Raw genomic sequence first — 57671 nt, forward strand, 5'->3', positions numbered from 1 at the left:
CAGCCGTTGATCTGGCTCACGCGGATAGTAATGAGCTCGATGAGCTCGTCGCTCAGGCCCGCCGCACGGGCCTCCTCTCAGGCGGCCCGCGTGAAAGCGATGGCGGACGTCCAGGTCTGCGAAGAGGACTTATCGAGGTAGAACGTCACTGGGTTCTGTGACATGTCCGCACATATACTAGCGCCTAGAGAAAGATGCTGTAGCTCTCCGGCTTCGCCCCGGCTGCGGCGGCTTTGTCGACGGCACGCAGGAAGTCCGCGCGGACCTTGCGGTCCTCGAGATTGCGTGCGGAGACCGAAAGGCGGACGGTGTTGCCGCGCTGGGCGGAGCGCTCCGCGGCCCGAATGATGTTGCGACGCCACCATTTCGCAGCGCCGAAGCCCTCGCCGAAGGAGAGATTGCGAGTCTGATGAAGCCTGCCGGAGGGCAGCTCGTGGAGGCCATGGGAGGAGCAAGCGAGCTGGAACTCAAACTCGGGCAGAACCTCGAGCGTGCCCGGCGACATGCGCCAGCGCGGGGCGGCAAAGATGGTGGGCTCAAAACCAATCTTGGACATCTGGCGGGTGGCCCCTTTGAGCCGCAGGCGGGCCTCGTGCGCCTCCAGGTTCGCGAACTCGGCGCGGCGGCCTTGGACGGCCTGGTCGAAGCCGTTGAGGATGAGCGTGCGTCCGGCCTCGGCGTGGTCGCGCAACCAATGCTGCATGCGATGGTCCTTGGCGAGGTGCCAATTGCCATCGATGTGCGGGGCGACGAGGAGAGAGACGGGAATGTCGTCGCGGTCGAGCTCCGCGATGAGATGTTCCGCGTGCTTCCGGGTGTCGTCGAAAATACTAGAAATCGAAACCAGGAGAACGCCGTGCATGCCGCTTATTATCGCACGCACGGCGCCACGCCGCGCGGCGAGCGACTAGGCGGTTAACCCCGTGATCTTGTTGATGGTCCACGCGTACTCGAACGCGGCCTGACGCCACTGGGCGTAGCGGCCGGACACGCCGCCATGGCCGGCGACCATCTCGGTCTTGAGCAGGAACTCGCCGCCAGTGGCCGTGGCGCGCAGCTTGGCAATCCACTTCGCGGGCTCGACATAGAGCACGCGCGTGTCATTGAGCGAGGTGAGCGCCAAAATATCCGGGTAATTCTGCGCCGTGACGTTCTCGTACGGGGCGTAGCTCGCCATGTAGTCATAGACCGCCGGGTCGTGGAACGGGTCGCCCCATTCCTCCCACTCGACGACGGTGAGCGGGAGCTCCGGCATGAGGATGGAGGTGAGCGGATCCACGAAGGGGACGGACGCCTGGATGGCGCGGAAGCGCTCCGGCGCCATGTTGGCGACAGCACCCATGAGCAGACCGCCGGCGGAGCCACCCTCGGCGGCGAGCATTTCCGGGGCCGTCACGCCGCGGGCGATGAGGTCGTCGGCCACCGCAATGAAATCCGTGAACGTGTTCTTCTTGTGCAGCAGCTTGCCCTCGTCGTACCAGGCGCGGCCCATCTCGCCGCCGCCGCGCACGTGGGCCACGGCGAAGATGACGCCGCGATCCATGAGCGAGAGACGGAAGACCGAGAAGTACGGATCCATGGACACCTCGTACGAACCGTAGCCGTAGAGGAGCGTCGGGTTGGGCTTCGACATGTCCAGGTCCGCGCGGCGCACGAGGGACACGGGAATCTGCGCGCCATCCGGGGCCGTGACCCACTCGCGGTGTGCGACGTACTGGCAGGCGTCGTAGCCACCCGGGACTTCTTGTTCTTTGAGCAGCTTGTACTCGCCGCTCGTCACGCGGTAATTAAACAGCTGCGCCGGCTGCGTATACGACGTGTAGCCCACGCGCAGGACGTCCGCCTCCCAATCCGGGGCGCCGCCCACGGAGACCTCATAGAGTTCCTCGTCGAACTCGAGTTCCTTAAACTCGCCCCAGCCCTCGCGCACGTCCATGATGGCGGCACGACCGATGCCGCCGCGGCGGTAGCCCACCACGATCTGGTCGCGGTAGACAGCCGGCCCCTCAATGCGCACGGTCTCCTCGTGCGGCATGATGACGGTGAGCTGGTCGAACTCCGGCAGATCCGTGCCATAGGCCACCGGGCAATAGCCCAGCTCGTAGTTCGCACCCGTCGCATTGTGCGTGACCAGCCAGTAGTCCTTGCCACCCACCACGGCGTGGTCGACGTCGTAGTCAACGTCCTGGCGGCGCTCCCACAGGCGGCGCAGCTCCCCTTCCGGATTGTCGAGGCCCACGACCCACGCCTCCGTGGTGGTCTTGGACTGCACCTGAACGAAGAGGAACTCGCGGGACTTCGTAGTCCCCACGCCCACGCCAAAGCGCGCGTCTTCCTCGTGGAAGACAAGCACGTCCTCGCTTTGCGGGGTGCCCATCTTGTGGCGCCACACCTTATCCGAGCGCCACGCCTCATCCACGGTCGTATAGAAGATGTAATTCGGACCGGCCCATGTGAGGTAGTAGTAGACGCCGTCCAGGCGATCCGCGAGCAACTCGCCCGTCTTCAGATCCTTGAAAGAGACCTCAAAGCGCTCGTCGCCCGCGGTATCCACGCCAAAGGCAAGCACATCCGTCTCCCGGTTGCGCGCCACCGCGCCCACCTGGAAGAACTCGTGCCCCTCGGCCAGGACGTTGGAGTCGAGCAGAACCTCCTCGCCCTCCGGCGCGCCCTCCTCGGGCAGCTCGATGGGGCTCCACGCCTCCGCGCCCTCGGCGGCCTTGAGGCGACACGACAGCCCGTAGCTCTTGCCTTCCTCGGTGCGGCCGTAGTACCAGTAACCATCGCGCAGGACGGGCACGGACATGTCCGTCTCCTTCACGCGCGACTTCACCTCGGCGAAGATGTTCTCGCTCAGCTGTTGAAGGTGCTCCGTGCGCGCCTCGGTGTACGCATTCTCCGCTTCGAGGTACGCAATCGTCTCCGGGGATTCCTTGTCGCGCATCCATTCATAGTCATCGACGAAGTCGCGGCCATGGAAGGAACGAGTCACGGGATGTTGCGCAGCACGGGGCGCTGCAAGGGAGGGGTCTACAGTCATGCCGTGCCATTTTACGCGCCTTCCGGCACACGCAACATGTCACCTCCCACCACGCACTGTCACTATCGCTATCACCTCTCACCTGCCATTTCGACACTTATCGATATAGTTCCTTGCACTAGCGATATATTGCGATATATCGCTATCCTCATCAATAGGGTTGAGCATCGCTCCCCCACCGTCACTCAGCAAGGACGCATCATGCACAATCACTTCCCCTTCCCCGGTTCCGAGGATGACCCCCGGTCTCATTTTCACGGCTTCGCCCGGCGCGGCCCTCACGGCGAGCACGGTCCCGGTCACGGGCATGGTCCCGGCCATCGCCGCGGTCCGGGCCACGGGCCTCGGTCTGGCCCCGACGCCGGCTTCGGCCCGGGCTTTGGCCGCGGCCGCGGATTTGGTCGCGGTGGGCGCGCTGGCCGCGGCGATCTCCGCACCGCCATCCTTTTGCTCCTGGGCGAAGAACCCATGCACGGCTACCAGCTCATGAATGCCATCGGCGAGCGCACGAATGGCAACTGGACGCCGAGTCCCGGCGCAGTCTACCCCACGCTGAGCATGCTTGAGGACGAAGAACTCATCACCATCGCCCAGGAATCCGGCCGCAAGCTCGCCACCATCACGGAGGCCGGCCGCGCGCTGCTGACCGCACACGCCACGGAGTGGGAGGGCTTCTTCGCCGCCTACGCCAAGCCTTCCGATGCCCCCTTCGCCCCTGGCCGTCCCGGCCCCGGCCACCACGGTCCGCGCGGCGGTCGCGGAGCGCGTGGTCTCCTCGGCCCACACGGTGCACCCCAGCAGCGTCGCGAGCTGGGCAACCCGGCCATCATGCAGGCCCTCGGCCAGTTGCGCCAAGCCCTTTTCACCGACGAAGCGCCCTCCCCCGAGCACGAGCACGCCATCCTGGAGATCCTGCAGCGCGCAGCCCGCGAGATCACTGAGCTCGACGAGCTCGACTAACCCCGCACACGACGACAAAGCACCCGCGCCGAGAAATCGGCGCGGGTGCTGAGTTTTGTGTTTTAACGGTTGAGGTTAAGCGAACGGAGGATGGCCGGCGGCAGGCCCATCTGGTTGATGGCGAAGCCGATGGCCGCGAGGATGGCTGCAACGCCGATGAGCGGAATGGTGACATTCACGGCTTCGGTCTCCGCGAACTTCGAAGACCCGAAGATGTCAGCGACAACGACGTCGATCTGCGGGTTGATCTGGATAGCACCCGGTGCAATACCCAGCACGCCACCCTCAAGGGTGCCGGTCACGCCGCCCGGCTCGATGCTCACGCCCTTAAACGCGCCGTCCTGAATGGTGCCGGTGATCGGTACGTTGACGCCGTCCTTTTCGATGACGCCCTTGAAAGCGCCCTCCTGGATGCCGATTATGCCGTTCGGGTCCACGTTGACCTCGGCACCCTTGATGGCACCGTTCTCAATGGTGCCCGTGATCGGAATCTTGACGCCGTCCTTCTCAATAGCACCGGTGAAAGCACCCTCCTGGACACCTACAAGGCCACCAGGCTGAACCTTCACGCCCGTGATGCCGTCCTTCTCAATGGTGCCCGTGATCGGGATGTTGACGCCGTCCTTCTGAATGGCACCCGTGAATGCACCTTAGGCGATGCCTACGACGCCGTTCGGATCGACCTTGAGGCCCGTGATAGCGCCGTTCTCGATCGTGCCGGTGACCGGAATCTTGATGCCGTCCTTTTCAATAGCACCGGTGAAGGCGCCATTCTCAATGCCGGTGCCGTTGACGGAAACGAGGCCAGACGGCAGGGACGGCAGCGAGGACTGGGCCGTGGCAGCCGGAGCGGCGGTAGCGGCGAGGGACACGGACACGGCAGCGGCAACGAGGGCGCGGCGAGCAGAGAACTTCATGTGGTTGTAGAGCTTTCTGTGGGGGGAGAAGATGGGATGGGTGAGACTACTTGTCCGCGAGCCCCAGGGTGCGGCGCAGGTCCTTCGCGTAATCAAGGTAGTACTGCGTGTTATCGACCACGGGGCCTTGCGTCTTGCCGTCTACGATCCAGCTGGAGCCGGAGGAGAACTGCGCGATTCCCGTGCGCTTGGGCTGCGAGGCGAGTGGCTCAATGACCTTGGTCGTAGCCTGCGCGGTATCGATGACCTCGCCTGCGGCGGTATACGCCGTAAAGGTCACCGTGTAGCTGGCGCCGATTTCTTCGGGCAGGAGAATCTTGTCAAAGATTGCGAAGCCCTGAATCACCGACGCGGTGTACGTATCAGCCGCGTCCTCAGGAAGGCCCGAGACCTTGGCAACGACGCGACCGGAATTAAGTTCCACGCGCGTGCCTTGCGGGTTAACAACCATGAGCGAATAACCGGGGTTCTGGCCGGAGTGGATGGTGGCATCCGCATAGGCAACCTTGAGTGACTGCTCCGCCACCGGGACGGAGTCTGCCGGCACGGTGCCTTTAGCCTCGTCCACCGTGATACGCGTGGTGCCCTGGGTCTCCTGCACGCCTGCCGGTACAACGGCGGCGCCCAGCGTCACCGCGAGCGCGCAGCCTACGGCAACGCTCGCGTGAGTGAGGTCGAGATGAGAGTCCTTTCGAGAGCGAGCATTCAATGTGAGCCCCGTCAAGCGCACACACGCTCCTCAATATATCCGAGCTCGCTGCCCATAGCGGGATTTCATGCCTGTCTCACTTTTCAGGCACCCCTGCTCACACACGCGTCCCGCCGAGAAAGCGTTGCTGCTCTATCGACGGGACGCGTATCGAGTGGTTTACGGTTTCTAGCCGATCCACTCGTCGAAGGACTTACCGGACAGGCGCTCATAGGCCTCGATGTAGCGGTCACGAGTAGCCGCGACGACGTCGTCCGGCAGCGCCGGCGGCTCGGTGGCGGCCGCGACGTCCCAACCGGAAGCGTCCGAGGTCAGCCAGTTGCGCACGTACTGCTTATCGAAGGACGGCTGAACCTTGCCTTCCTCGTACGTGTCGGCCGGCCAGTAGCGGGAAGAGTCCGGGGTGAGGACCTCGTCCGCGAGAACCAGCGTGCCGTCCTCGTCGAGCCCGAACTCGAACTTCGTATCCGCGAGGATAATGCCCTTGGCCTCCGCGATGGCGGCGGCCTCAGAGTAGATGCGCAGGGTTGCGGTGCGCAGCTCCTCAGCCCGCTCCTGGCCCAGGTCTGCGACGACGCGGTCGAAGCTCACGTTCTCATCGTGCTCACCGAACTCGGCCTTGGTGGCCGGGGTGAAGATGGGCGCCGGCAAGCGCGAAGCCTCCGTGAGCCCCGAGGGCAGCTCGATACCACACACAGTGCCTTCTGCGATGTACTCCTTGAGGCCGGAACCAGTGAGGTAGCCGCGGGCGACGCACTCGAAAGGCAGCATGTCCAGCTTCTTCACCACGATGGCGCGGCCGAGCACCTCTTCCGGGATGCGCTCGTCATCGACGGGGCCCGCCAGGTGGTTGGGGAAATCGATGGCGTCGAAGAAGAATTGCGAGGTCGCGGTGAGCACGCGGCCCTTATCCGGAATCGCGGGGGTGAGTGCATGGTCGTAGGCCGAGATACGGTCCGAAACAACCATGAGCAGGGTTTTATCATCAACTTCGTAGATGTCGCGAACCTTGCCGGAGGACAGATGCTTGTAATCAGAAAGCTGAGGGCGCATGACAGAAAGCATATCGCAGCCTAGACTCTGTAGCATTGTTCTGACTTCTGTTGTCTCCTCCGTCTCACTTAGGAGTTCCCACCGTGCGTAGCCGCCTTACCGCTGCCCTCGTCTCCGCCACCCTCGCGCTCAGCGCCGTCGCCGTCCCTCAGGCGACCGCCGCCCCTATTGTTGACACCCGAACGTCCCAACATGGGACCCCGTTGTGCACTCTCGAGCACGCCCCAGAGGACACGCAAGCTGCCGATGACGTCATTGAGGCTTATAAGAAGGTCCTCACCGCCGCCTCGGAAGAGGTCCAGGCTCAGTTCCCCGAGGATAAGGACACCTTCGCGGCGTTTACGTCGCGCGACGTCAAGGCCGCAGCAGGTTACCCGGAGCTCCTGAAGAAGTTCCAGGCAAAGGGCTATAACGCGCAGGACGTTCTTGTCATTCTCGTTGCCGCCAATAACGTGGATGCCATTGTCAGCGACGAGGCAGCGGACAAGCTGCTGGGCGATAACTTCCCCGAGGCCTCCATCAACCGCGCCATCGCCATGCGCGACTCCGTGCCCACGGGTGCGCGCGCGAAACTGCTCTCCGCGTCGACGGCCTTCAGCGCGCAGTTCCGCACTATCCTCGCCAAGCACGAATCCGAGGTCGGACTGCAGGCCACCATCGATTCCTTCGAATCCACCGCGGGCAACGACGCCGTCAAGGCCGCATGGGAAAAGTGCATCACGGAGCTCGAAGCGAGGGGCGCGACGCCGGGTTACCAGCCGGTTCCAGAGATCGAGGTGCCCATCACCAACGGCACCGGTAACGACGGCAGCAGCGGCGGCTCCTCGAAGGGCACGGCCATCGGCATCCTCATCGCCATCGCCGTCCTCACCGTCGGCGCAGCCTACGTGGTCAACACCCCCGGCGGCTTCAAGCTGCCGAACTTCAACCTGCCGTTCCCGCTCGGCGCCTAAAGCTCCCCACCACAACGAACCCCGGTTCACACCGCCAACGCGCTGAACCGGGGTTCGTGTATGCAGGGCCTCTGCCTGAGGACTAGTAAATCTCGCCTGGGGTGTAGTTCGCAGCACCCGGGTGCTGGTCCGCGAGCGACTTAATGCGCGTGAGCACCTGGTTGACCTGAGACTCGGCTGCGCCGATGAAGGCGTGCTTGTCCGCGAGGGCGGCCTCGAGATCTGCTGCAGACAGCGGCAGTCGCTCGTCCGCGGCCAGACGCGCGACGAGGTCCTGCTCGGCGCCGTTCTCGCGCATGTTGAGCGCGACGGCGACGGCGTTTTCCTTGATGACCTCGTGCGCGGTCTCGCGGCCCACGCCGGCGCGGACAGCGGCCATGAGGATGCGGGTCGTGGCGAGGAATGGCAGGTAGCGCTCGAGCTCGCGGTTGATCATTGCGGGGAAGGCGCCGAATTCGGAGAGCACGGTAAGGAAGGTCTCGAACTGGCCGTCGATGGCGAAGAAGGCATCCGGCAAAGCCACGCGGCGGATGACGGAGCAGAACACATCGCCCTCGTTCCACTGCTGACCGGAGAGGTCAGCGACCATGGTGAGGTAGCCGCGGAGGATGACCTGGAAACCGCAGACGCGCTCGCAGGAGCGGGCGTTCATCTTGTGCGGCATGGCGGACGAACCGACCTGGCCTTCCTTGAAGCCCTCGGTGACGGTCTCGTTGCCGGCCATGAGGCGAATGGTCGTGGCCAGCGAGGAGGGGCCAGCGCCGAGCTCGACGAGCGCAGAGACCGCGTCAAAGTCGAGGGAGCGCGGGTAAACCTGACCCACGGAGTTGAAGATACGGCTAAAACCGAGGTGGTCGGCAATGAGCGTCTCCAGCGACGCGAGCTTGTCCTCGGAACCGCCCATGAGGTCGAGCATGTCCTGGGAGGTGCCCATCGGGCCCTTGATACCGCGCAACGGGTAGCGGCCCAGCAGGCTTTCCACGCGCTCGATGCCCAGCAGCATCTCGTCCGCAGCAGACGCGAAGCGCTTGCCCAGCGTCGTGGCCTGCGCCGCCACGTTGTGGGACCGGCCTGCCATGACGAGGGTCTGGTACTGTGCGGCGCGCTCGCCAATGCGGGAGACGACGGCGATAGCCTTGTCGCGGATGAGCTCGAGGGAACGCAGGATCTGCAGCTGCTCGACGTTCTCCGTGAGGTCACGGGAGGTCATGCCCTTGTGAATGTGCTCATAGCCAGCCAGGGCGTTGAACTCTTCGATGCGTGCCTTGACGTCGTGGCGCGTGACGCGCTCGCGGTCAGCGATGGACGCAAGGTTGACGTCCTCGATGACGGCCTCGTAGGCCGCGATGGCCTCTGCCGGGATGTCGACGCCGAGGTCCTTCTGGGCCTTCATGACGGCGATCCACAGTTGACGCTCGAGGATGATCTTGTGCTCCGGCGACCAGATCTCGGTCATCTCGGGGGATGCATAGCGTGCGGACAGTACGTTGGAAATGTTCTTTTTCTCAGCCACGCCGTTTATTATCGCACGCCTAGCGTGCCGATGCCCCCGACTCTCGCGCTAGGCCGCGCCACGGCGTCTGGGCCCAGCGCTCGGACACAGTCTCCGCCTCAGTGACCGGGCTGGTGCCCGGTCACGCTCATACCCCCTTAGATGCGAATGCGCTCCTGCGCTGCGGGCAGACCGATGTCGTAACGGTAGAAGCCGCCGTCCATCGCGACCTCATCGAGGACGACGTAGGCGTTGCCACGGGCCTCGTGGAGGGTGGAGCCGTGCCCCAGGACGTTGAGCACGCGGCCGCCGTTCGCACGGACGGTGCCGTTTTCCTCGACGGTGGTGCCCGCGTGGAGGATCTTCTCCGGGTTGTCTAGATCCGGGCTAGAGATTTCCGCGCCCTTGACCGGGGAGGCCGGATATCCCTCAGCGGCGAGGACGACGGTGACGGCGTAGCCGTCCTTCCATTCCAGCGGCGGGAGTTGGGCCAGCTCGCCGGCGGCGACGGCGTGGAGGGCCTCGGCCAGCGGGGACTCGAGGAGGCTCAGGACGGCCTGGGTCTCCGGGTCGCCGAAGCGGCAATTGAACTCGACGACGGACGGGCCTTCCTTACCCCAGGCCAGGCCGGCGTAGAGCAGACCGGAGTACGGGGTACCGCGGCGGACCATTTCCTTGGCGACGGGCACGCAGACCTCGTTGACGATGCGCTCGACGCCGCGCTTGGGCAGCCACGGCAGCGGGGTGTACGCGCCCATGCCACCGGTGTTGGGGCCTTCGTCATTGTCGAACGCACGCTTGTGATCCTGCGCCGGCAGCAGCGGGACGACGGTCTCACCGTCGACGAGGCAGAAGAGGGAGACCTCTGGGCCGTCGAGGAAGGACTCGAGTAGAACCGGGTTGCCAGCCCCCAGCACGGCGTCAACGTGCGCGCGAGCCGCGGCGCGGTCTTCGGTCACGACGACGCCCTTGCCGCCGGCCAGGCCGTCATCCTTGACCACGAACTGCGGGCCAAAGCGGTCGAGCGCGGCCTCGATGTCAGCATCCGCAGTACCCGGGGTGAGCTGCTCCGCGCGTGCGGTCGCAACGCCTGCGGCCTCCATGACGTCCTTGGCGAACTTCTTGGAGCCTTCAATCTGAGCGGCGTCCTGGTTGGGGCCGAAGACGAGAATTCCCGCCTCACGGAGAACGTCGGCGACGCCCGCGACGAGTGGAACCTCAGGGCCGACGACGACGAGCTCAGCATCGATGGCCTGCGCCAACTCGAGCATGCGCTGCGGGTCATCAACCTGCGAGTACTCGGGGTGGACGGTGGCGAGTTGGGCGAAGGCCGGTGAACCCGGCGCGACGTGGAGCTCCGGGGCAGAAGGATCGTTTGCCAGTCCCCTGAGGAGGGCGTGTTCGCGGCCGCCCGAACCGATCACAAGAATTCGCATGCCGCCTATCCTACCGGGCAGGTAGGGTATTCCCCATGGCTTCTGTATTTACCAAGATCATCGAAGGCGAACTGCCCGGCCGTTTTGTCTACCGCGACGACACCGTCGTTGCTTTCTTGTCCATCGAGCCCCTGCGCTACGGCCACACGCTCGTCGTTCCCATCCAGGAAGTCGACAAGTGGACCGACCTCGACGAGGAGACGTGGGCCCACCTCAATGCCATCGCCAAGGAAGTCGGCAATGCCGTAAAGAACGCGTTCGACGCCAAGCGCGCCGGCTACATCATCGCAGGCTTCGACGTCCCGCACACCCACATTCACATCTTCCCCACCGACAAGATGGACGAGTACGACTTCACCAAGGCCTACGCTGCCGATGCCACCGATCCTGCAGCCATGGACGAGGCGGCCACCCGCATTCGCCAGCACCTCGGCACCGGCGAGGACGGCTTCCGCTCCTAACGACGTCGTTCCTGGGGAGCGCCCGACTTGACTCAGCTCACCGTCAGACCCGACCACACTGGTCGAAGTCCCGACTCACAACCAACCTGGGTTTTCTTACCTGGCTTGCCTATCAATGTGGCGTAAGCTCGTTCGCATCAACGTCTTTGCCTTGAGGTTTGGTGTCGACGTTCAGGCTTCGTCTGACTTGACTAATGGGTCAGGTTCAGGGGACCTGACTCCAGTTGTCCACACCTGACCAACTCGCAACATGGCCGGAAAGCTGCCTCCCCCCGTCTGACTACATTGAACCAAGGACTAACGCAAACGAGTCCGTGGACAGACCGAGATCAAGACCGTCTCCATCGCTGCGGAGCTGTTGCCCACCCGCTTCTCACCGCGCCGTGCCGCCGCGAGTTAGCCACAACGTCCGAATAAGGCCCGGATTTTTCGAAATCTGGAGCCTTATTCGGGAGTTGTGGCTATTTTCATGCACACTTCGCGGCAGCCCAGGCAGGAGTTGTCATCACAGTAGTCATACCCGACTTGCGCAAAACCTGGGGTTTTCTAAGAAGTAACACTGTGACCTAAAAATACTCTGTTGAAGGGGCCTTTTCGCGGTACTCAAGACACAGTGTGAAAGCCAGGTTTGGGGGCCAGTGTTCGGGATCGGGTCCTAACGTGGGCCTTGGGGAGCGTCCGGCGTGTCCGGTGCGGACTCGGCGCTGCCCGACTCCGTAGCAAAGTTGCCGCGCGACTTCTCCTTGGACTTGCTGCGTGACCACGGCTTGGTGCGCAGCTTCTTCTTCGCCTTCTTCTCAGAGACGGGAACCGCGGTACCGGTGAAGGTGGCGGGCTCGGCCGTGGGGTCGGAGGGGGCATCGGCAGGCTGGGGCACGGCCGGCAGCGCGACCGTAAAGGTCGAGCCGACGCCCAGCTCCGAGGTCACTGACAGGGTGCCGCCATGCTGCTCCACGAGGGATTTAGCAATGGCCAGGCCCAGGCCGGAGCCGCCCGTGTCGCGAGTACGCGACGAGTCCGCGCGGTAGAAACGCTCAAAGATATGCGCGGCGACTTCGTCCTCCATGCCCTTGCCGTCATCGATGACGTCGATATAGATAAAACCGTCGCCATCGCGCAGCTGGATGGTCACCGTCGCGTCATCGCCCGCGTGGCGCATGCCGTTGGACACGAGGTTGAGCAGCACCTGGTGGAGACGGTCCGGGTCGCCGTTAACGAGCGGGATACCGGAGGTCTTGGGGCGCACATCGATGGTGCGTCCGGCAAACGCGGCGCGCGCAGTCGACCCCACGGACATGCAGAGCTCGAGAAGATCGACGGTATGCATCTCGAGGCGATTGCCCTCCGCGCGGGTGAGTACAAGGAGATCCTCGACGAGCAAGGACATGCGCTTGGACTCGGCGTCGATCTTGCCCAGCACGAGGTCTACATCATCCGTGGCGCCGGAGCGGTAGAGCTCCGTGTAGCCACGCAAACTGGTAAGCGGCGTGCGCAGCTCGTGGGAGGCATCGCCCACGAAACGGCGCATCTGGTTTTCCTTGTCGCGCGCGGTCTCGATGGATTCTTGGAGCCGGCCCAGCATAATATTGAGCGATTTGGAGAGCTCGCCGACCTCGGTATTTTCTCCCAGGACCGGGACACGCTTGTCCAAGTCGCCTGCGGCAATCTGTCGAGCGGTGCGTTCCACCTCGCGCAGCGGACGGAGCGCCGCCTTCACGCAGATGAAACTTATCAAGTAAATGATGATGCTGACGATGAGGCTGATGCCGATCTGCATGAAGGACAGCTGCTGGATCTGCGCGTTTTCACGTGCAATCTTCTTCGCCACGACGATAATAGAGCCGTCATTGCGCGTGGCGACGGCGCGCCACTGCTCGCTGGAACGGCGGACCGCACCGGAATTGTCTGTCCGGACCGTGTCCACCGTCTGCGGCGTGCCGTCCACCACGAGATCTTCCACGCGCGGGATGGCCTCAAGATCCGGATTGAAGTACTTGGCAGTACCGTCCGCGCCATACGAGATGACGGTGTATTCGCTCGGCGGACGGCGGTCATCGCTTTCGCCCAACAGATCTTCGTTGCGTGCCCAACCCCGCGCGGCGGTGATGAGATCCTTGTCGACCTGCGAGTAGATCGCTTCGCGCATGAGCGCAGAAACCGCAGCGGAACTCGCGATAAGTCCCGCCAACGAAACGCCCACCACGATGATGACGAGCAACGTGCGCAGCGAGACCGTGCGGACGAAGGAGGAAAGAGATTTCTGTATCTTCATGAAGCGGCAGTCGGCTTCAACCTAGGAGCGCGGCATGCGCAGAACGTAGCCCACGCCGCGAACGGTGTGGATGAGCGGGGTGTCGCCCGTGTCGATCTTGCGGCGCAGGTACGAGATATAGGACTCGACGACGTTGCCGTCGCCACCGAAGTCGTAGTGCCACACGTTGTCGAGGATCTTCGCTTTGGAGAGAACAACTTCTTTGTTCTGCATGAGGTAGCGCAGGAGGTTGAACTCCGTGGGCGATAGGTCGACGATCTCGCCGCCCTTGGTGACCTCGTGCGTGTCATCATTGAGGGTGAGGTCAGCGTAAGTCATGGTGGCGTCAGACGTCATGTCGTCCGCGACGGCGCCGCGGCGCAGAATGACGCGCAGACGCGTGATGACTTCTTCGAGGGAGAAAGGCTTCGTCACATAATCGTCCGCACCGATGGTGAGGCCGTGGATACGCTGATCGACGCTGTCCTTCGCCGTGAGGTAAAGCACCGGGCCGTCAAGGCCTTCTTGGCGAAGCTTGCCGAGTAGCTCAAAGCCGTCCATGCCGGGCATCATGACATCAAGGATGTACGCGTCCGGGTTGATCTCGCGCGCGATGCGCAGCGCCTCCGTGCCCGAGTTCGCGGTGTGCACGTTGAAGCCCTGGAATTTGAGGGACACGGTGAGCAGTTCGACGATATTCGGTTCGTCATCGACCACGAGGATGGTCACGTTGTCATTATGCTTATCGTCCATGATGGAAGGGTGCCTTTCGTAATTTAAGCTCGACTGATTAGTCTGCCACTCGCGTTTTCAAGGGTACTGCCGAAAACCTGAAAGCCGACTGTGAGACTCCGCGGGGATTCCGCGCCCCCGCGCGGGGTAGTTTATGTTCCATTGCGCTGCGCGCCTGTCCCGCGCACCTTAGGCTTACGGTTTATGACTGCGCCTGCTGCTTCTTTGCCCGTGCCTTCCGCGGCTCGCCGTACCGACCGCCTCACCGTCGCTGCGTGGGCTCTGTGGGACTGGGGTTCCGCCGCGTTTAACGCCGTGCTCGTCACCTTCATTTTCTCGGTCTACCTCACCGGTTCCGTGGGCAAGCAGATCGATTCTTCGTACACTCCAGCCCAATGGCTGTCCTGGTCCATGACGGCGGCGGGACTCATTATCTTCGCCGTCACTCCCATCATGGGCCAGCGCTCGGACCGGCGCGGCGCCCGCCGCCGGGCGCTCGCGTTCTGGTCCGGGGCCACCTTCGCCGTTATGGCGTTGCTTTTCTTCGTGCGCAACGACGCCCCCGTCTATTTCTGGCTGGGGCTCGCGGGACTCGCGGTGGGTTCGGTGACCATGCAGTTCGCGGAAGTCAACTACTTCGCACAGCTGAAACAGGTCGCCGCCCCGGAGCGCGTGGGACGCGTCTCCGGCTTGGGCTGGTCCGCGGGGTACTTCGGCGGCATCGTGCTCCTGCTCATCTGCTACTTCGGATTCGTCGCCGGTGGCAGCACCCCGGGGACGGCGGGCGCGCTCAATCTTTCCACTGACGGTGGCTGGAACATGCGGCTCGTCGCGCTCCTCGCCGCGCTATGGTTTGGCGTAAGCGCCATCCCCGTTCTCCTGCGCGTGCCGGAGATTCCCGCCTCTGGTGAGGACACCGGCGGCATCATCGCGTCCTACCGTGCGCTTTTCGCGACGCTGCGCGAGCTATGGCACGAGGACCGCAACGCCTTCTACTTCCTCTTCGCTTCCGCGGTCTTCCGCGACGGGCTCTCCGCCGTGTTCAGCTTCGGTGCCGTGCTCGGTGTCTCGGTCTATGGCTTGAGCGCCGGCGACGTGCTCATCTTCGGCGTCGCCGCCAACGTCGCCGCGGCACTCGGCGCTGTGCTGGGCGGCCTCCTCGATGACCACGTGGGGCCAAAGGCCATCATCCTCACGTGCTTGGGAATCCTCACCTCCATGGCACTCGTGATGTTCTTCGCCTCGGGCCCGCTCGCCTTCTGGATCTGCGGCCTCATACTGTGCCTGTGCGTGGGTCCGGCGCAGGCCTCGGCCCGCGGCTTCCTCGCCCGCGTCGCGCCGCCGGGCCGCGAGGGCCAGATGTTCGGTCTCTACGCCACGACCGGCCGCGCCGTGAGCTGGCTTGCTCCCCTGCTCTTTGGTCTCTTCGTCTCCTGGTTCGGCGACGGCGACCGCGGCGGCGTTCTCGCCATCGGGCTGGTGCTAGCCGTGGGCGCGCTGCTTCTTATCCCCGTCAAGGACCCGACGAAAAACGGCGTGACGCCCGCGGCCTGAGCGGCACGCGGGCGCGGGGCTCGAGCAAGCTCGAGGTTTTAAGGGCGCGGGATGTTGCGCAGGTTGGACTGCGCCAGGTTAATCATCTGGCCCACGCCGCCGCCGAAGACGGTACGGGTTGCGGCCTTGGAGAAGCCGGCGAGCTGCGCGAAGGTCAGCGTCGGCGGGATGGACAGCGCGTTCGGGTCGGTCACCATATCGACGAGAACTGGGCCGTTGAAGGCCATGGCTTCCTGAATCTGCTTGCGGGCCTTCTTCGGGTCCTCAATGCGGATGTGCTTGATGCCAGCGGCCTCGGCGATCTGCGCGTAGTTGACGGCGTCGTGGTCCGTCTCATGCTCCGGCAGGCCCTGGACGAGCATCTCAAGCTTGACCATGCCCAGCGAGGAGTTGTTGAAGACGAACATCTTCACGGGCAGATTGTGGAGCTTGACGGTGAGCAGCTCACCCATGAGCATGGACAGGCCGCCGTCACCGGAGAAGGTGATGACCTGGCGGCCCGGGTTCGCGGCCTGGGCGCCGATGGCCATCGGAAGAGCGTTCGCCATGGTGCCGTGGCGGAAGGAACCGATCTGCTCACGCTGACCGTTCGGGGTGATGTAGCGCGCGCCCCAGACGTTGCACATGCCGGTATCGACGGTGAAGATGGCATCGTCCGCGGCCTCTTCGTCAATGATATTGGCCACGAATTCCGGGTGGATGGGCTTCATCTTCTCGGCATTCTTGGTGTAGGCCTCAACCACGTTGTTGAGCTTGTTGTAGTGCGACTTGAGCATCCGGTCGAGGAAGCGGCGATCCTGCTTCTCCTCGACGTGCGGCAGGATGTTTTCGATGGTCGCTGCGACGTCGCCGGTGACCGGGTACTTGATCTTGGTGCGGCGGCCGATATGGGAGCCGTCGATATCGACCTGCGCGACGTTACCTTGCGGCAGGAAGTCGTTGTACGGGAAGTCAGTACCCAGGAGGATGAGCAGGTCAGCCTCGTGGGTGGCCTCGTGCGCGGCGCCGTAGCCGAGCAGGCCGGACATGCCGACATCAAACGGGTTGTCGTACTGGATGTACATCTTGCCGCCGAGGGCGTGGCCAATCGGAGCCTTGATCTTTTCGGCGAGGGCGAGGACCTGCTCGCGGGCGTTCTTCACGCCAGCGCCAACGAAGAGCGCGACGGTCTTGGCCTCATTGATGGCCTGGGTCAGCGCGGCGGCCTCGGCCGGGTCCGGGAAGACCACCGGGGTGCCGGAGGAAATCTTCGACTGAGTGAAGGCGTCATCGGTAGCCTCCTGCATGGAGACGTCGCCCGGCAGGACGAGGACGGACACGCCCTTGCCCGCCATTGTGGACTGGATGGCGTGATGCAGGACGACACCGCCCTGCTCAGCGGAGTTGACCATCTCGCAGTAGCCGGAGCACTCGTTGAAGAGCATCTCCGGGTGGGTTTCCTGGAAGAACTTCGAGCCAATCTGGCGCGACGGGATATGCGACGCAATGGCGAGCACCTTGGCGCCATTGCGATGTGCGTCGTAGAGGCCCTGCACCAGGTGGGTGTTGCCCGGACCGCAGGAGGCGGCGCAGACAGCCAGCTTGCCGGTGGTCAGGGAGTCAGCCTCAGCAGCGAAAGCAGCGGCTTCCTCGTTGCGAACGTGGACCCACTCGATGGGTGAGCGACGAACCGCGTCGACGATGGGGTTGAGCGAGTCACCCACCAGACCATAAATGCGCTCGACGCCCTGGGCTTCGAGCACGGCGACGAGTTGTTCGGCGTAATTGCGTGCCATAAGAATAATCCTCGTTTTCTTTGTATTTAAGACCCAAATTTGCCTACGCCCGATTGTCCCCGTCCGTGATTGGAAATGCCACTATCAGCTCGCTTCTCACAACCGAACGGGCAGCGTGATCCACGAGACAATGCAACCGCTCAGATTGATTACTATAACGGACGTTCGCTAAAGTAATGCGTCATGACCGAAGAACTCTCGACGCCCCCGACGCTTACCGAACGGCGCCGTGTAGCCCGCACTGAACGCGCCGCACGCCGCCGCGATCGCCGCACCGCCCTGCGCTATGCAGAGGACTCCACGCCCGCGCAGCGCTGGACATTTCTTGCCGTGGTATCACTCGGCCTGCTCATGATTGGTCTCGACAACTCGATCCTCTATACGGCACTGCCGCGGCTCACCCACGAGCTCCATGCCTCCGCGCTTCAGTCGCTGTGGATCATCAACGCCTACCCGCTCGTCCTCGCCGGCCTACTGCTGGGCACAGGCACGCTAGGCGACCGCGTGGGCCACCGACGCATGTTCGTCACGGGCCTCGCGATTTTCGGACTTGCCTCGCTCGCGGCTGCGTTCTCACCGTCCGCGTGGGCGCTCGTGGCTGCACGTGCGTTCCTCGGCTTCGCCGCGGCCGTCATGATGCCCGCGACCCTCGCGCTTATCCGGCTCACCTTCGCCGACGAGAGGGAGCGCAACACCGCCATTGGCATTTGGGGCGCCGTCGCCGTCGTCGGGGCGGCCGCCGGTCCCGTCCTGGGCGGCTTCCTGCTGGAGCACTTCTACTGGGGCTCGGTCTTCCTCATTAACGTGCCCATCTGCGTCGTCGCGCTCGGTCTCACACTGCTCATCGCGCCACCTAACGTCCCGCACCCGGACAAGCGCTGGGACTTTGTCTCCTCTCTCTATGCGCTGTTCGCGCTAGGCGGCTTCACCATGACCATCAAGGAACTTGCGCGCGGCTCCTGGACGCTCGCGGGAGTTGCGCTGCTCGTCGCGATCTGCGGCGGCTGGGTCTTTGTCCGCCGCCAAAACAAACTGGCCGACCCGCTCCTCACCTTCGATATCTTCCGTTCGCGCATCTTTTCTGGCGGCGTTGCTGCCGCAGCCGGCGGCATGTTCGTTCTCGCGGGCGCGGAGCTCACCACGACACAGAAGCTGCAGCTCGCCGATGAATGGACCCCGCTCCACGCAGGACTCGTGGTCGCCATCGCAGCGGTATGCGCCATCCCCATGTCCGCCATCGGTGGCGCGGTGCTCCACAAGGTCGGCTTCCTGCCGCTCATCTCCGGCGGTTTTCTCTCTCTTACCGCGGGCGTGCTGCTTGCCGCATGGGCGACGCATACGGGTCTGCAGCCGGCGCTGTATGCCGGCATGATGCTCGTAGGTCTGGGCGCGGGCTCGGCGATGTCCGTGTCCTCGACCGCGATCATCGGCGCGGCACCGCTTAACCGCTCGGGCATGGCAGCAGGCGTAGAGGAGGTCTCCTACGAGTTCGGCACGCTTATCTCGGTCGCGCTCACCGGTTCGCTACTGCCCATGTTCCTCAGTGCCCACCTGCCGGAGGAGCTGCGCAGCCTGGGCCTTGCCATTATGGATTCGGCGGAGCATGCCTCCGTCGCGGAGCCGGCCTATGCGCAGGCTTACGTCTCGGTACTCACCATCCTGGGCGTCATCGCCGCCGCTTTCGCGGCGTACACTGGCTGGGCTTTCCGCGATAATCCCACATCAGGAGGCAACGGTGGCACGCACGAGTAAAAAGAACGAGGCGCTCGTCGCCGCCCTCGGCATCGTCCAGGACGCCGGCGTCAACGCCGTGACCTACGACTCCTTGTCGCAGGCGACCGGGATGACGAAGTCCGGACTCATCTACCACTTCCCCACTCGCCACGACCTGCTCGTGGAGATGCACCGCTTCTGTGCGCAGCGCTGGGAGGCCGAACTAGAAAAGCTCGGCGGCGGGCGCGCCGAAGCGCTCACGCGCACGCAGCGTCAGCGCGCGCTTGTGCTCTCCTTGTCGAAGAACGATCCACTCGTCGAGCTACTCATGTCTATCCATGCGCAGTCCCACCCGGATTTCCAGGCCATCTGGAAAGAGGTCGACGATGAATGGACGCCCGATCCCTCGCGCGACGTGAGCGACGAGGCCGAACTACAGGAGCTCATCGTCGCCGTGCTTGGCATGGGCTTGTGGGTTCATGACCACGTCTCAGAAACGCACCTGTCCGCGGGCAATCGAGAGAAGATCCTCGAGCACATGCTGCGGATCCTCGACGCGGACGCCTAAAGGCCCGCCCCAAACACGGCGCGATTTCACTTTCGGGCGCGCTGGAGCTCTTTCCGCGCCAGAACTGCGCGCAACACGCCCGAAAATAAGGCAAAGACGGGAGCCTCGAGCGACAAAGTTGAAGCCCCCTACCCCTTAGTGCAGGTAGAGGGCTTCTTTTGGGGCTGGAGACGAGACTTGAACTCGCAACCTACGCTTGCCTTTCCTTCATACTAACCCTTTCGTCCATTTCGTCTGTTCTACATATATCGAGCTCAGGCCCACAGGTAAGGAAAGAACGCCCCGACTAGTATCGCCTCCTCCGGCTATTACTTAGACACTTTTTAGACACTTTTTGCCTCTGCGAAAGCGTCTGTATAGTCGGGAATTACTGCAGGCTTTGCAAGATAAGCTTGCTCAGTTACTCGTGTCGAGGAGTGCCCCAAGTAGCGAGAAGCCGCCAGCAACCCGTAGCGTGTTTCTATTCGAGTAGACACTGTTTTCCTGAATGCATGCGGTTGGATTTTTAGGTCGCCACGCGCTTCCGCCAAGGTATTTTCAGTATTAGTCACCGTTCTGTAAGTACCCGTCCTCGAAGGAAATACCGGCTCCTCAAAGTGTTCACGGTAAGGCTTCTCTGATTGCCTTCTAAGCGCTTGAATCGCTATCGGGGCTACCGGAATCACGCGTCGACTTGAATCAGTCTTCGGCTTATCCTGCCGGCCCCCTCGCTCGTCAGTAGTGCCAGTGATAGCGATAACACCTTTTTCTAGGTCAACATCAGACCAGCGAAGGGCAAGGAGCTCACCTATTCTTGCCCCTGATCCACGAAGCACATCTACGATCTCCAAGAGGCTTTCGCCCCGCTTGGGGCCAGTAGCATTGCCCCCACACCATGCCTCGATCCGGTTGCGATATTCCTCCATCTGAGCATCGGAGAGAGCGTTGACTTCCTTTTTCTCCCGCTTTGGTAGTCGAGTTTCCCGGACTGGGTTGGTAACCATCAGACCCCAACGAACAGCGAGTCCAGCAGCATTACTGAGGACCGCCCTTGCGGTTCGAGCCGTACCTGGGGTCAGCCCCTCCAAGAACGCTTGCACCCTAAGGGTTGTCAGCTCATTAAGCCGGACAGCTCCGAGGTTTGGAGAGATGTGGAGTTTGATGGGTGCTGTTGCAAACTTCAGGCGGAGAGCCGTGACGACCCAGTCTTCATCCTCTGATGCTCGCTGCGGGTCGGCGTTCTCAGGCAGCCTCGAACACCCGGCTGACGATCACCGCATCCGGGTTCGGTTGCCCGTAGGCAAACATCGCGCCCTGGCCTTTCCGTAATGAGCGCATCGCTTCCATCCCTTTCAAGGTCCGGTACGCCGAGGTCCGGTTCTTAAACGCGCCTTTCGGTCCGAGGATCCGTTTCAGCCGCCCATGATCTCCTTCAATGACGTTATTGAGGTATTTCACCTGCCGGTGTTCCACGGTCTGCGGGCAGATTCCCTCTGACTTCAACTCGGCGATTGCCCTGGCCAGGGAGGGTGCTTTATCGGTGTTGATCACCCGCGGGGACCCGGTTATCGTGTTCGACCTCAGGGTCTTGGCCAGGAAACGCTTCGCTGCGGCGACGTTACGCTTTGGGGACAGGTAAAAATCCAAGGTATGCCCGCCCGCGGTGATGGCCCGATAGAGGTAGCACCACTTTCCCCCGACCCGGATATAGGTCTCGTCCACCCGCCAGGACCGGGCCTGCCAATCCGGGATTTGTCGGTACCACCGGGTCTGCTTGTCCAGCTCAGGAGCATATTTCTGGACCCAGCGGTAGATGGTGCTGTGATCGACCGGTATGCCCCGCTCGGTCATCATTTCTTCCAGATCGCGGTAGCTGAGCCCGTAGCGGCAGTACCACCGGACCGCCCACAGGATGATTTCACGGGGGAAATGACGACCGGAGAAGATACCCATGGCTGTGATTATTTCACGTCGCTCTTCCTACTGCCCCAACTTTGCAACAGCACCTCACTGGGCAACGCGTGGCCGAGGACGTAGACCCAAAAGACCCGGAGGCGGGCTGAGTTTCTACGCCGTCCTGGCAGCACTCCAGACCGCCGTCATCCACCTGCTGGACCGCTGCCCCTACTGTCACCACCCCCGAGACACCTAACGAAGTACTACTAGGAGGTATATTGTTTCCTGGTAAATACGTGACACCGCAGGTAAGGGGGCTTCTGGTCAATTTTTTACCGTATGACACAAAGATAATACAAATTTTTAGCGTGACTAGTGCTTGACATGAGTTAAGTATTTGGTCCTAGAGATTATGGTCCAACGGTCTATGGCTAGGCCCGCTCAGGGTTGTCAACAGGCCCCGCCATAACAGGAGTTATACCTTGAACGTGAAATTTTCCGCGTCCCCGCGGAGTATGCGGCGCAGAATCAAACTCAGTGTCGCAGCCATAACTAGTACAGCACTTATCGGCGGGACTCTTGTCGCTGTCCCGTCACATCCGCTCGTGCCCAACTCGATGGTCGCGCAGGCTCAGGCTCAGGAGATCGCACAACAGATCTCCTACGCGCAGGGCACGTTGCTTGATCTCTCACTGCTCAGCGGTTTCATTACCCCGGACAGTCAGAATGCTTTTAATGATCTGCTCACTCTCATCGAAACCGAACAGTCCTGGCCCGAGGACGACGGCGATACCCCGGAGACCAGTCAGCTCACCCTCGCGCTGGCGCAGTCAATCAACCTCAACCTCGGTGCCATCACCCTGCCACTTGTCGACGACGGATCCGGGAACGGACTGTTGGACCTCGGTACCGAGGGCGTGGGTGTACTCGGTACCTACGCGGCTGCCTCCGACGCGAATTCGGCCCGGGCCGCGGCCGGCGTCCTCAATGCGGACGGCGTCATCAACGCGGATCCCACCCAAGAGGCGGGCAATGTCCAAACCTCAGTGCAGCTGACAGCCCTCCTGGACCAGCTCGGACTCGGGGTGGTCACCGACAGTCTGGCAGATGATCTGTCGCTGCGCCTGGGCGCGGTCAGCTCCAGTGCGGAAGCTGACGGTGAGCAGGTCACGGCTGAATACGCGGTGGCGAATGCCCAGTTGAACCTGCACAGTCCGCTGTTGGAAGAAGTCGGCGGACTGGTTGAACCCGGCGGGCTCGGAGCCGGTCTGGACGACACCGTCGAAGGACTGCTCGGCGAAGCAGGCCTGTTGGACAGTGTCACAGGCGTCCTTAATTCAGTTCTGGGAACGCTTGGTGTCCTCAGGATCGAGGGGCCGGTGTTGGAGACCAATGTCGAAGAGACCTTGAACCAGCTGTTGGCAGAGCCGCTCGAGGATCCCAACGGGCTTGTTTCCTTGAACCTGGCAGAAGGTGAGTTGCAGGTCAACCTGGAGCAGCTCCACGGCGACAACCTCAGTAATCTCGATCCGAACACCCCGCTGATCAACGATGCGCAGCTCACCGAGATCGTCGGGACCGTGGACGGGCTCCTCGAGACGCTCTCCGACCGGATCACTCAGACGATCAACCAGGGAGTGCTGGACACACGGCTGACCACGAACGTTTCCGTTCTCGGTAGTCGGGTTCTCGACATCAATGGGACGCTGGCGCAGATTCTGGCTGAAGACGAATCGATCATCGAAGGCAGCGGGCTCCTCGGTAACCTGTTGGCAGGGCTTCTCGACGGCCTGACGACGGCGGTGGGTGGCCTCCTCGGGGAGGAAAATGACAATGGTGACCTCGAGGTCACCATCCTCAACGACCTCATCGGCACCCTGACTGAACCCGTAGAGACGCTACTCGCGGTAGATACCGGCCTCGGGAACCTGATCAACACCGTCCTGGGGGAAGTCCTCCAGGTGAAGGTCAACGCACAAACCAATGAGCTGGTCGCCTCCGGTGAGGCAGTCACGGACCGTCCGAACGCAGTCGTCGGTACACCGACCGACCCGTCGGCCAACTTCGACATCCAGCCGGTGCACATCAAGTTACTGGGCCTGGGCACCACCGGAGGAGTAGTCGACCTACCGCTGTCGCGCTCTACGGTGACTGCCACGGATACCGCGGTGGCCACTGATCTGGCCATCAATCCCGACGAGGGGCCGCGCGAAGGCGGCAATGCTGTCACACTGACCGGCGATAACCTCGCATATCTCGACGACAACGGCGACCCCGCCGGCATCGATACAATCTACGTCGAAGATCTGGCAATCACGGACTTCGAGGCGGATCCCACATCAGGTTCCGTTACGTTCATCGCCCCTGTATGGGCAGACCTGAACACCACTGAGGACACCGTCCAAGTAACGGTAGAAACAAACGGCTTTCGTTCTGAACCCGTCGATTACACCTACGTCGATACCCCATACGCGGTCACCTACGACCCCGGATACGGTTGGGGCACGATTGAATCTGGCGAAACAATCACCATCCCCCAGATCGGCGACGCTGCCATCCCGGAAGGGACGGAATTCTCCATCGAGTCGGGCTGGGCGCCACCGCCGAGCTGGACCGTCGACATTGATCCGGCCACCGGCGACCTGACAGTGACCGCCCCGACGGATGCCCCGGTTGGTTTCCTCTACCGCGTTCCCGTCACCGTCGATTACCCAGACGGCACGACAGACAATGAGTTCGCCCGCGTCAACGTCGTAATGGCCCCCTTCGGGGTAGTAGACGTCATCCCCGGTGATGGCTTCACAACAATCATCTTCTCCGACGGGACTGAAATGCTCGTGCCACACGGCAAGGATGGAGCAGACGGCGCCCCGGGTGAATCCATTACAATTATCACCCAGGACCCCCAGCCAAACGGTGATGTTGTGCTAGTCTTCTCCGACGGCACAACGATCACAGTCCCAGCTGGTGCTGATGGTGAGTCCATCACGATCACCAACCAGGTCACTGATCCGGATGGCAATATCACCTTGACCTTCTCTGATGGCAACACTGTGGTCATTCCCGCCGGCCTCGCTGGCGCTGACGGTGCCGACGGTGCTTCCATCACCGTGGCAAATTCTTACCTCAATGACTCCGGTGACCTGGTCATCGAGTTCTCCGACGGCACTTCAGTAACAGTCCCAGCCGGTGTGGATGGCCAGTCCATCACCATCGTCGGGGAAACCACCGACGCTGATGGCAACACCGTCATCGAGTTCTCCGACGGCACCACCGTCACTGTCGCCCAGGGCGAACAGGGCGAACCCGGTACACCGGGTGCTCCCGGTGGTTCCGGCGGTTCCGGTGGTTCCGGTGGTTCCGGTGGTTCCGGCTCATCTTCCGTGATCGTGGGTGGTTCGTCAGCCGGAGGCGACCAGTGCATGGCTACAACGTCCAGTTCGATCCTCGCGCTGCTGGCGGTTCTGGGGACGGCTGCCGCCGTCAGCGCACCCCTGCTGGAGCCCTTGGCCCAGACGATTGGTGGCCAAATTCAGGCGCAGCTAGACCGGTTAGAGATTCCGGGGAGTTCTCAGCCGGCATGGCTGACCGAGGTTAACCGAAGAATTGAAGAGGCTGCCCGTTCAATCGATGAGCGTGTTATCGTGCCCGCCGTGATTGGGGCCGGCGTCCTCGCTTCGTTGGGCGTGGCCTCGGCCTCCTGCAGCGATTCGGAACGGCAGACCATAATCGGAAGTTCTGTCTAATACCGTTTGACTCGATGGCCATTACTCGGCCAGCCAGATCAAGCTAACGGCACTTGTCCGCTGTGCCCTCAATGAGGGTGCAGCGGACATTCGTTTTCCATATACCGGCCGAATAACTTCCGTCGGATAGGGGTAGACCCGTTTCTACCGACCAACACTGCCTATAGATGGTGCTGTTGCAAAGTTGGGGGGAGAGCCGTGACGACCCAGTCTTCATCCTCTGATGCTCGCTGCGGGTCGGCGTTCTCAGGCAGCCTCGAACACCCGGCTGACGATCACCGCATCCGGGTTCGGTTGCCCGTAGGCAAACATCGCGCCCTGGCCTTTCCGTAATGAGCGCATCGCTTCCATCCCTTTCAACGTCCGGTACGCCGAGGTCCGGTTCTTAAACGCGCCTTTCGGTCCGAGGATCCGTTTCAGCCGCCCATGATCTCCTTCAATGACGTTATTGAGGTATTTCACCTGCCGGTGTTCCACGGTCTGCGGGCAGATTCCCTCTGACTTCAACTCGGCGATTGCCCTGGCCAGGGAGGGTGCTTTATCGGTGTTGATCACCCGCGGGGACCCGGTTATCGTGTTCGACCTCAGGGTCTTGGCCAGGAAACGCTTCGCTGCGGCGACGTTACGCTTTGGGGACAGGTAAAAATCCAAGGTATGCCCGCCCGCGGTGATGGCCCGATAGAGGTAGCACCACTTTCCCCCGACCCGGATATAGGTCTCGTCCACCCGCCAGGACCGGGCCTGCCAATCCGGGATTTGTCGGTACCACCGGGTCTGCTTGTCCAGCTCAGGAGCATATTTCTGGACCCAGCGGTAGATGGTGCTGTGATCGACCGGTATGCCGCGTTCGGTCATCATTTCTTCCAGATCGCGGTAGCTGAGCCCGTAGCGGCAGTACCACCGGACCGCCCACAGGATGATTTCACGGGGAAATGACGACCGGAGAAGATACCCATGGCTGTGATTATTTCACGTCGCTCTTCCTACTGCCCCAACTTTGCAACAGCACCTTCTCACCCGCTTCACCACAACAGCTTGTCCTCACTGAGCCTTCCCCGAGTCAGCTTCACAGGAATGGCAAGCAATCACCCGGCAAAAGTGACGACGGCTAGGCAGTCAGTCAGCTACATAGGCCTTGAAAACACCTCGCTAGGAGGTAGGGGAAGTCAGTTTCCCGGCCCGAGACTTTAAGCTACCGTCATTCAGCCTTCCTTCTCTGTTCCACGAGATCCACCGCCAAGCAAGCTAGGTCGACCGTAAGACCAAAGTCTGCAATAAAATCCCCACTCATAGTGGCGGTTCCTGGAACCATGCTCGGCCACGCGAAGCCATGAGCTACACCGCTAAAGGTGTTAAATATCCACTGATACCCCTCCCTCAGTGTCACCTCGTGCTCGCTACGCTCAGCAGCAGTTAGGGTGACGCCCGCCGAAGCAATTAAATGAGCCGCGATCCCTGCTGTTCGATTGAGGATCTCCTGCTCACCCAAGCGTCCCCGGTTCCCTACTGCCTTCAGCCGTTCCTCCTGGCTGGCCACCAACTCTGCAGGAGGAACAAGCGCGGTGAGTTGGGTGAAGGACGAGAACGTCCTGTAGGCCCGCCTGAGGCTCCCTCCCTCAACAGTCAGGATGTCAGTCGTGTTAGAGACTCGATCCCTGTGGTCGTCCGGGCCCAGCATGTAGACCACTCGGGCGGCTCCCAAGAGCGCTGTCCTAGCCAATGACTGCAGGACAATTGGCGTCGTTCCACCAGACTCGGGCTCCACGAGTGAGAGAATCTGCCGAATTGACCCCATGGCAGAGGTAATCCCGTAAGAGATCGTCAGCCTCGGGTCTACTGGAGGCTCTGGCAGCTCCTCGAGGATTCGATCAATTTCGCTCCCCGGTTTCGCAAGCTCAAGCACACTCTGAGGAAAGGACAAGGCGATACGATCGGCACGTTCGAACCCCCTCCAAGCCATCGCCAGACGCTGGAGCGCGCCGGGTTCATTTTGTCCGATGTCCATAACCATCACATTTCTCCGATTACTACCGAGCCCCTCCAGACAGGCTTCTCCCTTACCTCCAAGCATGGCCGGCGATCAGCCCACATGAGGAGGACCAGAGTAGGCATTTATTCGCCGCTAGGAGAACCCGACTGTCTCTACCCGGTTATTCCTCAGCGCTATCCACTCTTCCCGAAGGAAGGGCTGCATGAGAGCCCGAAGAGTTCAGATGAACCCGTCCGGTGACAGCTATTATTTAGACACTTTTTAGACACTTGCCGCTACAAGAGAAAATCCCCAGGCCATTGACCTGGGGATTCAGAGCTGGAGACGAGACTTGAACTCGCAACCTACGCATTACAAGTGCGTTGCGCTACCAATTGCGCCACTCCAGCCTGTGCGAGCGAAGCGCACTAGGGCTAAATCGTACAATATGGCGCCCGCCGGTACCTAAGCGGCGCGAGCATGGCGCGGCACAGGGGTACAGGCACAGGGGTGCAGGTGCAGGGGTGCGCGGCGGCGGGCACTACAGATAGAGTTGCAGGCTAGATACGCATACGCAGTTATTCGACTCTCGACACACGCGGTGGTCGCGCCGCCTCACGGACGCGGCCCCCATTTCAACGCAAGGCACACGTAGACACAGTGACACATCTCAAAGATCAGTTCCGCGGCTGGGCTGGCAAGCTGGGCAGCGGCTTCTTCGGCGACGCCCGCACACGCATCGCCACGATTGACGCGGCCCAGGCCGCACCCCCGCCGTCGCCGCTGGCACCGGTCGATCTCACGGACCCGGCGCAGGTGACGGGCGTGATGGAAATCGCCGCGCGCATCGGCGAGATCCTCATCTGCGCTGGTTCCTCGAACGCGGACGCGCGCTCCCAGATTTACCTCGCAGCGGCGTCCTATGGCCTGCACTACTGCCACGTCGATGTCGTGATGAACACGATCACCATCCACACCAACGTGGGCACGGGCGCGGACCGCCGGCCGATCACGGTCTTCCGCGTGGCACCGGGCATTGATGTGAACTTCTCCAAGCTCTCGGCCGTGGATAAGCTCATCCGCTCCATCCACTCCGGCGCCACGCCGCCCGCGCTGGCCGAGCGCATCCTCAACGAAATCGATCACATGCCGCCGCCGCGCGGTATCCGCTCCGTCCTCGTCGGCTGGGGCGTCATGGGCGCGGCCTTCACGGTCGTCCTCGGCGGCGGGCTGCTGGCAGCGGCGCTGACGTTTATCATCACCATCCTCATCATGGGAGTCAATACTCTCCTCGCGCGTTATCGGGTTCCGACGTTTTATCAAAACATCACCGGCGGATTCATCGCCGTGTTCCCTGCCGCGTTGTCCTATAACCTAGCGGCGACGCTTGGCATCCACCTCGTTCCGTCACAGGTCATTGGTTCGGGGATCATCATCCTCGTGGCGGGGCTGACGTTGGTACAGTCCCTTGTCGACGGCATCACCCGTGCGCCCGTCACCTCCACCGCGCGCTTTTTCGAGGCGGTGCTGGCCACCGGCGCGATCATCGGCGGCGTCGGCTTAGGGATTCAAACTGCCGATGCCCTGGGCTTCCCGCTGCCACCTCTGGAAACGATGGCAGCACCGGTCTATCACCAAATCCCACTGCTTATCACTATGGGCGCCATCGGCTCTGCCGCATTCGCGTACTCGCTGTATGCCGCGTGGAAAGAAGTTATCGTCTCCGGACTAACCGCCGGCGCCGGCATGGTCTTCTACTACTTCGTGGTCATCCCCTTCGGCGTGGGCACCGTCGTGGCCTGCGGCATCTCCGCCATCGCGGTGGGACTCGCCGGCGGTCTCCTTGCTCGCCGTTACTACATCCCGCCGCTCATTACGATGATCATCGGCTACACGCCGATGCTGCCGGGTCTCATGCTCTACCGCGGCATGTACGCCACGATCAACGAGCAGGTCATCACCGGTTTCACCAACCTCGCCACGGCGATCGCCATAGCGGGCTCGCTGGCCGCGGGTGTCGTGCTCGGCGAGCGCGGCGCACGCCGCCTGCGCCGCCCGCAGTACTTCCGTCCGTACGAAGCCTTCAAGCGCCTGGGGCGCTTCTCCGCGCACCAAGCCCGCGCGCTGCGCCACCGCACCCCGCGTATTCCGCGCGTGCCGCTCTCCCCACGTGCCCCGCGCGTCGAGCGCCCCGTGCCGCCGCCCGTGCAGGCGCCGCAGCCAGCTCCGGCCGAGACCACGGGGGCATCGGAAAGCCCGAGCGTGGCACAGGTCCGTATGGAGCAGGACAAGACGGTACGCGAGCAGCTCAAACAGCTCAACAGCCACGAGGTGCTCGACCTCCTCGAGGCTCTCGACCCAGCCACGGAAACGTGGGAGGCCATCTCCAGCCCGTTGGCGGACGGCTCCTCCTCGCCGGACGACCCAGATTTCCCGCCCCGGATTCCTCACGGCGATTGAGCGGCCTGTCGCGCAATAGCGTAGAATTGCAAGGTCTAAGAACAATCCCGTCAAGCAGGAGGACATTCGTGCCACCCAAGGTCACCGACGTTCAACCCAGTGCGGATAACTCGCACGTCCTCGAGGAAGAGACCGCCCGCGCCGCGCGCCGCATTGTCGCGACGTACTCGGAAGACTTCCTCGACGGCGTCACCCTGATGTCCATGCTCGGTGTGGAGCCCAAGGGACTCATCCACCGCAAGGTCCTCGCGGAGCACGAAGAAGCGCAGCCGAAGAAGGCCACGCGCAAGAAAGCAACGAAGAAGGCTACCAAGAAGGCGACGAAGAAGTCGACCAAGAAGACCACCAAGGCTGCTAAGAAGACCTCGAAAAAGGCCGCCAAAAAGACCGCGAAGAAGTCTTAAAGCGCAGGTATGAGCGACAACAACTTCGTCGTCGTAGCCAACCGGCTGCCAGTCGACCTCCACACCGCCCCCGACGGAACCCGGACCTGGACCCCGTCGCCGGGCGGTTTGGTCGCTGCGCTCACTCCCGTGCTCGAAAAGCACAACGGCTGCTGGGTCGGCTGGCCGGGCGTCGTGGGGGACGCGCCCGAGCCCTTCCGCACCGAACGCGGCGTGCTACTCCACCCCGTCAAACTCTCCCAAGCGGATTTTGAGGGCTTCTACGAGGGCTTTTCCAATGCCACGTTGTGGCCGCTCTACCACGACCTCCTCGTCACCCCGGTCTATGACCGCGACTGGTGGCACGTCTACCGCGAGGTCAACCTCCGTTTCGCCGACGAGGTCGCTGCCGTCGCCGCCGAGGGCGCGACCGTGTGGATTCAGGACTATCAGCTCCAGCTGCTGCCGGGCATCCTGCGCCAGCTGCGCCCGGACCTCACCATCGGCTTCTTCCTCCACATTCCTTTCCCTGCGCCGGATCTCTTCGCGCAGCTGCCCTGGCGCATGGAGCTCGTCCGTGGACTCCTCGGCGCGGACCTCGTGGGCTTCCACCTCGAGGCCAACGCCCGCAACTTCCTGGCGCTGGCCCGCCGCTTTGGCATCGAGGTCTCCGGCGAGGTCTCCACGCGCGAGGTCACCGCGCACCTGGAACTGAACAACGGCCGCCGCGTGGGCGTGGGCGCCTTCCCCATTTCCATTGACGCCGCCGCCATGAACGAATGGTCCGCCGCTGACTTGGGCGGCGCGGAACGCCTCCACGCGGACCTCGGCCACGAGCGCACCGTCATCCTGGGCGTCGACCGACTCGATTACACAAAGGGCATCCTTCAGCGTCTCAAGGCCTTCGAGGAACTCCTCGAGACCGGCGCCCTCAACCCGGAAGAGGTCTGCCTCGTGCAGATCGCCACGCCCTCGCGTGAGCGCATCACGAGCTACCGCAAGACCCGCTCCCAGATCGAGGAGGCCGTAGGCCGCATCAACGGACGCTTCGCCCAAATCGGCGCACCCGTCGTCCACTACCGCCACACGAGCGTGTCCAAGGACGAGCTTCGCCGCTACTACCGCATGGCAGACGTCATGCTCGTTACGCCGTTCAAGGACGGCATGAACCTCGTGGCCAAGGAATACATCGCCTGCCACGGGGACGACTCGGGCGCACTCGTGCTCTCCGAGTTCGCCGGCGCCGCCGTCGAGCTCACCCAGGCCTACCTGTGCAATCCTTTCGACATTGAGTCCATTAAGAAGGCCCTGCGGGACGCCGTGGTCGGCCTGCGCAATCAGCCGGAGGTCCTCGCTGAGCGCATGCATGCCATGCATGCCCAGGTCATGGAGCACGACGTCGACCTGTGGGCGAATTCCTTCCTCGACTGTTTGGAGGAAAAATGAAGAAAATCCTCGCTCCTCTCCTCGCTCTCACGCTCGCGGCCTGCGGCACGCCGGAGGACAACGCCGCGCCCGGCGACCAGGTACGCATGGATAAGTCCTGGCAGGTCGTCGGCATCTACACGGCTGCCGATGCCCCCAGTTCCATCCCTGAGAGCGTCCAACCCGCGCCCAGTCTCACGCTCGGCACGCAGGGACTCGTGGGGACGACGGGCTGTGCCCAGTTCCGCGCGGACGCCACGTACCTCAACGGCGAGGAAGAATCCAACGTCGAGGACGCGGACGCCGTGCGCATCGACTCCGTGCACGTCGACGACACGCGCGCTGACTGCACCGGCGAGTCCCTGTGGGCGCACAACCAGCTCACACGCCTGCTCGCTCAGGATCACGAGTTCACCCTCCGCGTCGACGAGAACAACCAGATGGTCTTCACCCTGCGCGACGGCCGCGTGGACTCGCCTGCCATCCGCTTCGTATCCCTCGCTGCCTAGAAACGCTGAAAAGGAGCATTTATGACCGAACAGCCGGCTTTCATCAACGAGCTCGCACGTACCCCGCGGCTCGCGGTCGTCTCCGACTTCGACGGCACGCTCGCCGGTTTTGCCACGGACCCTTACGCGGTCCACGCGGATCCCCGCTCGCTCACGGCGCTCGAGCGCCTCGCCCAGCTCCCCGACACGTGGGCCGCGGTGCTCAGCGGTCGCCACCTCGAGGGGCTCGCCCGCGTATGCCCGCTCCACGATCCCGTCATCTTCGGTGGCTCCCACGGCGCGGAGACCGCAGGCCCCGCGGGCGCGACCCCCGTCACGCCCGAACAGCAGGCCTTCCTCGACGACGTCGAAGCCCAGCTTCGCCCCATCCTCGCCCAGTTCCCCGGCGCCGAGATCGAGTACAAACCCTTCCAGCGCGTGCTCCACGTGCTCAAGCTGCATTCCCAGGATCCCGCAGCCGCACGTGCCGCGCTCGACGCCGCACTCGCCCTCGATCTTCCCGGCGTCGAAGGCAAGATGGTCGTGGAATTCTCCGCCTCCTCGGCGACGAAGGGCTCGTGGATTCAGGCCCTGCGCGAGCGCCTGGGCGCCACGGCCGTCGTCTTCCTCGGCGACGACGTCACGGACGAGACCGGCTTCGCCGCGCTCACCCAGTTGCCTGCTGGCCCGGACCTGGGCGTCAAGGTAGGCGCGGGCGAGACCACCGCCGTCCACCGCGTGCCCGGCGTCGACGCCGTGGCGGACTTCCTCACGGACCTCGCCGCCGCTCGCGCGGACTTCCTCGGCCGCTAAGTGCCAAAAAGTGCCGCAGCGGCGCATAACCAAAATCCCTCGCCCGCCGCGCAGGTTGTCGCAGTTTTCGGTAGTTAGCGCGGCGGGGCGATGGTCGTGCCGCGCTCGAAGGTCGTGGGCAGCAGGCGGCGCGGGGTCTCATCGGGTAGTTCGGCCTCACCGCGCGCGATGAGCGAGGCGAGCATGTGGCCCGCGGCCGCGCCCTTCGCCTTATTCGGCTGCACGACGGTCGACAGTCCGCGCAGGCGGGCGGTCTGAATGCCGTCGAAGCCAGTGACAGAGAGCTCGCCCGGGACATCGATGCCGCGCTCGCGCGCCACTGTGAGTACGCCCAGCGCCATGGAGTCCGTGGTGCACAGGACGGCGGTGAGCTCGGGGTGGGCATCGAGAAGCTCGGTAGCTGCTGCGTGCGTGGTCTGGGCATTGTTGAGGTGGCGCGTCAGCACCGGAACGTCCGTGATGCCAGCTTCATGGAAGACCTGCAGCGCGCCCGTCACGCGCGAGCGCTGCACGTGCATGTCAGCCTCGGCCAGGCGCTCCGGCGAAACGAAACCGTCCACCGGTTCGCGGAAGAGACGGATAGCGAGGATGCCGATCTTCGTGTGGCCAGCTTCCACGAGCGCACGCGCCGCTGGCTCAATGGCTGCAACGTCGTCAATGCCCACGAAGGGCAGCCCGGCGTCTGTGGGCTGGTCACAGACCACCACGGGCAGGCCGCGGCCGCGCACGGCCTCGAGGTACGGGTCGTCTGCGGCGACGGAGTAGACGACGAAGCCGTCGACGGCGGCGCGCGCGACGAGCGAGGGGGCATCGGCAGGCGAGCTGGTGCCGGGGCCGGCGGGGATGAGGGTCAGCGTCGTATCCGCGCCGGCGGAAGCCTCGGCCACGCCCGCGAGGAAGTCGACGGAGGCCTGGTCCTCGAAGGCGTAGGAAAGGTGCTCGGTGAGCAGGACGCCCACGGAACCAGCGTGGCGGGTGCGCAGGCTGCGCGCCGTGGGATCGGGACCCGGGTAGCCTCGCGCGGCCGCCGCGGCGAGGATGCGCTGACGCGTGGCTGCGGAGAGCTGATCCGGGCGATTGTATGCGTTCGAGACGGTGGTGGGAGATACCCCCAACTCGGCGGCGAGCGACGCCAGAGTTTTGCGTTGTGGGGTGCGTTTGACCATAAGCGCTACCCTACCTCACCCACCCGCGCCGACCTCCCCCGATTTTCAATTGGTTATCAATTGACATTGAGTTGCAACAACGGAAAACTGGAGCGCATGATTCACTCGCGTTCCCTGACTCTCGTGTCCGTCGCAGCACTGGCTCTCACGGCCACCGGCTGCTCCTCTAGCTCCTCTGACTCGTCAGCCTCTGGCGACAAGACCATTAAGATTGTCGCCTCCACGCCGATCTGGGCTGACGTCGCCAACGTCGTCGCCGAGTCCACGGACGCGGACGTCGAGGTCTCCTCTGTGATTACGGACCCGAGCGTGGATCCGCACCACTTCGAGCCCACTGCGGCCAATATCGCGCAGGCCAATGAGGCAGACATGGTCGTCGTCGGTGGCGGCGGCTACGACGCATGGCTCTACGAGACGGTCAAAGAGCAAGACAAGGTTGTCACCGCCCTGCCGCTCATTGAGCACGGAACGCTCGACGAGCACATGAATGACGAGGGCCTTAAGGTCACGATCATCGACGGTAACGAGCACATCTGGTACGACGTCGAGGCCATCAACGTCGTCGCCGAGGAGATCGCGGACGCCATCAACGCCAAGGACCCGGAGGCGGGCGCCTCGGCCGACGGCCTCGAGGAGAAGACGAAGGGCTTTGCCGACCGCATCGCCGCGCTGCCCGCCAAGAAGTACGCGCAGACCGAGCCGATTGCGGACTACCTCCTCGCACCGTCGGACTCCTGGACTGACAACACGCCGGAGAAGTACCGCGCCGCCACCCTCGACGAGGGCGAGCCGGCCGCAGCTGACCTCGCGCGCTTCCTCGGCGTCATCAAGGACGGCGACATCGACGTCCTCATCTACAACCCGCAGACCGAGACGGATATGACCACGCGCATCCACGATGCTGCGGAGGCCGCCGGCATCCCGATCGTCGAAATCGGCGAGACCCCGGTGGACGGCGAGAACTTCTTCGATTACTACGAGTCCGTTGTCTCCGCGCTGGAGTCCAATGCCAAGTAAGTCGCTCGTCTCCTTCCGCGACGCCGCGGTGGACCCGCTGTGGTCGAACATGTCCTTCGACATCGAGCCCGGCGAGTTCATCGCGGTGCTCGGCCCCAATGGCGTGGGCAAGTCCACGCTGCTCGGCACCATCCTGCGCACGCGCCATCTCAGCGAGGGCCGCGTGGACGTCAATTGCCGCGTGGGCTATATCCCTCAGCAGCGCATGTTCCCGCCTGAGCTGCCGATGCGCGCCCGCGACCTCGTCTCCCTCTCCCTCGCCCATGGCGTGGTGAACAACCGCCGCGCCTCGCGCGCTCGAGTAGACGAGCTCCTCGCCGAGGTTGGCGCAACCGGCATCGCAGACCGCCGCGTAGGCCTGCTCTCCGGCGGCCAGCAACAGCTCATCCGCCAGGCCCAAGCGCTCGCCGCCGACCCGCAGCTTCTGCTCGCGGACGAACCACTGCTCTCGCTTGACCCGGCGCGCCAGCAGGCCACCGTGGACAAGCTCGACTCCTGGCGCCGCGAGCGCGACCTGTCCATCGTCTTCGTCACCCACGGCATCAACCCGGTGCTCGGCGTCGTCGACCGTGTGCTCTACATTGCGCCGCATGGCCACATCATGGGCACCGTCAACGAGGTCATGCGCAGCGACGTGCTCTCTGAGCTCTATGGTTCGCGCGTCAACGTCATCGAAATCGATGGCCGCCTGATCGTCGCGTAGAAGGGGAATCATCCATGCAGAAATATATTGAGGACACCCAGTACCTCCTGAGCATCGACTTCGTGCAGCAGTCGCTTATCGCCTGCGCCCTGCTCGGCATCCTCTCCGGCGTGATGACCTCGCTCATCGTGTTGCGTCAGATGTCGTTTTCCGTGCACGCCACCTCGGAGCTCGCCCTCATGGGCGCCTCGGCCGCGCTCCTCTTCGGCCTCAACATCGGCTTCGGCGCGGTCGCCGGCGCCATCGTCGCTGCCATCGTGCTCGCCGTCCTCGGCTTCAAGGGCCAGCAGGACTCCGCCATCGGCGTCGTCATGAGCTTCGGCCTCGGTCTCTCCGTGCTCTTCTTGCACCTCTACCCCGGCAATTCGAACTCCGCGATGTCGCTGCTGACCGGTCAGATCGTCGGCGTCTCGAGCGCCTCCGTCTGGCTGCTCGCCGCGACCATGGTCATCGTCGTCGGCGCTGTCGCGCTGTTCTGGCGTCCCATGCTCTTCGTCTCCGCGGACCCCATCATGGCGCAGGCCGCCGGCGTGCCCGTACGCGCACTGTCCGTCGTCTTCGCCATCCTCGTCGGCCTCGCTGCCGCACAGTCCGTGCAGATCGTCGGCTCCCTGCTCGTCATGGCACTGCTCATCACCCCGGGCGCCGCCGCGGTACAGGTGACCTCGTCTCCGGTACGCGCCATTATGTGGTCCACCATCTTCGCTGAGGTCGCTGCCGTGGGCGGCCTGGTCCTCTCCCTGGCGCCCGGCCTGCCCGTCTCGGTCTTCGTCACGAGCATCTCTTTTGTTATTTACCTGGTCTGCCGCGGCATCGGCTGGGCCCGCAGCCGCAAGGCCGTCCGCGACGACGTCGCCGCCCGCCGCGCCTCCCAGGAACACTTCCGCGCCGCCACCGATCGCGCCGACGCCGAGGCACACCACACCTCGACGCACGATGAGCACTGCGCGCATCAGGATTAGCCTTCGCTACAGCGAGTTTCACCACAGCGGCCACGACGTTGCGGACTCCGCTCACCACGCTAAGGATGGCAACCCTAGCGGTGGCGGAGTCATTCTTTGTACGACCGGGTGCGTTCAATGAATGCTTACCCATTGACTACCTCCCTTCCGTCGTAGGTCCGCCCCTCGCCCACGAGGTACGCGAGGCCTTCCCCACATCACGCGCGGGCCTACCGCGCCCCGACGAGGAAGTCATACCGCATAACGCCTCGACGCACGCAGCATGAACCAAGCGCCACATGAGCAAGTAATTCCGACATGGCTATCCTTCTGACTAGCCGCCCTCGGCAGCACCTCAAGCGTCAAGGATTAAGCTACAAGGGTGACTTTGGAACGCCGTAGCCTCGAATTACAAGACCGCACCCGCAAGTACCTCGTGTACCGCCCCGACACTGTCGCGGCGAAGCCCGACATCCTCATGTTCTTCCACGGCTCCCTGCAATCCGCGAATGTCATCCGCCGCTTCACCAACGGCACGTTCGACGAACTCGCCACTCGCCACGGCATGCTTGCGGTCTACCCCACCGGCGTGGAACAGCACTTTAATGATGCCCGCGCCACTCTGCCCGTCGCCGCGCGCGAGCTGGGCATCGATGACGTCGCCTTCACGCACGCCATCCTCGACGAGCTGCGCGCGGAGCAGGAGATTGGCCGCGTGTTCCTCTGCGGGTTCTCCAACGGCGGGCAGATGGTTATCCGCTTGCTCTTCGACGCGCCCGGGCTTGCCGATGCCGCCTGCGTCTTCGCCTCCACTCTCGGCGCCGGCGCCAACCATGCACCCACCAATCCGGACTCGGCGTACCAGCCCACCCCGGTCATGTTCGTCCACGGCACGGGCGACCGACTCGCGCCCTATAAGGGCGGAACGGCGGGCATCGACCCGAAGCGCACCCGCGGTGCCGTCACCGGCGCGCAAGAGAACGCCGCACGCTTCGCGGAGCTCAACCATGCCGCCGGCCCAGAGCGCACCCAACTTTTCCCCGACACCGTTGTCGACCGCTGGAAGCCGGCAGACGCCACCGGCGCACCCGTCGAGCTCGTGAGCGTCGAGGGCATGGGCCACGTCATCCCGTCGGGCAACGAGCTCGACCCACGCCTGGGTAAAAACACGGATTCTTTCATCGCTGCCGAGCTCGTGGAGGACTTCTTCGGCCTTTAGACCCGCCGCATCACTTCGGCGAGGGACTGAAACGCCAGCGTCTGTGTCACGTCGCGCAGCTCTAAGAAGAACCCATCTTCTGTAATTTCAACAATCCGCGCACCGGGGATGGCTGCCACGATCGGCGAGTGCGTCACCACAATGAACTGCGCACCCGCCTCCGCGGCGCGATGAATTTCCGCCATGAGCGTCATCTGCCGCACGAGCGAAAGCCCGGACTCCGGCTCGTCGAGGATGTAGAGCCCGCGCCCATCAAAGGAACGCTGCACGACGTCCATGACGGACTCGCCGTGCGACATCGCGGTCGAACCGACGTTGTAATGGGCCTCCGCGCGCAGGAAGTAGCCGTCCTTCGCCGCGTTACCCAAGCGCAGGCTCGCCCACCCTCGGAGGGGATTGATGGGACCGGCGGAGCGCTGCACACCCCAAATCCCGCCGCGCGCAGGAAAGCCGTACTCGAAGGCAATGCCCTCGGCGAGCGTCGACTTGCCCACCCCGTTGTCCCCGGTCAGCACGGTCACCGGCGCACGCAGGTCCAGTCCCTGGCGTCGCAGCGCCACGAAACCAGGAACGGAGGACACCCACTCAGGTCCGTGGCCGCCGTCCACCGCGGCATAGGCGTCGACATAGAAGTCCCTCATTCGCCGTCCCCAATTAGAAACGCGGCGGTCCCCAACGGATCGGCCAGGAACTCGCGCGCGGCGTGAACAGCTTCCGTCGCTTCGGGAGCGACGGGCGCAATCCCATTGTCGCCGAACGCGTAGACCGTCGCGCCTTGCATGCTGAGGAAGACTGGCGAGTGCGTCGCAAGGATAACCTGTGCGCCCTGGGCAGCAAGGCGCTCGAGTTGCGTGACAACCTCGACCTGCCGGGGATAGGACAAGCCGTCTTCCGGCTCGTCGAGAATGATCATTCCGGCAGAATGGAAGCGTTTCTCGACGAGGGCGAGCAGACCCTGCCCGTGGCTGAGAAACGGCAGGTCCCTGAGCGGATCGGGATTCTCCGGGCTGTGGATCTGGCGGTGATACTCGCTCAAGTTGAGGAAGGTCTCGCCGCGCAAGAAGTACACGTCGCGCGGGTTGTGCGCCCGCGAGCAGATGAGCCACTCGGGATAGTCCTCGTCGCCGGTGGCAAAACGGGCGTGGCGCGAGCCGCCCTCGGGATTGACGCCAAGCCCCACGGCGATGGCCTCTAGCAGCGTGGATTTTCCGGCGCCGTTATCCCCCACGACGACGGTAACGGGCGTAGGCAAACGCAAGGCGCCGCCGGGCAGCGCTGCGATGAGCGCGCCCAGGCGGCGCATGTGTTCCGGCACGTCGGGCAGTCCCTCCCCGATAAGCTCCGCGGCGGGACGCACGCTCGTGAGAAACATGGCGGCGAAAGCGCGAGCCTATTTCTGGGCCACGCGGCGCTGGCGGGCGAACTCGGACAGCACCGCGCCGGCCGCGACGGAGGCGTTAAGCGACTCGACCCACGGGGTCATGGGGATGGACATGACCTCGTCGCAGTTCTCACGCACGAGACGGGAAATGCCCTTGCCCTCGGAGCCGATGACGATGACGACGGGATCCGTGCCGCCGTCGTAGGTGTCGAGTGTGTGCTCGCCGCCGGCGTCGAGGCCCACGACCTGGTAGCCGTGCTTCTGGAAGTACTGGACCGTGCGCGTGAGGTTCGTCGCACGCGCCACGGGCAGGCGCGCTGCGGTGCCCGCGGAGGTACGCCAAGCCACGGCCGTGACGGAAGCGGAGCGGCGCTCCGGGATGATGACGCCGTGGCCGCCGAAGGCCGCGACGGAGCGAATGACTGCGCCGAGGTTACGCGGGTCCGTGATGTTGTCGAGAATGACGAACATGCCCGGCTCGGGCTTGGACGCCACGTCGGCGACGAGGTCCTCAACCTGCGCGTATTTGAACGGCGGAATCTGCAGGCCAATGCCCTGGTGCATGCCGTTGCCCGTCATATTGTCCATCTCGTGGCGCTGGACCTCGAGCACCGGCAGGTTGCGGGAGTTCGCGATGGCAACGGCCTCGGAGAGGCGTTCGTCCATGCGGGTGCCCTGCACAATGTAGAGGGAGGTCGCCGGGACCTTCGCGTGGAGGCATTCCACGACAGGGTTGCGGCCCACGACCATCTCTGCGGTCTCCTTGACGTGGCGGCCGGAGTTGCGACGTTCGCGAATCTGCTTCGCCTTGTGTTTGGCGTGGTAGACGCGGTCCTCCGCCTTCGGGGTCGGGCCCTTGCCCTCGAGACCCTTCTTGCGCTGTCCGCCGGTGCCCTTGAGCGCACCCTTCTTATTCGACTTGCGTGCGCCTGCGCCGCCGCGGCCGTGAGTTCGTGCCATAAAAATCTATCCTTCTAGAGCGTGTGAAACGTGTAATTTAAGCCAGCGACCAGGTGGGGCCGTCGGGAGTATCGGTAATGGTAATGCCCGCTGCTGCGAGTCGGTCGCGCACGGCATCTGCCGTGGCCCAGTCTTTCTCGGCACGTGCGGTGGTACGTGCCTCGAGCTCGGCGGCGACGAGGACGTCGAGCGCCTGCTCGGCCGCACCCGAATCCGCAGCGGAGCCAGACGCCCACTCGATCGGGTCGAAGCCCAGCACCGCAGCCATCGCGCGCACGGACTGTGCGAGCTCCAGCGCGCGGGCATCGTCCCCCTCGGCGAGCGCCTTGTTGCCAGCGCGCACCGTGGTGTGAATCTCTGCCAGGGCGCGTGGAACGGCGATATCGTCATTCATCGCGTCCTCGAAGCCCTGCGTCCACTCGCCCACCTCGACGTTGTCGAAGCGCGCAAGGAAGTCCTCGATGCGCCGGTAGCCCGCGGCGGCCTCAGTGAGCGCGGCCTCGGAGTACTCAAGCACGGAGCGGTAATGCGCCGAGCCCAGGTAGTAGCGCAGCTCGACTGGGCGGACAAGCTCCAGCATGGTGGGCACGGAGAGCACGTTGCCCAGGGACTTGGACATCTTCTCTCCGGCCATGGTGACCCAGTGATTGTGCATCCAGTAGTGCGCGAAGCCGTCACCGGCCGCGTGGGACTGGGCAATCTCGTTCTCGTGGTGCGGGAACTGCAGGTCCAGGCCGCCGCAGTGAATGTCGAACTCGGAACCCAGGTAGTACGTGGACATCGCCGAGCACTCCAGGTGCCAGCCCGGGCGACCCTTGCCCCACGGCGTGGGCCACGAGGGCTCGCCGGGCTTCGCGCCCTTCCACAAGGCGAAGTCTTGGGCACCGCGCTTGCCACGGTCGAGGGCGTCCACGCCCTCCCCTTGGTCCATTTCCTCGACCTTGTTGCCGGACAGGGATCCGTAGTCGGAACCCTCGGCCGCGACCCAAGCATTGACATCGAAGTAAACGGAACCTGCTCCTTCAGCTTCGCCGTCGGTCTTGCCGACGGCATAGGCGAAGCCGCGGTCCATGAGGCGCTGCATGTAATCGACCATCTGGGTGACAAAACCGGTCGCGCGCGGCTCGACGGAGGGCGGAAGAACACCGAGCGTGTTGTACGCCTTGGTGAACTCGCGCTCGTACGTGGACACCCACTCCCACCAAGGGCGGCCGTTGTCCGCGGCCTTAGTGAGAATCTTGTCGTCGATGTCGGTGACGTTGCGAACGAAGGCAACGTCGAAGCCCTGAGCAATGAGCCAACGACGCAGGATATCGAAGGCGACGCCGGAACGCAGGTGACCGATGTGCGGCTGGGCCTGCGGGGTCGCGCCACACAGATAGATAGACACGTGACCGGGCCGGATGGGCTCGAACGGGCGCTGCGTACGCGCCGCCGTGTCATAGATGTGAAGCTGCGTGGTCGGGGTCTGCTTATCGTTGGAAGTCACGCAGCCCATTCTAGGGGACGCTGGGCTTTTCTTTGCTACCCACCGAAATCGGTGGAGGGCACGGCTGCCTGCGCAGCACTCGCTTAGGCGCTGGCTTATTCGGCGGCCTTCCACACGACAGCGGTCGCGACGGCGGCGCGGCCTTCCGAGCGACCGGTGAAACCGAGGTGATCGGTCGTCGTCGCGGAGATGGACACCGGGGCGCCCAGGATCTCGGTGAGCACGCGCTCGGCCTCCTCGCGGCGCGGGCCCATCTTCGGGGTCTGGCCTACGAGCTGTGCTGCGGCGTTGCCGATAGTAAAGCCGTTCTCCTCAAGCAGCGCGCGGCATTCTTTGAGCAGCTGAGCTCCGGAGACGCCGGCGTATTCCTTGCGGCCAACGCCGACGAAGGAGCCGAGGTCGCCCAGCTGCGACGCGGAAAGCAATGCGTCGACGATGGCGTGGGAGACAACGTCGCCGTCCGAGTGGCCCTCGCAGCCGTCCGCGCCGTCAAAGAGAAGACCTGCGATCCAACAGGGCTTGCCTTCTTCGATCTGGTGGGCATCCGTGGCGATGCCAACGCGCGGAATAATCGGCTGGGTCATGGATTCTCCTTAATCTGTTTCTGGCGTGCGAGCGGACGCGAGCGCGTCAGCGAGGACGGCGCGGGCCAGAGTGAGGTCGAGCGGGGTCGTTATCTTGAACGCCATCGCGTCGCCGGGGACGGTCACGACGGTGGCGCCGAACCATTCCATGAGACTCGCGTCATCCGTCGCGATGAAGTCCTGGCTGCTTGCGAAGTGGGCCTCGTTGGCGCGGATGAGCGTCGCGAGATCGAAGCCCTGTGGGGTCTGGACGGCGCGTAGGCGGGAACGATCTGGTGTCGCGAGAACGGTGTCGCCGTCGATTTCTTTGATTGTGTCGGCGACGGGCAGCACCGGGATGACGGCGGACGCACCGGCCGCGACGCGGTCAACGATGCGCGCGACCATATCCGGCGGGGTGAGCGCGCGGGCGGCATCGTGGACGAGGACAATGGCATCCTGATTACCCGCGTCGGCGCCAGCCGACGCGCCAGCGGGCGCGCCAGTCGACGCGGCATCGGCCGCCGCGGCTTGGAGGCCGGCCCAGACTGAGTCGGCGCGCTCGCCGCCGCCGTGGACGAGGCGCACGGGGGCATCGGCAAGCTGGGCGTCTGCAAGGACCCGCGCAGCGGTGTCCTCCATGTCGGGGCTCACGAGAACGATGACCTCGTCGACGCGGCCGGAGTCGAGCAGCAGACGCACGGAACGCGCGAGCAGCGGGACGCCGTCGAGTTCGACGTAGGCCTTAGGGATCGGCGCGCCGAGGCGCGTGCCTTGGCCGGCCGCAGCCACGAGCGCAATGACGCGGCGCGACATTATTTACTCTTCGTCGTCAGAGTCGTCGAAGTTGAGGTCTGCGAGGTCCTCATCATCACCGCCGGTAACGACGGTGCTGTCCTCCACGAGGCCTGCAGCGCGGTGGCGCTCGATGGTGGCCTGGATTTCCTCTTCGAGGGCGTCAGCCTTCTTCTCATCGACCGGGGTGGCAAGGGCCAGCTCACCCACGAGAATCTGGCGGGCCTTGGCAAGCATGCGCTTCTCACCGGCGGACAGGCCGCGGTCCTGGTCGCGGCGCCACAGGTCACGAACGACCTCGGCCACCTTGTTGATATCCGAGGAGGCGAGACGCTCCTGGTTGGCTTTGAAGCGGCGGGACCAGTTGCCAGCCTCTTCGACGTCGGTTTCGCGCAGGACGGAAAAGACCTTCTCCAGGCCTTCCTTGCCCACGACGTCACGCACGCCGACATGCTCGGCATTCTTGGAAGGAACGCGCACGACGAGATCCGAGTGCTTGATCTGAAGCACGAGGAACTCCAAGGTCTCCCCGCCCATCTCACGCTGTTCGATGGCAGTAATCTCTGCAGCACCGTGGTGCGGGTAAACGACGACCTCGCCGACCTTGAACTCCATGTTTGTCCAGTCACTCCTCGTTCGGGTTCGTTGGCGCGCATCGCGCGACGCGACACACGCATATATGGTGATAAATTTTACCACGGTGGACAGGGGCAGCGTTCGTACCCCGGGTTTACCCCCGGATACCCCCATGTTACGCATGTGGCGTAGCCCCCAACTGGCTCAAAACTGTGTACTTCCCGCCGCTAACGACTAGGCTAAGTCGTTGATAAACGCCTGATCTCTTAATTGGAGGACGCTCGAAGTGAAGTCCCTGAAGTCTGCCGCACGTCGCGGTGCCATCATCTCTGTTGCCGCTATGTCCGCGCTTTCTCTGGCAGCCTGCTCCGCGGGCCACATCACCCAGACCTCGCAGAAGGTCATCGCAGTGGATGGCACCAACGCCAAGACCGAAGACGGCGCCGTGGCCGTGCGTGACGTCACCATCCAGCTGGAGCCGAACGATGGCACCGCATCGCTCAAGTTCAGCGTCATCAACGACGGCTACGCCGACGGCAAGGTCACTCTCCAGTCCATCGACGTCGACGGCCAGTCCGTCAACGTCTCCTCCACACAGCCCATCGGCCGCGGCCAGTCCATCATCGGTGATTCCAAGGCCAACCTCGAGGCCACCCCGAAGGACGAGACCAACGACGCTGTCCAGTACGTCACCACTGACCTCACCAACGAGGACTACGCCTTCGGCGGCACCCGCCCGGTTACCTTCACCTTCAACAACGGTGAGCTCACCGTGGACGCTCCGGTGTCCGCCTCCCCGCTGACCTCCGGCCAGTACAACCGTGACTCCTCCTCCACCGAGGGCTACACCACGGAGACCGCTAAGGCTGAGCACCACTAATTCTCTCCGTGCGCGGCCATGCCGCACACGCCTTCGAGCACTCCCCCGCCCGCGCTGCTGGTCAGCGTTGGCGGGGGTTTCGTGTTGGGGGGCTGGTTTAGAGTAGGCAGCATGGCTAAGAAAGTTCGTCCCATCCACACCTGCTCCGAGTGTGGATATGTCTCGCCCAAGTGGCTGGGGCGCTGCCCCGAGTGTGGTTCGTGGGGCACACTGCAGGAATCCATGCCCGCCGCGCCCGCGTCGGGTGGCGGCCTGGGCGGCGGGGCCGCGGCGCAGGCGGCCGTAAGCGGCCAGCTGGCCAAAGGGCTTACTCCCACGAGCCCGGCGCAACCGATTACGAAGATTGGGGCGTCGGCGACGAAGACGCTGCCCACGGGCATTGGGGAGCTTGACCGCGTGCTGGGCACCGGCATCGTGCCGGGGTCCGTGGTGCTCATGGCGGGCGAGCCAGGCGTGGGCAAGTCCACGCTGCTGCTCGAGGTGGCCTCACAGTGGGCGCAGCTGAACCGCACTGCGCTCTATGTGACGGCGGAGGAGTCTGCGGGCCAGGTACGTGCCCGCGCGGAGCGCACCGGAGCGCTGCATGACACGCTCTATCTGGCAGCGGAGTCCAACCTCGATGTGGTGTTCGGACACGTGGAACAGCTCAAACCTTCGCTCATGATTGTGGACTCGGTGCAGACCATGCATGCCGCGGGCGTCGAGGGCGTGGCCGGTGGCGTGGCGCAGTCGCGCGCGGTGACGGCGGCGCTCACCACGTTGGCGAAGACGACGGGCATTCCCATCCTGCTCGTCGGCCACGTGACGAAGGACGGCAATGTCGCGGGCCCGCGCGTGCTCGAGCACCTCGTGGACGTCGTCCTCAACTTTGAGGGCGACCGGCAGTCCAGCTTGCGCATGCTGCGCGGTATTAAGAATCGCTTCGGCGCGACGGACGAGGTGGGTTGCTTCGAGCAGACCGCCGGCGGCATTCGGGAAGTTTCGGATCCGTCGGGGCTCTTCCTCTCCCACCGCGGGGCGACGCCGGACGGCTCAGCGGTCACAGTCGCGATGGACGGCGTGCGGCCCATCTTGGCAGAAGTTCAGGCGCTCACGGTGGATCCGGTCTCGAAGAACCCGCGCCGCGTGGTCACAGGCCTGGACAATAACCGTGTGCCCATGGTGCTCGCCGTGCTCCAGGCCCGCGCAGGCCAGAAGTCGAATGAGAAGGACGCATATGTCGCCACGGTGGGAGGCGTGCGCATCAACGAAACAGCCACGGACCTGGCGGTGGCGCTAGCCACGTGGTCCTCGCTGCATGAGCAGCCGCTGCCCGCGAAGACCGTCGTCATCGGCGAGGTGGGCTTGGCCGGCGAGCTGCGCCGCGTGCCCGGCGTGGAACGGCGCCTCGCCGAGGCCGCACGCTTGGGCTACAAGCAGGCCATCGTGCCTGCGGGCTCGGAGGCGAAGGTCGCGGGCATGCGCGTCAAGGAAGTCGCGACGCTGGGGCAGGCCATCGCGCTCGTCGACGCGTAGCGGGGAAGAAAAGGATAGCGGGGAAGAAAAGGATAGCGGGGATAAAAAGGCGGTCGCCCCGCACGGCGCGTGGGTGCGCTGGCGGGTGACGGTGAAAGCACGGAGACCGGTGAGGTCGGTCGCGTCTAGCTGATGGCGAACGTATAGGCCTCTGAGTAGTTGTCACCAATGATGCCGTGGGCGAAGTAGTGGCCGTCCTCCGCGATGGGACGGTCGGTGCACTTTTCGGGTTCAGAGCCCTTGCGGGACCAGGTGGCTTGGAATTGCTGGGTGGCGCCGGCCTTGAAGGTCGTGCGACCGGTCTGGACGGAGGGGTAGCAATCCGTGTCCGCCCACACGCGGGCGTTCGTGCCCATCGCATAGACCTCGAAGCGCAGCTTGTTCTGGTCCAAGTCGATATCGCAGTCCACGGCCGTGGGGTTTTCGACGTCCATGACGAAGACAGGCAAGGCACCGTCCTTGTAGGACGCCTCCACGGTTTTCACGCTCACCTTGAGATCATCCACGGTGCAGGAATTCTTCGGCGCTTCGGACGCTGCCGCGGATTCGGACGGCGCGGCTGCAGAGGACTCTGCGGACGGGGCGCCGTCGGAAGCGGGAGCCTCCGCGGCGGAGGACTCCGGCGCCGACGCGTCAGCCGCAGTCTCAGCGGAGGACGTGGGAGCGGCCGACGGTGCGGAGGTGGGGGCATCGACAGGCTGGGCCAGCGAGGAGGTTGCGGCGGCTTGTTGCGACGCATCATCCTTACCGCCTCGGCCCACTGCCCAGGCGATGATAAGCGCGGCGACCACCACGAGGATAAGAATCAGCGCGGCCGCACGGCGGCGCTGATAAATCACGGGAGGCAGTGGCTTACGCGGAGTCGACATGCCCTTATTTTAGGGCGTGACCGGCGCGACCTGCGCCACTGCGGGCCCGCGTGTCTACTGCACGCCGTGCAGGACGAGGGGTTCGACCGTGCCGTCGTCGAGGAGATAGCGAATGCCAGCAATGCCGAGCTCACCTGCTTCAACCTTATCGGCGAGATGCGGAATGCGCGCCATGAGCTGCTTGACGGCCTCCACAGTGTTACGACGCTCGAAGTCGTCCGTGGTGTCCTTGCCCTCGGCCTGGGAGGCAACGGCGGCAAGCGCGACCTTTTCCACGATGGTGCGCTGGAAGCCGGCCGGAATGGTGGAGTCGTCCTTGAGGAAGCCCGAGGTCGCCTTCACCGCGCCACAGGACTGGTGGCCCATGACGACAAGGAGGTCGCAGTTGAGGTCATCGACGGCGAACTGCACGGAGGCGAGCACGGCGGTGTCCACGATATGGCCGGCATTGCGAATGATAAACGCGTCGCCAAAGCCCATGTCGAAGACAAGTTCAGCGGGGACGCGAGAGTCGCCGCAAGAAAAAATTGCAACGCGCGGAGCCTGGCCGGTGCGCAGGGCGTCGCGACGGGCAATATCGGAGTTAGGATGTTCCGCCTGGTCAGAGGCATAACGTTTGTTTCCAGCCAGCAGGGCGTCCCAGACGTCCTGAGGGGTCTTGAGCTCAGTGTTTTTAGCCACGGTACATAAGTTTAAACTATCCCTGATGAACTTCGAAGCACTTCTTGCATGGTTTGGCGTCAACGAGCGGGATCTCCCCTGGCGTAGGCCCGGCACCACCGCCTGGGGCGTGCTGCTCAGCGAAGTGATGAGCCAACAAACACCCGTCGCGCGCGTCGCCCCCGTCTGGGAGGACTGGATGGCGCGCTGGCCTACCCACGTGGACTTCGCGGCGGCCTCCCGCGCAGACATCCTCAAGGCGTGGGGCACGCTGGGCTATCCCCGGCGCGCGCTGCGGCTCTGGGAGTGCGCCCAGGCTCTCGGCTCTTCACCCGTCCCCTCTGATGTCGATGCTTTATTGGAATTGCCTGGCATCGGGGACTACACCGCCCGCGCCGTGGCGTGTTTCCACTACGGGCTCAACGTGCCCGTGGTCGATACGAATGTGCGGCGTGTCTACGCGCGCGCTATTACAGGGACCTTCCTGCCGCCCACGCCGCGCAAGCGGGAGCTTGCCGATGTCGCCTCGCTCCTCGAGGCCGCACCCGTTGGGCGCGGGCCGCGTGTCTCCGCCGCGCTCATGGAGTTAGGTGCCCTTGTGTGTACGGCGAAGAATCCCTCGTGCGACGTCTGTCCGCTCAAGCCCAAGTGCGCGTGGCAGCTCGCCGGGTGCCCGGAGCCCTCGGAGGAGGAGACCGCCAAGGCGAAGAAACGCGTTCAGAAATTCACGGGCACGGACCGCCAAGCGCGCGGGCGGCTCATGGCGGTGCTGCGCGGGGCGACCGAGCCAGTCTCACAGGCGGCGCTCGACGCCGTGTGGGAGGACGCGCCGCAGCGCTCCCGCGCGTTGGCCTCGCTGCTCGAGGACGGGCTCGCGGAGCAGGACCCCGACGGACGGTTCCGGTTGCCTTCCTAGAAGTCTGGGTTCCCCGCACCCAGGCGGTGATGCGAGAAGTCGATGAGGTGGCCCAACGCCCAATCCTTATCCGTGAGCAGACGCGCGAGAATGAGCCCGGCGCCAATGGAAATGACCACCATGGCCGCCGTCGCGGCGAAGGTGAGCGCCTGCGTCATATCGCCGGCGTTGAGCTGGTAGACGGAGCGGAACATCGCGGTGCCGGGAATCATGATGACGGAGGCCGGAACCGTGGTTGTAATGCGGGGCAGATGCACCTGCTTTGAGGCGACGGCGCCGAGGAGGCCCACGATGAGCCCGCCCACGAACGCCGCAAAGTAGGCCGTAGTGCCGGCTTCCACAAGCAGCAGGCGCACGAGGTTGGCCACGGTGCCCACGCACGCGGCGACGAGCACCATGCGCCGCGAGGAATTAAAGAGGAAGGCGAACCCCGCGATGCCGCACAAACTCGCCGCGGCCGCGAGCAGGAACCATTCCGGCGTGAAGTCCGCCTGCGCCGGCTCCGGCTTGAGATCCGTCAACCAGCTCACCATCGTCACCGTAAACGTCGCCGCAAGGATGACGGTGAGCGCATACGTCAAGCGCGCGAGCCCCGCGTCGAAGTCGAAGCGGCCTAAATCAATGAGCGCGGAAAACAGCGGGAAGCCCGGGATGAGGAAGAGCACCGCAGCAACGTAGCCGGAGGAGAACCCCGCGGGGTCCGCGAGCCCCGCCGCGGCGAGGGATTCCGTGGTGGCAAAAAAGACGAGCGAGGACACGAGCCCCGCCGCGATGATGCCGCCCAGCTGGTGAACGTGTTGCTTGGCTAGGGTGTGGCGCGTGAACTGCCCACAGAAAGCAGCCAGGGCCACGAGCGCGATGGCCACCCAGGAGAAGTAGTTGAGCACCGCAAAGGACGCGCACGCCACGGCCGCAGCAGTCGAGAGAATCCACACGTTCCAGCGCTTCGTCACGCCATGCTCAATCGCATCAAGCTTCGCCGTGAGTTCTTCCGCCGTGATCCCCCATGGCACCCCGTGGTGTGTGAGATCCTCAAGCGCCTCGATGCGCGAAGCGTCAACCGCCGGCGAATGCTGCTGCGCAATGATGGTTCGGAAATGCTCACCGCGGTGGAACGTGCACACAATCTGCGTCACGCCCACGGACAGGTCGAGCCGGTCAAAACCCATCGCGCGCGCCGCGCGCTTCATTCCACGCATGACGCGGTAGCCGGATGTGCCCGCGCCCATGAGCAGCATGCCCAAGCGCAGCACGACGTCGGCCTCGACGCCCATCTGCCGATATTCCGCTTGCGACATGCCCATAGGCCGTCGCTCCCTTCACCTATCTATTCTCGACTAAAGCCGCGTGCTTTAGCGCCAGCGACCGCGGAAGTTGAGTCCGCCGGGCAGGTTGACCCACATGCCACCACGCGAGTTGAGGGTCACGGGACCGATTTTCGTGGACATCGAAGCACCCGAGCCGGAGATATTGATCCAGCTATTCTTGCCCGTCTTCTTGCGCTTGCGGAAGTAAATACCCATGCAGCAAAGTCTAGCGTCCCGCCCAAATCCGGGTAATCTATGCTCGTGAAAATCCGCTTTCTTCTCTCCTCGCTCGCCCTTGCCGCAAGCCTTGTCCTTCCGCCCGCCACGGCTGTCGCCGCGCCTGCCCATGCCCCCTCTCCCGGCACCGTCACCGCCAGCGCGCCCTTCCAGCACCTACTACCCGCCAATGCCTCCGCCCGCGTGCTCACGTACTCCACGACGCGCGAAGATGGCTCCCCCGTCGCGGCCACCGCGACGCTCTACGAGCCCACCGCCGCCTGGACGCACGGCGGCCCGCGTCCCACCATCGTCTTCGCCCCGGGCACCCGCGGTCAGGGCGACCAGTGCGCGCCCTCACAATCCTTCCTTGGCGTGTCCTCCGCGTGGCCCGGCTCGGTGAATTTTAACTACGAGTACCAGTTCCACCAGGCTGCCGCCGCGGCCGGCATGCGCGTCATCGTCCCGGACTACATCGGGCTCGGCACCCCGGGACACCACACCTACGTCAATAACATCGAGGAAGCCCACGCCGTCATCGACGCCGGCCGTGCTGCGCTCCAGGCCTCCGGCGCGCCTGCCGATGCCCCCATCGCCTTCGCCGGCTACTCCCAGGGCGGCGGCGCGGCGGCCGCGGCGGCCGAGTTCGCCGAGTCGTATGGCCCCGACCTCAACGTCCGCGGCACCTATGCCGGTGCCCCGCCGGCTGACCTCGAACGCGTCATGCATGCCGTCAACGGCTCCGCCATCGCGCACGTGCTGGGCTACGCCATTAACGGCTTCGCGGAGCGCGACCCGCAATTCCGCGACGCCATCCTCGCCAACTTCAACGACCGCGGCAAGGCCTTCCTGCGCGACGCCGCTACCTCGTGCATCGGCGAATCCGTTGCGAAATGGGGTTTTACCCGCACCCAGACGCTCACGGCCCACGGCGAATCCCTGGAGGAACTCTCTCTCAAAGAGCCCATTATCGGCGAGACGCTGCGCCGCCAGAAGCTCGGCCAGCACACCCCCAACGCGCCCATCTACATCGCGAACTCCCCCACGGATGATCTCATCCCCTACGGTCAGGCCCGCGCGCTCGCTGGCGCCTACTGCCAGGCCGGCGCGACGGTGAACTTCGTGGCGGAGCCCGGCACGGCACTCGCCCCCGGCGCGGCCCTCGGCCACGCGGTGCCTCTCATGGCCTCCGTGCCGAAGGGCCTGGTCTACCTCTTCGACCTGTTCACGAATAAGCCCGCCCCCAGCAATTGTGCATAGACCCAGGTCACACCGCCCATGTCGGCGCCACACGGCAGTATTTTCACCGTGAAACTTCTCTCCCTCTCTCCCCTGCGTGCGGGCCGTATTCTCACCGCTTCCTCCCTCGCCGCCCTGACCGCGGCGGCGCTGTGCACTGCCCCTCTCGCCACCGCGGACCCCGCGTCTGCCTCATCCCTGTCGAGCGTCGGTTCTAGCTCCGGTTCCAGCTCCGGTTCCAGCTCAGCCGGCGAGGAGTACGACTTCTACATGACGCCGCCCTCGGCCGTGGGCTACGCCCCGGCGGGCACGCTCCTGCGTGAGAGCAACGTGGGCGTGGGCCGCAGCCGCATTCTCTACTCCTCCACCCTGGAGGATGGCACGCCCACGTACGTCTCCGGCGCGGTCCTGGAGCCCACCGGCCCCTGGCACGATGAAGGGCCCGCCCCCACCGTCGTCATGGCACCGGGCACCCGCGGTCTCGCGGATCACTGCGCACCCACCAAGGGCCCGGGCTTCCGCGGCCAGATCGCCCCGCTCATGTCGTCCATGGGCATTAACTATGAGCTGCCCTATTACGCAAAATTCCGCGCGCGCGGCATGCGTCTCGTGCTCACTGACTACATCGGTCTGGGTACGCCCGGCGTCCACACGTAGGCCAACCGCGTCGAGCAGGCCCACGCGATGCTCGACGCCGCCCGCGCCGTCGTCGGTGACTCGGGCCGCCCTGTCGCTCTCTTTGGATACTCCCAGGGCGGCGGCGCCGCTGCCGCCGGCGCTGAGCTCGCAGAAGCATACGCCCCAGAGCTCAACCTGCGCGCCACCTACACGGGCGCTCCCCCGGCTGACCTCATCGCCATGCTCGGCGGCTCGCCGAACTTAGGCCCGGACCTCGCTTACGTCATCGCGGGATTCTCTGCGCGCGACGAGGGCTTTGCCACCGCTGTCAACGGCTACCTCAACTCCAAGAGCCGCTACTGGCTCGCGGAAAACTCCCGCTCGTGCATCATCGACTCCATGCTGCGCTGGGGTGCTACTCCGCTGTCATCGCTCTCGGATACCGGCATGTCCATGGCCGAGTTCATCGCCTCGGACAAGCGTGTTTCCTCCGTCCTCGCCCACCAGAAGCTGGGCACCGTCGCCTTCACGGGCCGCGTTTTCGTGGGCAGCGCCCCCAACGATGACATTGTCAATCATGACCCGGCCATGCACTGGCCTCGGACTGGCAGAAGCTCGGCGCGGCGGTGGAGACCACCGAGGTTGCTGGCTCGCCGTTCTCGTCCCGCGTCTCCGGCGGCCACGCCGCAGGCCTCTTCGCGCAGTTCGATCCCGCCCTCGACTGGTTGGAGCAGGCTCTGTTGGCGGGCTAGACTTGGTCTCCTTGCATGCGGCGATCCGCGCCGTGTGCCGGAACAAGGAGCTGTCACGCATGCCAAAATTCAGCGATATCAAGACCCAAGATCTTCTCTCCCTCATCATGGCGCTGGCTACGCTCGTGAGCGCCATCATCGGCATCACCGCCAGCAACGACGATGATTCCTCAAGTGGCTCGCTGAGCTCCGAGTCCGCCCCCGCGTCGGAGTAACCCCGGAATAGCCCGCGCACGCAGCACACGCCGCGCGGGCTCATCTCCCCTGCGCTAGCCCTGCGCGCGCCAGCTCTCCGTAAATTCTCCGCCCGCCACACGGGCACCGCCCTGGCGCACGCCAAAGCTGCCGTCGCTCACCGTGATGAGTGCGTCGTCCGTGGGAACATAGAACGTTGGGCCTTCCAGATAGGCCGTGTTTGTCAGCGATCCACCAAACAGCGCGCTGTGATAGATGTACTCGCCACCAGATGCACACACGACCGCCGCGCCATCGGGACCACGCCCGGCAAAGGCGAGCGTCTCGCCATCACCACAGACGGCAGTAGTCCCCGACCATCCGCTCTGTGTAAGTCCCTCCGGCATGCCTGCTTCACCCGACGCCGCCTCCGTCGACGGTGACGCTTCCGGTGTTGTGGCAGGCGTCTGATCCTCACTCTCGGATTCGGTAGTCGGCACCCCCGCCTCCACGCCCTGCCCCGACACGGTCTGCGTGACCACAACGGTCGGGCGCTCCGCATTATTGTTCTTTCCGCCACCCCACACGGTCCACGCTACGAACCCCACTGCGGCGAGCACAATACCCGCCAATAAGACAACCCCAGCGATCAGCGGCCAGCCGGACTTACTCGAGCGGGCGGTTGCAGATCTTGTCTTCTTCGACGAAACCATAGCTTTCCTTTCGATAGGCGAGGATTGCACGGGCTATAAGAGCAACCGAGTTGAGTCTAGAAGACTGCAGCATATCTGGAATACACCTCCGCAGGCATACAAAAACCCGCATGCAATCACTGCATGCGGGTTTTGTTGCTCTACGCCTCAAACGGGCTAAGACTTAAAGCGCCTGGCCTGCACCGGCGGTCGGCGGGTTGTTGCCGTCGTCGTTCGAGTAGTCGTCGAGCGGCAGCTCTGGCTCGGAGGATGCGGACGGCACGTCGGCGGTGACGACCTCTTCGGTCTCACGCACCTCGGCGTCGGCCTCCTCGTCGGTGAAGGTGCCAGCTGGCAGCGGCTTCGGGCTCGGCGAGAAGGTGAACGTCGCGTTCGTGTTGTCCTTGGACTCGCCGTCCCAGTTCTCCACATCGACCGTCACGAGGTCGCCGGCACCAATCTCGCCGAAGAGGATCTTCTCGGAGAGCTGATCCTCGATCTCGCGCTGGATGGTGCGGCGCAGCGGACGAGCGCCGAGAACCGGGTCGAAACCACGCTTGGCCAGAAGGTCCTTGGCCTTCTGCGTGAGTTCGATACCCATGTCGCGCTCGGTGAGCTGCTTCTCCACGCGGCCGATGAGCAGCTCGACCATCTGCACGATCTGCTCCTGCGTGAGCTGGTGGAATACCACAATCTCATCGATACGGTTGAGGAACTCGGGGCGGAAGTGCTTCTTCAGCTCGTCGTGAACCTTGTTCTTCATGCGCTCGTATTGGCCATCAGCATCCTGCGACGCGGAGCCGGAGAAGCCCAGGCCCACGGCCTTGGAGATGTCCTGCGTACCCAGGTTCGAGGTGAAGATAAGAACGGTGTTCTTGAAGTCGACCACGCGGCCCTGGCCGTCGGTGAGGCGGCCGTCTTCGAGGACCTGCAGGAGGGTGTTGTAGATCTCCTTGTGGGCCTTCTCAATCTCGTCGAAGAGAACGACGGAGAACGGCTTGCGGCGCACCTTCTCGGTGAGCTGGCCGCCCTCCTCGTAGCCGACGTATCCCGGAGGAGCACCGAAGAGACGCGACGCGGTGAAGCGGTCGTGGAACTCGCCCATGTCGATCTGGATGAGGTCATCATCCGAACCGAACAGGAAGTTCGCCAGGGCCTTGGACAGCTCCGTCTTACCAACACCGGACGGGCCGGCAAAGATGAAGGAACCGGAAGGACGACGCGGGTCCTTGAGGCCTGCGCGCGTACGGCGGATAGCGCGGGAGACAGCCTTGACGGCTTCGTCCTGGCCAATGATGCGCTTGTGGAGCTCCTCTTCCATGTTGAGCAGGCGAGAGGATTCCTTCTCCGTGAGCTTGAGAACCGGGATGCCGGTCCAGTGAGCCAGAACCTCTGCAATCTGGTCCTCGCCGACCTCGGCGATGTCCTCGAGCTCTCCCGAGCGCCACTGCTTTTCCTTCTCTGCGCGCTCTTCGCCGAGCTTGCGCTCCTTGTCGCGCAGGCCAGCAGCCTTCTCGAAGTCCTGTGCGTCGATGGCCGCTTCCTTTTCCTTGCGGACCTCAGCGATACGGTCATCGACCTCACGCAGGTCTTCCGGAGCAGTCATGCGCTTAATGCGCATACGGGCGCCAGCCTCGTCGAGGAGGTCAACGGCCTTATCCGGCAAGAAACGGTCATTAATGTAGCGGTCAGACAGGTGAGCAGCAGCCTTGAGGGCCTCGTCCGTGTAGGAAACACGGTGGTGTGCCTCGTATTTGTCGCGCAGGCCCTTAAGGATAAGGACAGTGTCCTCAAGCGAAGGCTCGTCGACCTTCACCGGCTGGAAACGACGTTCCAGGGCGGCGTCCTTCTCAATGTGCTTGCGGTACTCATCGAGCGTGGTCGCACCGATGGTCTGCAGCTCGCCACGGGCCAGCTTCGGTTTAAGCAGCGAGGCCGCGTCGATAGCGCCTTCTGCAGCGCCCGCGCCGACGAGAGTGTGGATCTCGTCGATGAACAGGATGATGTCGCCGCGCTGGTTAATCTCCTTGAGGACCTTCTTCAGGCGTTCCTCAAAGTCACCACGGTAACGGGAACCGGCAACGAGGGAGCCCAGGTCGAGCGAGTAGAGCTGCTTGTCCTTGAGGGTCTCCGGAACCTTGCCGTTGACGATATCGAGAGCCAGGCCCTCGACGACGGCGGTCTTACCAACGCCCGGCTCACCAATGAGCACCGGGTTGTTCTTGGTACGACGCGAGAGCACCTGCATGATGCGCTCGATTTCCTTGTCGCGGCCCACGACCGGGTCGAGCTTGCCTTCCTTCGCAGCCTGGGTCAGGTTGCGACCGAACTGGTCAAGCACGAGCGAGTTGGAACGGTCACCACCGTTGCCGCCACCGGTGCGGCCGCCCGGGGCAGCGCCGGCGCCGACGGGGCCGGAACCCGGCTGGCCCTCGCCGCCTTCTTGTTGGTTGCCCTCGTAACCGGAGAGCAGCTGGATAACCTGCTGGCGCACGCGCGGAAGATCGGCGCCGAGCTTAATAAGGACCTGTGCGGCCACGCCTTCACCCTCACGGATGAGGCCGAGAAGCAGGAACTCGGTGCCAATGTACTTGTGACCCATCTGCAGGCCCTCGCGCAGGGACAGCTCGAGCACCTTCTTGGCGCGCGGGGTAAACGGGATGTGGCCCGTGGTCGGCTGCGTGCCGTGGCCGATAATCTCTTCCACCTCACGGCGGACGTCCTCGAGCGAGATGCCCATGGACTCCAACGCCTTGGCGGCGACACCCTCACCCTCGTGGATCAGGCCGAGCAGGATGTGCTCCGTGCCGATGTAGTTGTGGTTGAGCATGCGTGCTTCCTCTTGCGCCAACACGATGACGCGTCGAGCACGGTCCGTAAACCTCTCAAACATGTCCATAACCTCTTTCGCTCTAATAGTTCTTTGCCCACTCTAACGCGCACCTTCGCCCCGGCATTGCCCTCTGCCTCCACGTGTTCGCCCCGACCCCTCGTTCCCCCAGCTCACAGGGGTGTACGCCGGTAGCGAACAGGGCCTTTTCTGGCCCTGATCGAAGCCTCACTGTGGTCTTCTGGAGGCGTCCCCACACGGCTCTGCGTCGCCTGTACCAACCCGCCCCGCTTTCCGATGCCCCCTCGCATCGGCTCCCCTCAATGCACGTGTCCCCGCCGCGATGACAATCGTGGCGGGGACAGGCGTATTCAGGCACGCTCAGATGCAGCAGCCCGAGCGCGAAGGGCTCCTAGTGGGCTTCCTCCGTGGTCGGGATGCGCTTGACCATCGGCGCGAGGACACACGCGACGATGCCCACGGCGCCAGCGAAGAGGAAGGCCCAGTGTGCGCCGTGGGCAGTGGCGGCATCGGCAGCCTGGCCTGCGGCCATGCTGGACTCGGTGCCGCGGGTGAGGAACACGACGAGGAAGGCCGTGCCGGCCGCGCCGGCGAGCTGCTGCAGGGTGTTCATGATGGCGGAGCCGTGGCCGTAGAGGTCGCCCGGCAGGGAGGACAGCGCCGAGGTCATCAGCGGGGTCATCATAAGACCCATGCCGAAAGCAAGCAGAATGTGCATGGCGACGACGTGCCAGATGGCGTCATTCTCATCGAGGGTGGACATGAGCCACAGCGAGGCGGTGAGCATGATGACGCCGGGGATAAGCAGCGGGCGCGGACCATAAGAGTCGAAGAGACGGCCAACGAACGGCGAAATGAGGGCCTGGAGGATGCCGCCGGGCATGACCACAAGCCCGGTCATCGCCGCGGTAGCGCCCAGCGAGGTCTGCAGGTAGATGGGCAGGACGGTGACAGTGCCGAGCATCATGCCGAAAGAGAGCAGCATGATGGCGATGGCGAACGTGTAGTTGCGCACGCGGAACGGACGCAGATCCATAAGCGCCTGGTTGTCCTTCGCGAGGGCGTTCTGGCGGCGCACGAAGATGATGAGCGAGATTAGGCCCACGACGGTGATGATGATTTCCGTGGTGCCCTCGCCCTTGAGGATCGCGTTGATGGAGGACAGGCCGTAGACGAGGCCGCCGAAGGCGAGGACGGACAGGACGACGGAGAGGAAGTCGAGCGGGATGGTGCGCTGCTCGCCGACGTTGGGCAGCTTAATAAGGCCGAAGACGAGGATGAGCACGACCAGCGGCACCATAGCCCAGAAGATGAAGTGCCACGTGAGCGAGTTAAGAATGAAGCCGCCCACCGTCGGACCGAGCGCGGGTGCCACGGAGATGACGATGGAGATAACGCC

Annotated in this window: 49 protein-coding genes, 1 tRNA gene and 2 pseudogenes (1 of these 52 running past the window's edge); 22 read left to right on the forward strand and 30 right to left on the reverse strand. The window is 64.0% G+C overall.

Translation table 11 applies throughout. From position 1 onward, the window contains the following. Positions 1–184: 184 nt before the first annotated feature. Together ABJ196_RS00005 and ABJ196_RS00010 are read right to left on the reverse strand one after the other, a co-directional pair. A complete protein-coding gene (locus ABJ196_RS00005; protein WP_347304677.1) occupies positions 185–862 on the reverse strand; it encodes a DUF2334 domain-containing protein in 678 nt (225 codons plus the stop codon). 45 nt (positions 863–907) lie between these two features. Continuing rightward, positions 908–3040 (reverse strand): S9 family peptidase, encoded by a 2133-nt coding sequence (locus ABJ196_RS00010; protein ID WP_347304678.1) that lies wholly within the window; start codon positions 3038–3040, stop codon positions 908–910. Between the two features lie 201 nt (positions 3041–3241). Between ABJ196_RS00010 and ABJ196_RS00015 the strand changes: the two genes are divergently transcribed. Continuing rightward, positions 3242–4000 carry a PadR family transcriptional regulator gene (locus tag ABJ196_RS00015; protein ID WP_347304679.1) on the forward strand — a complete coding sequence of 253 codons (759 nt, stop codon included), beginning with the start codon at positions 3242–3244 and terminating at the stop codon, positions 3998–4000. Positions 4001–4062: 62 nt separating this feature from the next. On the opposite strand, the gene ABJ196_RS00020 is transcribed toward ABJ196_RS00015, so the two are convergent. From ABJ196_RS00020 to ABJ196_RS00035, 4 genes are all read right to left on the reverse strand, one after another. Continuing rightward, the gene (locus ABJ196_RS00020) at positions 4063–4569 is read right to left on the reverse strand and encodes a hypothetical protein (protein WP_347304680.1); all 507 of its coding nucleotides are present in this window, start codon (positions 4567–4569) and stop codon (positions 4063–4065) included. An 81-nt stretch (positions 4570–4650) separates the two neighbouring features. Further along, entirely contained in the window at positions 4651–4917 is a 267-nt protein-coding gene (locus ABJ196_RS00025) for a hypothetical protein (protein WP_347304681.1), read from the reverse strand. A gap of 46 nt (positions 4918–4963) precedes the next feature. Next, a complete protein-coding gene (locus tag ABJ196_RS00030) occupies positions 4964–5626 on the reverse strand; it encodes a hypothetical protein (RefSeq protein WP_347304682.1) in 663 nt (220 codons plus the stop codon). A gap of 168 nt (positions 5627–5794) precedes the next feature. Further along, positions 5795–6679, reverse strand: a complete 885-nt coding sequence (locus tag ABJ196_RS00035; protein WP_347304683.1) for a phosphoribosylaminoimidazolesuccinocarboxamide synthase — start codon at positions 6677–6679, stop codon at positions 5795–5797. 83 nt (positions 6680–6762) lie between these two features. Here ABJ196_RS00035 and ABJ196_RS00040 point away from each other — a divergent pair, with 83 nt between their 5' ends. Then, entirely contained in the window at positions 6763–7632 is an 870-nt protein-coding gene (locus ABJ196_RS00040; protein ID WP_347304684.1) for a hypothetical protein, read from the forward strand. A gap of 82 nt (positions 7633–7714) precedes the next feature. Here ABJ196_RS00040 and purB read toward each other — a convergent pair whose 3' ends face one another. Both purB and purD read right to left on the reverse strand, forming a co-directional pair. Beyond that, on the reverse strand, positions 7715–9154 hold the full coding sequence (gene purB / locus ABJ196_RS00045) for an adenylosuccinate lyase (RefSeq protein ID WP_347304869.1): 1440 nt from the start codon (positions 9152–9154) through the stop codon (positions 7715–7717). Positions 9155–9282: 128 nt separating this feature from the next. Further along, positions 9283–10560 carry a phosphoribosylamine--glycine ligase gene (purD, locus tag ABJ196_RS00050; protein WP_347304685.1) on the reverse strand — a complete coding sequence of 426 codons (1278 nt, stop codon included), beginning with the start codon at positions 10558–10560 and terminating at the stop codon, positions 9283–9285. A gap of 35 nt (positions 10561–10595) precedes the next feature. On the opposite strand from purD, the gene ABJ196_RS00055 reads away from it, so the two are divergent. After that, a complete protein-coding gene (locus ABJ196_RS00055; RefSeq protein ID WP_347304686.1) occupies positions 10596–11021 on the forward strand; it encodes an HIT family protein in 426 nt (141 codons plus the stop codon). Positions 11022–11676: 655 nt separating this feature from the next. On the opposite strand, the gene ABJ196_RS00060 is transcribed toward ABJ196_RS00055, so the two are convergent. Both ABJ196_RS00060 and ABJ196_RS00065 read right to left on the reverse strand, forming a co-directional pair. Further along, positions 11677–13293 carry a HAMP domain-containing sensor histidine kinase gene (locus ABJ196_RS00060; protein WP_347304687.1) on the reverse strand — a complete coding sequence of 539 codons (1617 nt, stop codon included), beginning with the start codon at positions 13291–13293 and terminating at the stop codon, positions 11677–11679. 21 nt (positions 13294–13314) lie between these two features. Beyond that, positions 13315–14025, reverse strand: coding sequence for a response regulator transcription factor (locus ABJ196_RS00065; RefSeq protein WP_066490173.1), 711 nt, complete (start codon positions 14023–14025; stop codon positions 13315–13317). A gap of 183 nt (positions 14026–14208) precedes the next feature. Here ABJ196_RS00065 and ABJ196_RS00070 point away from each other — a divergent pair, with 183 nt between their 5' ends. Continuing rightward, a complete protein-coding gene (locus ABJ196_RS00070) occupies positions 14209–15558 on the forward strand; it encodes an MFS transporter (protein ID WP_347304688.1) in 1350 nt (449 codons plus the stop codon). A gap of 38 nt (positions 15559–15596) precedes the next feature. Here ABJ196_RS00070 and ABJ196_RS00075 read toward each other — a convergent pair whose 3' ends face one another. Then, the gene (locus tag ABJ196_RS00075; protein WP_066490158.1) at positions 15597–17333 is read right to left on the reverse strand and encodes a pyruvate dehydrogenase; all 1737 of its coding nucleotides are present in this window, start codon (positions 17331–17333) and stop codon (positions 15597–15599) included. Positions 17334–17516: 183 nt separating this feature from the next. Between ABJ196_RS00075 and ABJ196_RS00080 the strand changes: the two genes are divergently transcribed. Both ABJ196_RS00080 and ABJ196_RS00085 read left to right on the forward strand, forming a co-directional pair. Beyond that, on the forward strand, positions 17517–19085 hold the full coding sequence (locus ABJ196_RS00080) for an MFS transporter (RefSeq protein ID WP_347304689.1): 1569 nt from the start codon (positions 17517–17519) through the stop codon (positions 19083–19085). Next, complete coding sequence (locus tag ABJ196_RS00085) at positions 19069–19614, forward strand: TetR family transcriptional regulator (RefSeq protein WP_347304690.1); 546 nt, start codon at positions 19069–19071, stop codon at positions 19612–19614. Before ABJ196_RS00080 ends, ABJ196_RS00085 begins: the two co-directional genes overlap by 17 nt. 1221 nt (positions 19615–20835) lie before the next feature. Here ABJ196_RS00085 and ABJ196_RS00090 read toward each other — a convergent pair. Then, positions 20836–21546, reverse strand: a complete 711-nt coding sequence (locus ABJ196_RS00090; protein ID WP_347304691.1) for an IS6-like element ISCef5 family transposase — start codon at positions 21544–21546, stop codon at positions 20836–20838. 548 nt (positions 21547–22094) lie between these two features. Between ABJ196_RS00090 and ABJ196_RS00095 the strand changes: the two genes are divergently transcribed. Continuing rightward, entirely contained in the window at positions 22095–25235 is a 3141-nt protein-coding gene (locus tag ABJ196_RS00095; protein ID WP_347304692.1) for a choice-of-anchor G family protein, read from the forward strand. Between the two features lie 246 nt (positions 25236–25481). On the opposite strand, the pseudogene ABJ196_RS00100 reads toward ABJ196_RS00095, so the two are convergent. The 3 genes and pseudogenes from ABJ196_RS00100 to ABJ196_RS00110 all read right to left on the reverse strand — a co-directional run bounded on the left by ABJ196_RS00100 (position 25482) and on the right by ABJ196_RS00110 (position 27614). After that, positions 25482–26191, reverse strand: a pseudogene (locus ABJ196_RS00100) (IS6 family transposase). A 242-nt stretch (positions 26192–26433) separates the two neighbouring features. Beyond that, the gene (locus ABJ196_RS00105; protein ID WP_347304693.1) at positions 26434–27306 is read right to left on the reverse strand and encodes a hypothetical protein; all 873 of its coding nucleotides are present in this window, start codon (positions 27304–27306) and stop codon (positions 26434–26436) included. A 235-nt stretch (positions 27307–27541) separates the two neighbouring features. Further along, a tRNA-Thr gene (locus tag ABJ196_RS00110) sits at positions 27542–27614 on the reverse strand. Between the two features lie 292 nt (positions 27615–27906). On the opposite strand from ABJ196_RS00110, the gene ABJ196_RS00115 reads away from it, so the two are divergent. The 5 genes from ABJ196_RS00115 to otsB all read left to right on the forward strand — a co-directional run bounded on the left by ABJ196_RS00115 (position 27907) and on the right by otsB (position 32773). Beyond that, on the forward strand, positions 27907–29664 hold the full coding sequence (locus ABJ196_RS00115) for a threonine/serine exporter family protein (RefSeq protein WP_347304870.1): 1758 nt from the start codon (positions 27907–27909) through the stop codon (positions 29662–29664). 68 nt (positions 29665–29732) lie between these two features. Next, on the forward strand, positions 29733–30068 hold the full coding sequence (locus ABJ196_RS00120) for a hypothetical protein (RefSeq protein WP_257035752.1): 336 nt from the start codon (positions 29733–29735) through the stop codon (positions 30066–30068). 9 nt (positions 30069–30077) lie between these two features. Next, positions 30078–31493, forward strand: a complete 1416-nt coding sequence (locus tag ABJ196_RS00125) for a trehalose-6-phosphate synthase (protein WP_347304694.1) — start codon at positions 30078–30080, stop codon at positions 31491–31493. After that, positions 31490–31981, forward strand: a complete 492-nt coding sequence (locus ABJ196_RS00130) for a hypothetical protein (RefSeq protein WP_347304695.1) — start codon at positions 31490–31492, stop codon at positions 31979–31981. The genes ABJ196_RS00125 and ABJ196_RS00130 overlap by 4 nt, the downstream gene beginning before the upstream one ends. Before the next feature lie 21 nt (positions 31982–32002). Beyond that, positions 32003–32773 carry a trehalose-phosphatase gene (otsB, locus tag ABJ196_RS00135; protein WP_347304696.1) on the forward strand — a complete coding sequence of 257 codons (771 nt, stop codon included), beginning with the start codon at positions 32003–32005 and terminating at the stop codon, positions 32771–32773. Positions 32774–32847: 74 nt separating this feature from the next. Here the strand turns inward: otsB and ABJ196_RS00140 are convergent, their stop codons facing one another. Continuing rightward, positions 32848–33939 (reverse strand): LacI family DNA-binding transcriptional regulator, encoded by a 1092-nt coding sequence (locus ABJ196_RS00140; RefSeq protein ID WP_347304697.1) that lies wholly within the window; start codon positions 33937–33939, stop codon positions 32848–32850. Between the two features lie 96 nt (positions 33940–34035). On the opposite strand from ABJ196_RS00140, the gene ABJ196_RS00145 reads away from it, so the two are divergent. The 4 genes from ABJ196_RS00145 (at position 34036) to ABJ196_RS00160 (ending at position 37819) form a co-directional block, all read left to right on the forward strand. Continuing rightward, on the forward strand, positions 34036–34956 hold the full coding sequence (locus ABJ196_RS00145; RefSeq protein ID WP_347304698.1) for a zinc ABC transporter substrate-binding protein: 921 nt from the start codon (positions 34036–34038) through the stop codon (positions 34954–34956). Further along, the gene (locus ABJ196_RS00150; protein ID WP_347304699.1) at positions 34946–35659 is read left to right on the forward strand and encodes a metal ABC transporter ATP-binding protein; all 714 of its coding nucleotides are present in this window, start codon (positions 34946–34948) and stop codon (positions 35657–35659) included. The genes ABJ196_RS00145 and ABJ196_RS00150 overlap by 11 nt, the downstream gene beginning before the upstream one ends. 14 nt (positions 35660–35673) lie before the next feature. Further along, positions 35674–36621 (forward strand): metal ABC transporter permease, encoded by a 948-nt coding sequence (locus ABJ196_RS00155; RefSeq protein ID WP_347304700.1) that lies wholly within the window; start codon positions 35674–35676, stop codon positions 36619–36621. 361 nt (positions 36622–36982) lie between these two features. Continuing rightward, positions 36983–37819, forward strand: a complete 837-nt coding sequence (locus ABJ196_RS00160) for a hypothetical protein (RefSeq protein ID WP_347304701.1) — start codon at positions 36983–36985, stop codon at positions 37817–37819. Here ABJ196_RS00160 and ABJ196_RS00165 read toward each other — a convergent pair. From ABJ196_RS00165 to ABJ196_RS00195, 7 genes are all read right to left on the reverse strand, one after another. After that, entirely contained in the window at positions 37816–38460 is a 645-nt protein-coding gene (locus tag ABJ196_RS00165; protein ID WP_257035743.1) for an AAA family ATPase, read from the reverse strand. The genes ABJ196_RS00160 and ABJ196_RS00165 overlap by 4 nt on opposite strands. After that, entirely contained in the window at positions 38457–39191 is a 735-nt protein-coding gene (locus ABJ196_RS00170) for an AAA family ATPase (RefSeq protein ID WP_347304702.1), read from the reverse strand. The genes ABJ196_RS00165 and ABJ196_RS00170 overlap by 4 nt, the downstream gene beginning before the upstream one ends. Before the next feature lie 18 nt (positions 39192–39209). Continuing rightward, positions 39210–40160, reverse strand: coding sequence for a 23S rRNA (guanosine(2251)-2'-O)-methyltransferase RlmB (gene rlmB / locus ABJ196_RS00175; protein ID WP_257035741.1), 951 nt, complete (start codon positions 40158–40160; stop codon positions 39210–39212). Between the two features lie 37 nt (positions 40161–40197). Then, positions 40198–41649, reverse strand: a complete 1452-nt coding sequence (cysS, locus tag ABJ196_RS00180; RefSeq protein ID WP_347304703.1) for a cysteine--tRNA ligase — start codon at positions 41647–41649, stop codon at positions 40198–40200. A 95-nt stretch (positions 41650–41744) separates the two neighbouring features. Further along, positions 41745–42233, reverse strand: a complete 489-nt coding sequence (ispF, locus tag ABJ196_RS00185) for a 2-C-methyl-D-erythritol 2,4-cyclodiphosphate synthase (RefSeq protein ID WP_347304704.1) — start codon at positions 42231–42233, stop codon at positions 41745–41747. 9 nt (positions 42234–42242) lie between these two features. After that, on the reverse strand, positions 42243–43028 hold the full coding sequence (gene ispD / locus ABJ196_RS00190) for a 2-C-methyl-D-erythritol 4-phosphate cytidylyltransferase (protein WP_347304705.1): 786 nt from the start codon (positions 43026–43028) through the stop codon (positions 42243–42245). Between the two features lie 3 nt (positions 43029–43031). Then, a complete protein-coding gene (locus tag ABJ196_RS00195) occupies positions 43032–43622 on the reverse strand; it encodes a CarD family transcriptional regulator (RefSeq protein ID WP_347304706.1) in 591 nt (196 codons plus the stop codon). A 247-nt stretch (positions 43623–43869) separates the two neighbouring features. On the opposite strand from ABJ196_RS00195, the gene ABJ196_RS00200 reads away from it, so the two are divergent. Both ABJ196_RS00200 and radA read left to right on the forward strand, forming a co-directional pair. After that, the gene (locus ABJ196_RS00200; RefSeq protein ID WP_257035736.1) at positions 43870–44463 is read left to right on the forward strand and encodes a hypothetical protein; all 594 of its coding nucleotides are present in this window, start codon (positions 43870–43872) and stop codon (positions 44461–44463) included. 111 nt (positions 44464–44574) lie between these two features. Continuing rightward, complete coding sequence (gene radA / locus ABJ196_RS00205; protein WP_347304707.1) at positions 44575–45978, forward strand: DNA repair protein RadA; 1404 nt, start codon at positions 44575–44577, stop codon at positions 45976–45978. A gap of 125 nt (positions 45979–46103) precedes the next feature. On the opposite strand, the gene ABJ196_RS00210 is transcribed toward radA, so the two are convergent. Both ABJ196_RS00210 and ABJ196_RS00215 read right to left on the reverse strand, forming a co-directional pair. Continuing rightward, positions 46104–46847 (reverse strand): hypothetical protein, encoded by a 744-nt coding sequence (locus ABJ196_RS00210; RefSeq protein ID WP_303936992.1) that lies wholly within the window; start codon positions 46845–46847, stop codon positions 46104–46106. Positions 46848–46901: 54 nt separating this feature from the next. Then, positions 46902–47528, reverse strand: coding sequence for a carbonic anhydrase (locus ABJ196_RS00215; RefSeq protein ID WP_347304708.1), 627 nt, complete (start codon positions 47526–47528; stop codon positions 46902–46904). Between the two features lie 25 nt (positions 47529–47553). Between ABJ196_RS00215 and ABJ196_RS00220 the strand changes: the two genes are divergently transcribed. Further along, entirely contained in the window at positions 47554–48423 is an 870-nt protein-coding gene (locus tag ABJ196_RS00220; RefSeq protein ID WP_347304709.1) for an A/G-specific adenine glycosylase, read from the forward strand. Here the strand turns inward: ABJ196_RS00220 and ABJ196_RS00225 are convergent. Both ABJ196_RS00225 and ABJ196_RS00230 read right to left on the reverse strand, forming a co-directional pair. Further along, on the reverse strand, positions 48420–49697 hold the full coding sequence (locus tag ABJ196_RS00225; RefSeq protein WP_347304871.1) for a threonine/serine exporter family protein: 1278 nt from the start codon (positions 49695–49697) through the stop codon (positions 48420–48422). The genes ABJ196_RS00220 and ABJ196_RS00225 overlap by 4 nt on opposite strands. 78 nt (positions 49698–49775) lie before the next feature. Beyond that, positions 49776–49946, reverse strand: coding sequence for a DUF4236 domain-containing protein (locus ABJ196_RS00230; RefSeq protein ID WP_077210016.1), 171 nt, complete (start codon positions 49944–49946; stop codon positions 49776–49778). Between the two features lie 39 nt (positions 49947–49985). Here ABJ196_RS00230 and ABJ196_RS00235 point away from each other — a divergent pair, with 39 nt between their 5' ends. The 3 genes and pseudogenes from ABJ196_RS00235 to ABJ196_RS00245 all read left to right on the forward strand — a co-directional run. Then, positions 49986–51206 carry an alpha/beta fold hydrolase gene (locus ABJ196_RS00235; protein ID WP_347304710.1) on the forward strand — a complete coding sequence of 407 codons (1221 nt, stop codon included), beginning with the start codon at positions 49986–49988 and terminating at the stop codon, positions 51204–51206. A 48-nt stretch (positions 51207–51254) separates the two neighbouring features. After that, positions 51255–51842: a hypothetical protein gene (locus ABJ196_RS00240; protein WP_347304711.1), complete on the forward strand. Its 588-nt coding sequence runs from the start codon at positions 51255–51257 to the stop codon at positions 51840–51842. Between the two features lie 24 nt (positions 51843–51866). Continuing rightward, positions 51867–52721: pseudogene (locus ABJ196_RS00245) on the forward strand (lipase family protein); the annotation flags it as partial. A gap of 103 nt (positions 52722–52824) precedes the next feature. Here ABJ196_RS00245 and ABJ196_RS00250 read toward each other — a convergent pair. The 3 genes from ABJ196_RS00250 to ABJ196_RS00260 form a co-directional block, all read right to left on the reverse strand. Continuing rightward, positions 52825–53442, reverse strand: a complete 618-nt coding sequence (locus ABJ196_RS00250) for a hypothetical protein (protein WP_347304712.1) — start codon at positions 53440–53442, stop codon at positions 52825–52827. 163 nt (positions 53443–53605) lie between these two features. Then, positions 53606–56314 carry an ATP-dependent Clp protease ATP-binding subunit gene (locus ABJ196_RS00255; RefSeq protein ID WP_347304713.1) on the reverse strand — a complete coding sequence of 903 codons (2709 nt, stop codon included), beginning with the start codon at positions 56312–56314 and terminating at the stop codon, positions 53606–53608. A gap of 349 nt (positions 56315–56663) precedes the next feature. Continuing rightward, positions 56664–57671, reverse strand: partial view of an MDR family MFS transporter gene (locus ABJ196_RS00260; RefSeq protein WP_347304714.1) — the 3' portion only. Its footprint extends 417 nt past the window's final position; only the last 1008 of its 1425 coding nucleotides appear in the window; its start codon lies off the right edge, out of view; it ends in the stop codon at positions 56664–56666.

This window comes from Corynebacterium sp. SA-MJD20WY100 (genome assembly GCF_039822565.1).
In the GTDB taxonomy this organism is placed as follows: Bacteria; Actinomycetota; Actinomycetes; order Mycobacteriales; family Mycobacteriaceae; genus Corynebacterium; species Corynebacterium phoceense_A.

What these genes read in the sequence shown, in the direction of transcription:
- ABJ196_RS00005 (WP_347304677.1), bottom strand. Translation starts at nt 862, where the DNA reads ATGCACGGCGTTCTCCTGGTTTCGATTTCTAGTATTTTCGACGACACC.
- ABJ196_RS00010 (WP_347304678.1), bottom strand. Translation starts at nt 3,040, where the DNA reads ATGACTGTAGACCCCTCCCTTGCAGCGCCCCGTGCTGCGCAACATCCC.
- ABJ196_RS00015 (WP_347304679.1), top strand. Translation starts at nt 3,242, where the DNA reads ATGCACAATCACTTCCCCTTCCCCGGTTCCGAGGATGACCCCCGGTCT.
- ABJ196_RS00025 (WP_347304681.1), bottom strand. Translation starts at nt 4,917, where the DNA reads ATGAAGTTCTCTGCTCGCCGCGCCCTCGTTGCCGCTGCCGTGTCCGTG.
- ABJ196_RS00035 (WP_347304683.1), bottom strand. Translation starts at nt 6,679, where the DNA reads ATGCGCCCTCAGCTTTCTGATTACAAGCATCTGTCCTCCGGCAAGGTT.
- purD (WP_347304685.1), bottom strand. Translation starts at nt 10,560, where the DNA reads ATGCGAATTCTTGTGATCGGTTCGGGCGGCCGCGAACACGCCCTCCTC.
- ABJ196_RS00055 (WP_347304686.1), top strand. Translation starts at nt 10,596, where the DNA reads ATGGCTTCTGTATTTACCAAGATCATCGAAGGCGAACTGCCCGGCCGT.
- ABJ196_RS00060 (WP_347304687.1), bottom strand. Translation starts at nt 13,293, where the DNA reads ATGAAGATACAGAAATCTCTTTCCTCCTTCGTCCGCACGGTCTCGCTG.
- ABJ196_RS00065 (WP_066490173.1), bottom strand. Translation starts at nt 14,025, where the DNA reads ATGGACGATAAGCATAATGACAACGTGACCATCCTCGTGGTCGATGAC.
- ABJ196_RS00070 (WP_347304688.1), top strand. Translation starts at nt 14,209, where the DNA reads ATGACTGCGCCTGCTGCTTCTTTGCCCGTGCCTTCCGCGGCTCGCCGT.
- ABJ196_RS00075 (WP_066490158.1), bottom strand. Translation starts at nt 17,333, where the DNA reads ATGGCACGCAATTACGCCGAACAACTCGTCGCCGTGCTCGAAGCCCAG.
- ABJ196_RS00080 (WP_347304689.1), top strand. Translation starts at nt 17,517, where the DNA reads ATGACCGAAGAACTCTCGACGCCCCCGACGCTTACCGAACGGCGCCGT.
- ABJ196_RS00090 (WP_347304691.1), bottom strand. Translation starts at nt 21,546, where the DNA reads ATGGGTATCTTCTCCGGTCGTCATTTCCCCCGTGAAATCATCCTGTGG.
- ABJ196_RS00105 (WP_347304693.1), bottom strand. Translation starts at nt 27,306, where the DNA reads ATGCTTGGAGGTAAGGGAGAAGCCTGTCTGGAGGGGCTCGGTAGTAAT.
- ABJ196_RS00125 (WP_347304694.1), top strand. Translation starts at nt 30,078, where the DNA reads ATGAGCGACAACAACTTCGTCGTCGTAGCCAACCGGCTGCCAGTCGAC.
- ABJ196_RS00130 (WP_347304695.1), top strand. Translation starts at nt 31,490, where the DNA reads ATGAAGAAAATCCTCGCTCCTCTCCTCGCTCTCACGCTCGCGGCCTGC.
- otsB (WP_347304696.1), top strand. Translation starts at nt 32,003, where the DNA reads ATGACCGAACAGCCGGCTTTCATCAACGAGCTCGCACGTACCCCGCGG.
- ABJ196_RS00140 (WP_347304697.1), bottom strand. Translation starts at nt 33,939, where the DNA reads ATGGTCAAACGCACCCCACAACGCAAAACTCTGGCGTCGCTCGCCGCC.
- ABJ196_RS00145 (WP_347304698.1), top strand. Translation starts at nt 34,036, where the DNA reads ATGATTCACTCGCGTTCCCTGACTCTCGTGTCCGTCGCAGCACTGGCT.
- ABJ196_RS00150 (WP_347304699.1), top strand. Translation starts at nt 34,946, where the DNA reads ATGCCAAGTAAGTCGCTCGTCTCCTTCCGCGACGCCGCGGTGGACCCG.
- ABJ196_RS00155 (WP_347304700.1), top strand. Translation starts at nt 35,674, where the DNA reads ATGCAGAAATATATTGAGGACACCCAGTACCTCCTGAGCATCGACTTC.
- ABJ196_RS00165 (WP_257035743.1), bottom strand. Translation starts at nt 38,460, where the DNA reads ATGAGGGACTTCTATGTCGACGCCTATGCCGCGGTGGACGGCGGCCAC.
- ABJ196_RS00170 (WP_347304702.1), bottom strand. Translation starts at nt 39,191, where the DNA reads ATGTTTCTCACGAGCGTGCGTCCCGCCGCGGAGCTTATCGGGGAGGGA.
- rlmB (WP_257035741.1), bottom strand. Translation starts at nt 40,160, where the DNA reads ATGGCACGAACTCACGGCCGCGGCGGCGCAGGCGCACGCAAGTCGAAT.
- ispF (WP_347304704.1), bottom strand. Translation starts at nt 42,233, where the DNA reads ATGACCCAGCCGATTATTCCGCGCGTTGGCATCGCCACGGATGCCCAC.
- ispD (WP_347304705.1), bottom strand. Translation starts at nt 43,028, where the DNA reads ATGTCGCGCCGCGTCATTGCGCTCGTGGCTGCGGCCGGCCAAGGCACG.
- ABJ196_RS00195 (WP_347304706.1), bottom strand. Translation starts at nt 43,622, where the DNA reads ATGGAGTTCAAGGTCGGCGAGGTCGTCGTTTACCCGCACCACGGTGCT.
- radA (WP_347304707.1), top strand. Translation starts at nt 44,575, where the DNA reads ATGGCTAAGAAAGTTCGTCCCATCCACACCTGCTCCGAGTGTGGATAT.
- ABJ196_RS00210 (WP_303936992.1), bottom strand. Translation starts at nt 46,847, where the DNA reads ATGTCGACTCCGCGTAAGCCACTGCCTCCCGTGATTTATCAGCGCCGC.
- ABJ196_RS00220 (WP_347304709.1), top strand. Translation starts at nt 47,554, where the DNA reads ATGAACTTCGAAGCACTTCTTGCATGGTTTGGCGTCAACGAGCGGGAT.
- ABJ196_RS00225 (WP_347304871.1), bottom strand. Translation starts at nt 49,697, where the DNA reads ATGGGCGTCGAGGCCGACGTCGTGCTGCGCTTGGGCATGCTGCTCATG.
- ABJ196_RS00230 (WP_077210016.1), bottom strand. Translation starts at nt 49,946, where the DNA reads ATGGGTATTTACTTCCGCAAGCGCAAGAAGACGGGCAAGAATAGCTGG.
- ABJ196_RS00235 (WP_347304710.1), top strand. Translation starts at nt 49,986, where the DNA reads ATGCTCGTGAAAATCCGCTTTCTTCTCTCCTCGCTCGCCCTTGCCGCA.
- ABJ196_RS00250 (WP_347304712.1), bottom strand. Translation starts at nt 53,442, where the DNA reads ATGGTTTCGTCGAAGAAGACAAGATCTGCAACCGCCCGCTCGAGTAAG.
- ABJ196_RS00255 (WP_347304713.1), bottom strand. Translation starts at nt 56,314, where the DNA reads ATGTTTGAGAGGTTTACGGACCGTGCTCGACGCGTCATCGTGTTGGCG.